This window comes from Jiangella rhizosphaerae, assembly GCF_003579925.1.
Classification (GTDB): domain Bacteria; phylum Actinomycetota; class Actinomycetes; order Jiangellales; family Jiangellaceae; genus Jiangella; species Jiangella rhizosphaerae.
Genome location: NZ_QUAL01000186.1, coordinates 1 through 57,671, shown reverse-complemented (window position 1 = coordinate 57,671; position 57,671 = coordinate 1). Strand labels below are relative to the sequence as shown.

The following is a 57,671-nucleotide window of genomic DNA, read 5'->3' as shown; positions in this document are numbered from 1 at the left end:
ACGTGGGCGCGACGGCGGCCACGCTGCCGGAGGTGCCGGTCATCGAGCCGACGGCGGACGCGCTGCTGGCCGCGATCGGGTCCTGATGCGACTGGCCTTCTCCGTCTCCGGGCACCGCCCGAGCCGGTCCGCCGTCGCCGCCGCCGTCGCCGCCGAGCAGGCCGGGTTCGACGAGGTCTGGGTCACCGAGGACTACGTCGAGCGCGGCGCGTTCGCGCTGGCCGGGGCGATCGCGCAGGCGACGTCGTCGGTCCGGGTCGGGATCGGCGTGGTGAACCCGTGGACCCGGCACCCAGTCGTGCTGGCGATGGAGTTCGCGACGCTGGACGAGCTGAGCGGCGGGCGGGCGCTCGCCGGGCTCGGCGCCAGCAACGAGCGCTGGATGACCGGCCAGCTGGGCATCCCGTTCGAGCGGCCGCTGAGCCGGCTGGCCGAAACCGTCGACGTCGTGCGCCGGCTGCTCGCGGGCGAGCACGTGCGGCACTCGGGCGAGGCGTACACCGTCGACACCGCGTTGTCGTTCCAGCCGGTGCGGCCGGACCTGCCGATCGTGCTCGGAGTCAAGGGTCCGCGGGCGCTGGAGCTGGCGGCGCGGGCCGCGGACGGCGTGCTGCTGTCGTTCCTCGCCGGGCCGGAGTACATCCGCCTCGTGCGCTCCCGCGTCGGCCCGTCCGTCGAGCTGGCCGGCTACGTCGGCCTGTCGGTCGCCGACTCCGGCGCCGAGGCGCGGGACCGGATCCGGCCGCTGGTCGCGCGGTTCCTCGGGATCCACGGCGACCACCTGATCACACGGTCCGCCGGACTGTCGCCGTCGCTGTGCGCGCAGTTCCGGGCCGGGCTGGTCGCCGGGGCGCCGCGGGTCGACCTGGTGACCGACGACCTCCTGGACCGGCTGGTCGCCGCCGGCACGCCCGGCGAGGTCGCGGCCGCGTTCGCCCGCTTCGCGGCGGCCGGCCTGGACGTCGCCGTCGTCCGCGACGATCCCGCCGTCGAGCCCGAGGAGACGCTGCGGCAGGCCGCCGACGCTATGGCGGGCGGTTCGACGGGGTCATAGCGCCACCGAACCGCCCGCCATCCGCGGCCTACATGCCCAGGCGCGCCTTGAGGCCGTCGAGCTCGGCCCACAGCAGCGTCGGCAGGTGGTCGCCGAACTTCTCGAACCACTCGGCGATGCCGGGTACCTCGGCCCGCCACTCCTCCGGGTCGACCCGCAGGCACGCCGCGAGCTGCTCGGCCGTCAGGTCCAGCCCCGACGTGTCCAGCGACTCCGGCGTCGGCACGTGGCCGATCGGCGTCTCCGTCGCCGCGGCCAGGCCCTCCAGCCGCTCGACGACCCACTTGAGGACGCGGCCGTTCTCGCCGAAGCCGGGCCAGAGGAAGCCGCCGTCGTCGTCGCGGCGGAACCAGTTGACGTAGAAGATCTTCGGCAGCTTGATCGCGTCGGCGTCCTTGCCCATGGCGATCCAGTGGGCGAAGTAGTCGCCGCCGTTATAGCCGATGAACGGCAGCATCGCCATCGGGTCGCGCCGCACGACGCCCACCTGGCCGGCCGCGGCCGCCGTCGTCTCCGAGGACAGCGTCGCGCCCATGAACACGCCGTGCGTCCAGTCGCGCGCCTCGGTCACCAGCGGGATCGTCGTCGCCCGGCGGCCGCCGAACAGGATCGCCGAGATCGGCACGCCGCGCGGGTCGTCGTACTCAGGGGCGATGATCGGGCACTGCTCGATCGGCGTGCAGAACCGCGAGTTCGGGTGCGAGCTGGGCTGGCCGCTGTCAGGGCTCCAGGACTCGCCCCGCCAGTCGGTCAGGTGCGCCGGCGGCTCGTCCGTCATGCCCTCCCACCAGATGTCGCCGTCGTCGGTGAGGGCGACGTTGGTGAAGACGCTGTTGCCCTTGGCGATGGTGCGCATCGCGTTCGGGTTGGTCTTCCAGCCGGTGCCGGGCGCGACGCCGAACAGGCCGAACTCCGGGTTGGCGGCGTACAGGCGGCCGTCCTCGCCGAAGCGCATCCAGGCGATGTCGTCGCCGAGCGTCTCGACCTTCCAGCCCGGGATGGTCGGCTCCAGCATCGCCAGGTTGGTCTTTCCGCAGGCCGACGGGAACGCCGCGGCGATGTAGTGCACCGAACCGTGCGGAGCGGTGAGCTTGAGGATCAGCATGTGCTCGGCGAGCCAGCCCTCGTCGCGGGCCATGACGCTGGCGATGCGCAGCGAGTAGCACTTCTTACCCAGCAGCGAGTTGCCGCCGTAGCCGGAGCCATACGACCAGATCATCCGCTCCTCGGGGAACTGGGTGATGAACTTGGTCTCGTTGCACGGCCACGCGACGTCCTGCCGGCCCGGCTCCAGCGGCGCGCCGACGGAGTGCAGGCAGGGCACGAAGTCGGCGTCGTCGCCCATCGCCTGCAGGACGTGGGCGCCCATGCGCGCCATGATCCGCATCGAGACGGTGACGTACGGCGAGTCGGTCAGCTCGACGCCGAACATCGGGTTCGCCGCCGTCAGCGGGCCCATGCAGAACGGGATGACGTACATGGTGCGCCCGCGCATCGAGCCCCGGTAGAGCTCGGTCATCTCGGCCTTCATCTCGGTCGGGTCGCGCCAGTTGTTCGTCGGCCCCGCGTCCGCTTCGTCGACCGAGCAGATGAAGGTGCGCTCCTCGACCCGCGCGACGTCCGTCGGGTCGGTGCGTGCCCAGAACGAGTTCGGCTTCTTCTCCGGGTCCAGCCGGACGAGCGTGCCCGCCGCCACGAGCTCGTCGGTGAGGGCGGCCCACTCCTCGTCGGACCCGTCGCACCAGTGGATCCGGTCGGGCTGAGTCAGCTCCGCGACCTCCCGGACCCAGGCCAGCAGCCGGGCGTGGGACGTCGGCGCGTCGTCGAGATCGAGATCGGCTCCGGGTTCGGCGAACGTCGTCATGTAGCGGTCACCCTCTTCGTGTCGGTGCGCGCAGTCGGCCCTGCGGCGCGTTCCGGGTATGCGGAAGCCGCCCAGATCTCAGGCCATTCGGAGACGGGCGATGTTCCGCGGGGATGCTCAGCACGCTAGGACCGGCATCTCACGTACTGGAACCGAGGGCGGGGTGATCAGGACCACAGAGGATCCCAAAATTCCGGACAAAACGGACTCTGGTACGTACCTCACCTCACCAGCTGTGGATGGTGGTACGTACCAGGCGGCCTCTGATCAGGCGACGACGGCGCCCGCGCGGACGACGGTGCGGGCCTTCTCGTTCCACAGCAGCGACGGGTCGGCGAACGGGTCGCCGTCGAACAGGACGACGTCGCCGGCCGCGCCCGCGCCGATGCGGCCGAGGTCGTCGCGTCCGAGCAGCTGCGCGTTGACGGAGGTGGCGCTGCGCAGCGCGTCGAGGACGCCGAGCACCTCGACCTGCAGCCGCAGCCCGACCAGCTGGTCGTCCTCCAGGTCACCCATGAGGTCGGTGCCGAAGCCGATGCGGACGCCGGCGCTCCTCGCCAGCTCGATGGCATGCTTGCCGGAATCGAGGACCTCGCGGTTCTTGGCCTTGGAGATCGGGTTCATGCCGAGCTCGTCGCCGCGCCGGTCCATCGCGTCGTACGCCGCGAGCGTCGGCACCAGGAACGCGTCGTGGCCGGCCATCAGCCGGGCGGTCGCCTCGTCGAGCAGGTTGCCGTGCTCGATCGAGCGGACGCCGTTGCTCACCGAGTGCTCGATCGCCTCCGGGGAGTACGCGTGCGCGGCGACGTACGACCCGCGGCGGGCCGCCTCGTCGGTGATCGCGCGGACCTCGTCGGCGCTGTACTGCGGCCGGCGGATCGGGTCGGTCAGCGACACCACGCCGCCCGACGCCATGATCTTGATCGCGTGGGCGCCGCGGCGGAACCGGTCGCGGACCGCGCGCCTGACCCCGTCGACACCGTCGACGACCTCGCTCATGTGCGCATGGCCGACGCACAGGTCGCGGTCGCCCGGACGGGGGTCGCCGTGGCCGCCGGTCTGCGAGAGTGCGGGGCCGGTGTAGAAGTACCGTGGCGCGGCGACCAGGCCCTCGTCCAGCGCGCGGGCGAGCCCGGGATCGCCGCCCGCGACGTCGCGGACGGTCGTGAAGCCGCGGCGCAGCGCGTTGTTCAGGCGACGCGCGGCCTTGAGCGCGACGTAGCTCAGCGGGCTGGACTCGATGCCGACCATGTCCAGCCCGACGCCGTACGCGTGGCAGTGCGCGTCGATGAGGCCCGGGACGACCGTCCCGCCGCGCGCGTCGATGGTGGTGGCCGGCGGCCCGGTGTGCTCGGTCGTCTGCGGGTCCACGACCACGCCGTCGACGATGTGGACGTCGCCCTCGGTCAGCTCGGCCGAGAAGCCGTCGAAGATGTGCGCGTTCGTGATGGTCAGGCTGGCCGGCTGCTGGCCCATGGGCGGGTCACCCTTCTCGTCTCGATTGTGTCATGTCACACGCTATAGGGTGTGTTCGCGCTGGTCGCAGGCGGTCCGGTGGGCGGCGACGCTATCCGATTTCGGCCTCGCCGCTCGGACCGGTACACTCGGTCACCGGTCCGCTTCATGGCGGAACGAGCGCCCGTAGCTCAACGGATAGAGCATCTGACTACGGATCAGAAGGTTAGGGGTTCGAATCCCTTCGGGCGCGCATCCTGAGACCCCAGGCCACAGCGGTACCGGCCTGGGGTTTCATTGCGTCGACGCCGCGGCCGAGCGAGGATTCGACCTGTGCGGTTCGCACGACCCATCGCGGGCTCGCTCGTCCTCACGGGGATGGGCCTGTCAGTCATGCTCTCGGCGTGCGCCGATTCGGGGCCCGGCGACGCGCCGTCGCAGGTCCCGGCCGTCGACGGCGCCCCGGCCGTGTGGCAACTGCAGCCAGATCAGCGGCTCACGGCCGCGTCCACCGGCTTCACCGCACTCGTCTCCCGTCTCGCCTGCAACAGCGGGGTCACCGGCGACGTGGTGGAACCGGACATCGAGATCGGGGAGGCAGAGATCGTCGTCACCTTCCGGGTGGAGCCTGATGACCCCGGCGCCGCCGACTGCCAAGGCAACGATTGGGTCCCTTACGAGGTCAGCGTGAACGAACCGATCGGCGATCGAGCGCTGATCGACGGTCAATGCCGACCCGGCGGGGCGGCCGAACAGACCGTGTTCTGCGACCCCGGCCCCAGCCGCTGGACGCCCTGAGCGCGCGGGCCGCGGTGCCGGTCGGACGGCGCTGGGCTCGCGCTACTGGGACGCGCAAACCCGTTGCCCGTGCGATGCGACGGGCCAGAGACTGCGGCCGTGGCAGATGAGTCCTCCTGGCGCGTGTTCGACCGCATCGCCGGCGACTACGACGATGTGCTGCCGTTCTTCCGTGAGGTCGGCGAGCGGTTCGTAGCCGCACTGGAGCTCGCTCCGGGGACGCGCTTCCTCGACCTCGGGGCCGGCCGCGGCGCGCTGACGGGACCGGCCCTGCGCGCGGGGTGCGCGGTGACCGCGATCGACGCCGCTCCGGCGATGGTCGCGCGGCTGCGGGCTGCGTTCCCCGCGGCCGACGCCCGGGTCATGGACGCGCACCGGCTCGATCTCCCCGACGCGTCCATCGACGTGGTGGGGTCGACGTTCGTCCTGCACGTGCTCGACGATCCGGTGGCCGCCGCCGGCGAGGCGTTCCGCGTCCTCGCGCCCGGCGGGCGGATCGCCGTCTCCGCCGGCGCCGCCGTCCGCTCGCCGCCGTCCGCTCGCCGTCGCCGCACGCCGTCCAGGGCGCGATGGACGGGCTGTTCGCCGGGTTCGCCGAGCTCCTGCCGCCGCACGGCGGGATGGGTGCGCCCGTCGACCTCCGCGGCCTGCTGGCGGCCGCCGGATTCGCCGGTCCGACCGCGCGGCACGTGGAGGTCGCGATTCCGGTGCCGGACGGCGAGACGCTGTGGCGGTGGGCTCTGTCCCACGGCTACCGCGCGTTCGTCGACGACCTGCCCGGCGAGGCGCGGCGCGAGTTCCGCCGCCGCTTCGTCGCACTGCCGGACGAGGTGGGCGGCGGGGCCGTGCTGCAGCGCGCGGTCGACGTCCTCGTCGGCACGAAGCCACGTCATGGGTGAGCGGTTGGTGTTGCCAGAGCGACAGTAGACGCTCACCCATCAGCCCGGACGGGGCCGCGGACCTCGGCGGGCAGGGCGGCCCGGGCGAGGACGGTGTGGAACGACGCGGCGATGGCCGTCCGGGTGCCCAGCCCGGTCCGGTCCTTGATCGCCGCGATGTGCTTGTCGACCGTCTTCTCGGTGATGCCGAGCGTGTCGGCGATGTCGAGGTTGCTCGCGCCCGCGGCGATCAACGCCGCCACCTGGCCCTGCCGCAGGGTCAGGTACACCGGCTCCGCCACCTCGGACGCCGCCCCGAGCGAGACCGGCAGCGACACCGTCGCGAGGTCCTCGCGCCGCGCCAGCCCGAGGGCGCGCAGCGCACTGGCCACGTAGCCCTCCACCGTCCGCACGCCGAGGAACAGCGCCGCCGCGATCTCCCGGTTCGTCCGCCCGGCGGCCGCGAGCGTGGCGACCTCGAGCTGCCGGGTGCTCAGCACCCCGTCAGCGGGGGCCACCGGTGCGCGGAACAGCTGCACGGCCCGGGTCCGGACGGCGGCGATCCGCGCCTCGGTGGCGTAGGCGTCGAGGTTCGCCAGCGCGCCCAGCGCGGCGTCGCGGCGGCCGCGGCGGACGGCGTCGGACAGCAGCAGCCACCGGGTCCGGAAGACCTCGAACCCGTGGCCCAGGTCCTCGACGACGGGCGCCTCCTGCACCGCGGTCCCCGACAGCAGCGCCTGCATCCGTTCCCGCACGATGAGGACGTACGGCGACGGCATCATGTGGTCGACGATGCGCTGCAGCCGCGCCGCCTCGACGGTGTCGCCGTCGGCCACGGCGGCCGCGCACAGCATCTCGGCCGTCAGCGCGCGGTCGGGGTTGGTGAGCACCAGGTCGTCGATGTCGCCGTCGGCGAGGATGATGCGGCGGGCTCCGTCGGCGTCGCCGAGACTGGTGAGCACGATCGCCAGCTCCATGAGCACCGAGTGCCCGAGCGACCGCCGGCCATCCCGCCAGTCGCCCATGAGGAGCAGCCGCTCCAGCTCCGACGACGACGTGCCGCCACCGGGCGGCTGCTCACGCGACATCACGGCGAGGACGTGCTGGATCGAGCGCACGTGCATCCACCACGACCAGTTGCCGGACTCCTCGAACCCGGCCAGTGCGCGGTCGACCATGTCCGCCGCCTCGGCCACCCGCAGCTGGGTGGTATAGCAGCAACCGGTGATGTGGTCGAGGAACGGGCCGATCGCACCGAGTCCCGCACGCTCGGCCGCACGACGGGCGGCGTCGGCGACCTGCAGCCCCTCGACGACCAGCGAGTGCGCCAGCGACAGCGTCGGCACCCAGTACAGCAGGTCGATCGCGTCGAGGATCTCGGCCGGGTCGTCGCGGGCGAGCAGCTCCAGCAGACCGAGCCGGGCCCGCTCCTCGAGCGACAACTGCTCCGCCCAGTCCGCCACCGACGGCGCCGCGGTCCAGCCGCCCGCGGGCTCGATGCCGTCCATGACGAGACGATCGAACGCGACGGCGACCAGTGCGCGGACAGCCGTCGCCGACGACTCGACGACGCCGGGCGGCCCGTCGAGCGAGAGCGTGAACGCGCCGAAAGCCGGCTCGAACGCCACCCCGAGCTGCAGCTGGACCTCGAGGTCCCGGCGCAGCGACGGGTCCGCGACGGTCGGCAGCACCGCGGTGAGCCGATCGTGCGCCGGCCGCTCGCGGCCACTGAGCTGCTCGTACCGGGCCAGCCGCAGCACGCCGGACGGCGACGACTCCAGCGCGGCGGCCAGAGCGCCGCCCGTCAGCGCCGGCAGCGACCGGCCCGCGAGCGCGGCCGCCTCGCCGTCGACGAGGCCGCGTATCACCGGCACCGCCGAGAAACCGTAGAAACCCCCATGCCCGGCCAGTGGCATACGTAGGAACCCCACTCGTCCATGCCGCGCCCCCTCCCTACGGTCGAGCCCGTGACTTCGACGACCCATGCCCGCTTCCGGGCCGCCGCCACCTGCGCCGCCACCACGGCTGTGCTCGCACTGACACTTCCCGCCACACCCGCCCAGGCCCTCGGCTTGACCTGCCGCTGGACCGGAGCCGCGGCCGATGCTAACTGGTCCACCGCACAGAACTGGGCCGATTGCGGAGGCGGAGCCCCCGGCGACGGCGACGGCGTAGTCTTCGGCGCCGGCGCGGCCGACACGGAGGCCGTCAACGACCTCGGCGGCACCACGTTCAGCGTGCTGCGGGTCGAGGAGCCCGGCTACGCCCTCTCCGGCGACGACATCGAGGCGCACTTCTTCAACGTCTCCGCGCCGACGACGCTGGCGACGAGCCTGGAGGTCCCGTCAGGCGCCGGCGAGCACCTGCACCACGTCGCCGCCGACCTCACGATCGAGGCGCCGCACCAGCTGCGGTTCGCCCAGGGGGCCGACGCGACGGACATCGTGAACGTCGCCGACGGTGCCACGCTGCGGACCCGGATCGGCGGCGGCGACCAGGCCCTGCGGTTCTGGGGTGGCGGCACCGTCGAACTGCGCGGCACCACCTACGCCGGCACGATCGGCCTCGAGGACGCGGTCACGCTGCGCTGCGGGGGCGACGACTGCGGCGGCGCCGGCGGCGCGGTCACCGTCGTCGAGGACGCGACGCTGGAGTTCACCGGCGACACCGAGTTCCAGCGGCCCATCACGCTCGGCGCCGGCGGCGTCCTCGAGCCGTACTCGCTGGTCGCCGGGCCGCACGCCGTCACCCTCGCCGAGCCGGTGACGGTCGGCGCCTGGGTGCGCGTCCAGGGCGGCACCGGCGGCGACCCGCTCGAGTTCGCCGGAGACCTCCACCTCGGCGACGACGCGCTCGACCTCCACGGCGCCGCGACGGTGCCGCAGTTCGCCAGCCTGACCAGCGACCCCAACGGCGAGCTGCGCGTGGGCACGATCGAGACGCCGGGCAGCTTCAGCATCGAGGAGGGCCAGCTCGGCCACGAGGGTCTGACGTCGGTCAGCGGCACCGGATCGCTGCTCGTCGTGAACGACGCCGTCGCGCTGGGCCCGGCCGGCTCGGGCATCACGACGGTGGGCAACGGCGCCACCGTCGGCACGGCCGACACCATCACGCTCGACGAGGACATCCGGCTGGGCGCGCGGTCGGTGCTGGCCACGCTGGCGCCCGGCGCGGGCCTGACGGTGACGGACGTGCGGCTCGAGACCGGCGGCGGCCGGGTCGAGACGCGGGCGACGCCGTCGTTCGTCGACCTGGTGTCGGTCGAGGGCATCGACGGGCTGGAGCTGGCCAGCGCCGGCATCGACGCGCCGATCATCTTCAGCGAGGGCGGCTCGAGCACCTACACCGGCGACACGGTCGCGGAGAGCGGTGCGGTCGCGCTGCGCCGCGACACCTCCGTGACCGGCGATCTCGAGATCCAGGACGCTCACGTCACGACGATCCACAGCAACCACGCCGACCTGCACGACCTGGTTCCCGACACCGCCGAACTGTCGATCACCGGCGACGGCGCGTTCGTGCTCAACGACAACGAGGCGATCGGCGCGCTCAGCGGCTCGGCCGGCTCCGTGCTGCTCGTCGACGCGGCGTCCGGCCTGGACGTGACGGGCGAGGCGGCGACGGCGTTCGGCGGCGACCTGCGCGGCGGCGGGACGCTGCGGCACAGCGGTGACGGCGCGCTGACGCTCGGCGGCGACTGGACGCAGAACGCCGACGGCTCGCGGCTCGCGGTGGACGGCGGGACCGTCGCCGTGGACGGCGACCTCGGTCTGACGGCGGCGACGGTGCAGGGGTCGCTGCGCGGCACCGGCACCGTCGGGTCGCTGACGCTGGAGTCGGGGACGGTCGCCGCGGGCGCGTCGCCCGGCTGTCTCACCGTCAACGGCGAGTTCACCGGTGACGGCACCCTCGGCGTCGAGCTCGGTGGCCACGAGCCGTGCGGCACGTTCGACCGGATCGCCACGGATCACCAGACCCTCGGCGACCTCACCTGGGACGTCACGGTCCTCGACGGCTTCGCGCCCGCCGAGGGCGACGAGTTCGCCGTCGTCACCACGGCGGGACCGGGCAGCACCGACCTGCCGGCGCAGGAGGTCACCTCCGGCGAGTACGCCTTCGACGCCGTGTGGGACGGCACCGACGTGCTGCTGCGGGTCACCTCGGCCCCCGAGAACCCGACGTCCACGCCGTCGCCGTCGGACGAGCCCACCGGCTCCCCGACGGACGGCCCCGGTGACGAGTCCGGCGACGGGTCGGAGGACGGTTCCGGCGACGGGTCTGACGACGGTGCCGCGGACGGCTCTGACGAGGGCTCCGGCGGGGACGACGACCTGCTGCCCGACACCGGCGTGTGGACGGCCGGGGGTCTCGCGCTCGCGGCGCTCCTGGTGGCGGCCGGCGTGCTGGCACTGCGGGCCCGCCGCCGCGCGATGCACGCGGCCTGAGCGACCGGTCCGTTCACGGCTCACCCCCGCTCGACTCGGCCGGCGGGCGGCACATCGCCGCCCGCCGGTCGCGTCCGTTCACCGCAGGGCGCCCGGGCGTCCCCGCCGTGGACACCGGCCGGCGAGCCGCCGATGAGCTACCTGGCCGGCTGGCGGCTGTCGGTCGCCGCCGACCTGCTGCGCGAGAGCGACGCGACCATCGAGAGCATCGCCCGTCAGGTCGGGTACGGCAGCGCGTTCGCGCTGAGTGCGGCGTTCAAGCGGCGCCGAGGGCTGACGCCGTCGCAGCACCGCGCGATCAGCCGCCCAGCGCGGCGTCGAACCGCTGCCGGCGAGGATCGTCTGACGTCCCCAGCAGTCTGAGGCCCTCGTCGCGGGCGGCTGCCGCCTCGTCCTGGCGGCCCAGCGCCACCTTGATCTGCGTCTCCGTCAGCAGCACGTTGACCAGGCCGTCCGTCGCGCCGATCTCGCGCAGCAGCGCCATGGCGGCCGCGGCGTAGTCGGCGGCGCGGTGCGGATCGCCGGTCCGCAGGCACGCCTCGGCGAGGTTGCCCAGGCTCATGCCCTCGATGATCCGGTTGCCGGACCGCCGGCTGAGCGCCAGCGCCTCGCGGGCGTGGGCGATGCTCTCCTCGTAGCGGCCGAGCAGGGTGAGCGTGTTCCCGAGGTTGAGGTGGCAGCCCGCGACCTCGGGCGGGAGCATCGCCGGGGTGCCGGACCGCTCCCATCGGGCGGCCGCCGCCAGCGACTCCTGGTAGGTCTCGACCGCGGCCTCCAGGTCGCCGGCCCGGTTCTGGGTGATCCCCAGGTTCATCAGCACGGCCGACTCCGTGCCGACGTCACCTGCTGCACGGCAGCCGGCGAGAGCCTTGCGCAGACAGGCGGCCGCCTGCTCGCCGGCGCCGCCGCGGTGGTAGGCGTTGCCGAGATTGTTGTAGGCGACGTACAGGGCGACCTCACTCACGTGTCTCGCCGCGGCGACGCCGGCCAGCGCGACCTCGATGCGCTCGTTCTGGTGCGCCGTGCCGATGAGCAGGACCCGGCCGAAGTCCCACGTCAGCTGCCAGACCTCCTCGTATCCGCCGAGCTCGGAGAGCCGCTGGGTCAGGAACATGAGGGCCCGGTGCTCGAGCCGGCACCAGGCCCACGCCGACTCGCGATCGGCGAAGGTCACCGGCTGGACGTCGGGGGACGGACCGGGAAGCGGCGGCGCCCCCGGCGCCTTGGGGCGCAGCCGGTCGGCGGCGTTGCGAAGGCTGTGGACGTACCAGGCGAGGCCGCGATGGCCGGCCGCCGTCAGCTCATCGGGGTCGTCGACCGCGCCGGCGAGCAGCGCGGCGTACACGCGGACGAGGTCGTGGAAGCGGTAGCGGCCGCGCGCGCTGACCACGAGCGAGAGGTCGGCGAGGTGGTCCAGCAGCCGCCGCACCCGGGGCAGCGGCAACTGGACGACGGACGCGGCCAGCTCGGCGCTGAACTCCAGCGGGGTCACCCATCCGAGGAACCGGAAGATCCGCGCCGACTCGGGGTCGAGAGCGGCGTACGACCACGAGATGACCGCCCGCACACTGGCCGTCGGACCGTCGTCGATGTCGTCCAGCGCCTCCATCCTCGCCTGGCCGTCGCGCAGCTCGCGGACCAGCGCCGCCGGGTCGCGGTCGCGGTGGCGAGCGAGGTACTCCGCGGCGATGAGCAGGGCGAGCGGCAGCCCTTCACACAGCTCGGCCAGTTCGCCGACCATCGGCGCGCCGATGTCCCGCCCCTCGCCGGCCAGGTGAGGGCGCGGCGTGGAGTCAGGGCCGTGCGGATCGCCCGCGGCGTCGGCGCCGCCGACCATCAGCCCGTGCCTGTGCAGCCGGTCGGTCAGCAGCGCGACCGCCTCGTCGGCGGGCAGCCGGTCGACGGCGATGCGGCGGGCGCCCTCGCGCGCCGACAGCCCCCGTAGCGCGTTCCGGCTGGTCACCAGCACCTGCCCACCCGCGCCGGGGAGCAGCGGACGGACCTGCTCGGAGTCGCGGACGTTGTCGAGGACGACCAGCATGCGACGATCCGCGAGCAGCGTCCGGTACAGGGCCGCGCGTGCGTCCAGGCCGGCCGGGACCTGGTCGGCCGGGACGCCGAGCCCGCTCAGCACCTCGCCGAGCGCCGTCAACGGCTCGAGCGGCCGGCGGGCCGCGAAGCCCCGCATGTCGACGAAGAGCTGGCCGTCGGGGAACGCGGCCTGCCGTCGGTGCGCCCAGTGCACGACCAACGCCGTCTTGCCCGATCCGCCCTGCCCCGTGACCGCGACCAGCGCCGTCCGGGACCCATCGGGATCGGCGATCCCGAACGCGTCGTCGAGCGCGGCCAGCGCCTCGGACCGTCCGACGAACGCGACGTCGGCGGGCAGCTGACGCGGCTGGACGACGCCGGCGTTGGCGGCCGGGCGAGCCGACGCTGCCGGCAACGGACCGGCGCCGCCGACCGGCTCGCCGCCGGGCGCGGGGTTCAGCAGCTCGGCGTGCAGCCGCTGCAACTCCGGCCCAGGATCGGCGCCCAGCTCGTCGACCAGCCGCTGCCGCACCTCTTCGTACGTCGCCAGCGCCTCGGCGGTCCGGCCGGCCGCGGCGAGCGATCGCAGGTGCCGCGCCCACAGCGACTCGCGCAGCGGATGCCGCCCGGTCTCGTCGCGCAGCCGCCCGGCCGCGTCGTCGATCTCACCCGCGGCCAGCGCCAGGTCGACCGCCCGCTCCAGGGCGCTCAGGTAGCGCTCGGTCAGGCGTGGCACCTCGAGGGCCACCAGCGCGTCGGCCTCGATGCCGCCGTACGGCGCACCCCGCCAGAGCTCGATCGCCTGGCCGATAAGCTTCCGCTCGGTCTGCCGGTCGGCGACCGCGGCCGCCTCGTCGAGCAGGGCTTCGAACCACAGCACGTCGACCTGGTCGGGCTCGACGTCGAGCGCGTACCCACCCGGCCGGCTCGCGACGACGCCGTCGGGCAGCATGGCGCGGAGGCGGGCGATCCACGTCTGAACCGTGCGCCGCACGTTGACCGGAGGCTCGTCGCCCCACACGTAGTCGCCGATCGCGTCCAGCGACACCGTCCGCCCGGCCGACGACGCCAGCACCGCGATGATGCCGCGCAGGCGGTCGCTCGTCACGAGCACCGTGCGGCCGTCGATGCGGAGCTCGAACGGGCCGAGCAGGCCGAACCAGACGGCGCGCCGGTCACCCCCGGTGGCGGAGCGGGACGAGGCGATCACGCGTCCAGCATCGCCGTTAGGTCATCTGCATGTCATCCTCCCTAGTCAAGCCGGTGTCGTCGGGGACGTGGACCGGGCGGCGCGCGGCCTCACTGTGGCCGCGGCTCGGTGACGGGGCTCGGCGGGCGGTTCCGTGGGGTAGTCGCGGGTGGCTCGCGGACGTGGACGAGTTCGGCCGAACGCGGGTCCTGACGGCTGGGCGGCGGTGTCCGGGCTCGCCGGGGCTTGCCGCGGTGGCCGGGGTCGTGGCACCGGCCGGGTAGGGCGCTGGCCGTTCCCTGCTGCCCGATGGTCCCGCCCACGTGCAGCCGACTCGCCCGGGTTCGACGTCGGTGCGTCTTCGATGCGTGAGCCGTCTTCGATGTTGGCAACCGTCGTCTGCGTGGCACGAAGACGGTGCTCGACATCGAGGACGGTGACGGCCATCAACGCCGCGATGGCCGGCGCGGTGCCCACGTGGTGAGACGTCGCCGAGATCCGCGGGCCATCACCAGGCGTCTTGGTGCGTCACCAGGCCCGCAGTCCCGGTGGAGCGGGAGAACGCCTGGTGATGTCCGCGATCGTTGATGATCATGGCTGTCCACAAGCACCAACGCCCCATCGAGACCACGCCAGCAACGCCGAGTGTGCCCAGGCTCGCCCCGTCCCCCTGATCGCTGCTCGTGCTCGGCCGCGACGCCGTGAGCCACGCGGTCATCGTCGCGCGATGCGCCCCACCCGCTCGAGGCGTGGGTTCACGGCACGAGAACGGGGCAGCAGGAGGACGGCCAACGGCACCGCACCGGCGAACGCCACACCCGCCGACGAGAAGCCCGGGCCGGTCCCGCCCACGGATCGCGGCCGCGGAGCGTCAGTTCATCGGCATCACCTGCCGCACGGCGCAGGCGGTCCGGGTGAGGTCGCGGAAGTCGATCTGCTCGCCGCCACCGAACACGCGGACGGCGACGCCCGGTTCGGCCAGCCAGAACAGTTCGCCGGCATCGGTGAAGCCGGGTCCGTCGGGGTGGGCGAACGGCTCGGTGGCCCAGACGGCGGGATCGCGTTCGAGGTAACCGACCAGGAACGCCCGGAGCGCCGCCACGTCGGTGAACGACGGACTCCGCATGACCGTGATCTGCAGATCGACCCGGTACGACTCGTCGGGGTAGGGGCCCGACTCCCAGACCCGCGACCGGAATGCGACGTCCTCCCACTCGTACTCGAAGTCGGTGACGAGCGGTCCGAGCCCCGGCGGAACCCAGCCGAGCACGAAGCCGTCGAGCCATCGGCGATGCCGAGGCGGCGGCATCGGCCTGCAGTCGGTGGCCCGGTCCGCCACGCCCGGCAGCCTCGCCCCCACGCCCGGCAGCCTCGTCGCGGTGTCCGACGCACCGGCCACAGACGCACCGGCAGCCGACGCACTGGCCACCGGCGCGCCGGCCACCGGCGCACCGACCACCGGCGGGCCGGAGGCGGCCGACGCCGGAGCAGCCGCCCCACCTCCCGCGACCAGCGCGGCAATCACCAGGCCGCACACCGCGGCACCCTTCTCGAGCTGCATGAATGGAGTCCTCTCCCACGACGATGGCGAGGCCCGAGGCCTCGGTCCGGCCCCACCGGCCGGACCCCTTCATCGTTCGCCCGACCGGCCACCGCCCGCTCCCGCCGAACCCGGAAATGTGGACAAGTCAGCGAATCGGTGCGGCCTGTGGACAGGCGTCCGCGTGGCGGCTCGCCGGTCGGGAACCGAGGCCGGTTACCATCCGCAGTGATCGGCAAGTCTCTTGGGGGGAGGCGACGCGGTGGGCGCGTTCCGGGCCCCCGCCGCCTCGATGGTGCGGGAGTAGGGAATCGATGCCGCTGACGCTGCGCTATGCCGCGCGCTCCGACGTCGGCCTGGTCCGGGAGGGGAACGAGGATTCCGGCTATGCCGGGCCCTATCTCCTGGCGGTCGCCGACGGCATGGGCGGCCACGCAGCGGGTGAGGTCGCCAGCCGGGCGGCCATCGAGGAACTCCTCAACGCCGACCACCTGACCGACGGCGACCCACTCGACGTGCTGGCGGCGGCCGTCATCGCCGCCAACGGCCGCATCGACGACATGGCGCGCGCCGACCCCGCCCGCGCCGGCATGGGGACGACGTCGACGGCGCTGCTGTGGAACGGCGTCCAGCTGGCCCTCGGCCACATCGGCGACTCCCGGGCCTACCTACTGCGCAACGGCTCGCTGACGCAGATCACCCGCGACCACACGTTCGTCCAGTCGTTGGTCGACGACGGGCGCATCACCCCCGAGGACGCCCGCGAGCACCCCGCACGCTCCGTCGTGACGAAGGTGCTGCAAGGGCAGTCGCCGATCCACCCGGACTACTCGATCATCGACGTGTACGCCGGCGACCGGGTGCTGATCTGCAGCGACGGCCTCTCCGACGTCGTCACCGATCACGAGATCGAGGCGACGCTGGCCCACGCGCACACCGTCGATGACGCCGCCGACCAGCTCATCGCGATGGCCCTCGACGCCGGAGCACCCGACAACGTCACCGTCGTCATCGGCGAGTTCCTCGAGGCCGACGCCGCCGTCACCGGCGAGACCGCCGAGGCGTTCGTCGTCGGATCGGCCGCCGAGACCGTCGAGGACCAGACGGCGGAGTTTCATCAGGACCCCGAGGCCGTGCGGTACGCCCCCCGCGCCAGGCGGCGACGCCGGCGCCGGTGGCTGCGGCCCATGATCGCCGTAGCGGCCCTGATCGTGATCGGCTGGGCCGGCCTGACGTGCGCCAACGGCTGGGTCCGCGACCAGTACTACGTCGGCGTCAGCAACGGCCAGGTCGCGATCTACCAGGGCGTGCGGCACGAGCTCGGCCCCGTGCACCTGTCCGAGCTGTACGCCGTGCCCGGCGGCCTGCCGCTGGAGGCACTGCCGACGGTGTACCGCGACGAGGTCGGCGCCACCATCGCCGCCGACGACCTCGACGAGGCCGAGCAGGTGGTCCACACGCTGCGGTTGCGCGCCTGCCGGGCACACCAGCGCGAGACCACGCAGACGAGCAGCGGCCAGGAGTGGCTCGGCGACGACGTCGGCTTCCCCGGCCTGCTCTGCGCCGAGTAGGCCGGCCCAGCGCCCGATCAGACCAGGACGACCTTGCCCGTCGTCCGGCGGGTCTCGAGGGCGGTGTGGGCGTCGGCGGCGCGTTCGAGCGGGAAGCGGTGCACCAGCGGGACCAGCCGCCCGGCGGCGGCCTCGGCCAGGGCCTGGGTCTCCAGCCCACGCAGGAAGCCGGGCCGGCCGATCTGGTGCCGGCTGATCGGCCAGGTCGCGGTGAGCCCGCGCTCGACGAGGTCGGTGGAGGTGAACGGGACCAGCTCGCCGGACGACCAGCCGAACATCACCAGCCGGCCGCGGACGCCGAGCAGTTCCATCGCCGCCCGGCCCAGCGCGCCGCCGACGCCGTCGAGGACGACGCTCACCTCGCGGGACCCGAGTGCGGCACGGACCCGCTCCGGCCAGTCGGACGCCGTGTAGTCGACGGCGTGAGTGGCGCCCAGCGCGCGGACCCGCTCGACCTTCTCGGCGCCGCCGGCGACCCCGACGACGACGGCGCCGGCGTTGCGGCCGGCCTGGACGAGGAGGCTGCCCAGACCACCCGCCGCGGCCGTGACCAGCACGACGTCGTCGGCGGTCAGAGCGGCCGCGGCCAGCACGCCGACCGCCGTCCGCCCCGTCCCGATCATCGCGACCGCCGCGTCGGCGGCCAAGCCGTCGGGCAGGACGTGCAGCGACTCCACCGGCACCACGGCCAGCCGCGCGTAACCCGCGCCGGCGCCACCGAGATGCGCCACGACCCGCCGGCCTACCCAGGCCGGGTCGACGCCGTCACCGACGGAGTCGACGGTACCGGCGACCTCGCGGCCGGGGATCGACGGCAGCGCCGGCAACGGCAGGGAACCACCGCCGCCCTGCCCGGCGCGCAGCGTCGTGTCGATCAGGTGCACGCCGCTGGCCTCGACGGCGACCCGGACCTGGCCCGCCGCCGGGACCGGGTCGGGCACCTGTTCGTACCGCAGGTTCTCGGCCGGGCCGAACTCGTGCAGGCGGATGGCGTGCATACGGTCCCCTCGATGCTTGGGCTTGGCGTGCGTCACGGCTACGCTAAAACCTGAAGCAATGTTGAGGTCAAGCCGTCGAGGAGACGCCACCGTGGACACCGTCGCGTGGAACAAGTCCGAGCTGACCGTCGGCGAGCTGTCGCAACGCAGCGGCGTCGCGGTGTCGGCGCTGCACTTCTACGAGCGGCAGGGCCTCATCACGTCGCGGCGCACGTCGGGCAACCAGCGACGCTACAAGCGGGCGACGCTGCGCCGGGTCGCGCTGATCCGCATCGCCCAGCGGGTCGGCATCCCGCTGGCCGAGATCAACCGCGCGCTGGCCAGCCTGCCCGACGGCCGCACGCCGAACCAGGAGGACTGGGAGCGGCTGTCCCGTCAGTGGCGGGCCGACCTGGACGATCGGATCGCGCGCCTGCAGCAGTTGCGCGACGACTTCACCGACTGCATCGGCTGCGGCTGCCTGTCGTTGCGCCGGTGCGCGCTGGCCAACAGGCACGACGAACTGGGCGAACACGGTCCGGGTCCGCGCCGGCTGATCGAGAACGGCCCCAGCACCAGCTGCGGCATCTGAGCGATCCCCGATCAGTCCAGGCCCAGCACCTGCTCGCAGCCGAGCAGCAGCACGCCGGCGCTCCACGCGTGTGACAGCGTGAGCACCATGCCCTTCGGCTGGAAGCACTCGGTCTGGTAGTAGCGCTCGGTGATCATGCCGCGGTACGAGTTCAGCTCACCGTCGGCGGTCGCGAGCAGCTGACGGAAGCAGGCCAGCGCCTCGTCGGCCCGCTCGCGGTAGTGCGGATCGCCCGTCGCCGCCGACAGCTCGGCCAGCTCGCGGGTGCAGACCAGGCCGTACGCGTGCAGGTGCTGGTTCGACGGCGACGCCTGGTCGCCGCCGCGCGTGGCGAACCCGTAGACGCCCAGCGGCGTGCGCGGGGCGAACCGCACGTTGTAGGTGTAGCGGAACGTGAGCATCCAGTCCGCGGCCCGCCGGGCGAGGTCGAGCCAGCGGGCGTCGCCGGTGCGCCGGTGCAGCGCGACGTACGCCATCACCGCGGCGTAGCCGTCCTCCGAGGTCGGCGCCAGGTCGACGTCCTCGGGGGCGCCGTGGATGAACTCCCGCTCGACGAACGGGGCGTAGTACTCGCCGGCCCGGACCGCCGCCGCCAGGTACGAGCCGTCGTCGTCCAGGGCGCCGGCCTCGCAGAACGCCGAGATCCAGGTCAGCCCGGACGCGCCGGCCCACGACAGCACCCGTCCGTCCATCGCGTCGTGGACGGAGCCCAGGTTGCCGTCGGCGCGCTGCCGGTCGCGGACGACGTCGAGGTTGGACCGCGCCGCCGCGACCCACTCCGCACGATCGTCGAGCTCCACGGCCCGGAGCAGGAACAGCGTCGCCTCGCCCAGCGTCCGCGCGTGCAGGCCGTCGCGGATCGGCGTCCAGCTCTGGGTCCAGCCGCCGGCCCGCTCCCACCGTCCCCAGAACGTGCCCGACGGCGACAGGTTCGCGCAGCAGAAGTCGACGACCCGCGTCGCGGCGTCGACGGCGGCCGAGGAGCCCACCCGGCGGCCGTGCGCCAGCAGCGCGTACGCCCACGGGATGCCGCTGACCCAGCCGACGTGCATGGCCTGGCGGTCGACGGGGCGCCCGTCGCCGCCGCTCACCTCGCGGTCGAAGCCGACGGTCTCGAGCAGGACGCCGGGGTCGGGATCGTAGTGCCAGCGGACCAGGCCCTCGGCGGCGATCGCGGCCGCCTCCGGCACCGTCACCCACGGCGTGACGGGGTGCAGCAGCCGGTTCTGCTCGTAGACGGCGCGCAGGATCGGCGCGTACGCGTGGCGGTCGGCCGGGAGCGTCGCGGCAGCCGCCCGCAGCTCGACCCGTTCGCCGGGCTGCCAGGTGTACGTCGCCGCCTGCGCGGGCAGCGGCGTCCCGGACCCGTAGTACGTGACCGGGTCCTCGCGGAACGGGAACACGACGTGGACGTCGGCGGCCGAGCCGCGGTGGGCGAACCCGATGCCGGCCGGGCCGCACGGCGACGCCTCGGCCGTCGCGACGACCACGCCGCCGGACTCGCCCCAAGCGAACACCGCCGCCGTGGCCGCGCGGTCGGACCGGAACGACCAATGGTCGCTCACCATGCCGGGCGGGTCGTCCGCACGGGCCTCGAACCGCGGGAACCGGCGGTCGCAGTCGGCCGGGCGGTTCTCACCGTAGAACAGTCCGGGGATCAGCCACCACGGATCCGCGGCGTCGGCGACCGTCGCGACCAGCCGGAGGTGCCCGGTGAACGCGGCCGGCGTCGGGTTCAGCACCGACAGCGCGACCTCGTGCAGCCCGGTCGCCGACGGCGCACCGATCTTGACCTCGGCCGTGAGCGGGCCGGCGGTCAGCTCGTCGACCGCCGCACCCGTGGCGACGGCCGCGCTCCCGACGACGGTGCCGCTCGCGTCGAGCACGTCCAGCCGCAGCGGAGGCGGCGCCGGCCCAGGCTCAGGCGCCACCCGCGGAGCCGTCCTCGTGCTGCGGGCCTTCGCCGGCCGCCAGCCGCTCGGCCGGCGTGAACGCGCCCTCGCTCGGCTCGGCCGAACCGAGCCGGCCGTCGCCGTGAGCACCGTCGCCCGAAGCCGGCCCGGCGCCGACGGGCTGAGCGGGCACGTCGCCGTCGACCGGCCACTCCAGCAGGTCGACCTCGACGATCGGCTGCCGGGGATCGCGCGGCACGCGGAACGTCCGGATCTGGTGCGGCCCGAAGTCGGCCTCGACGACCCGGTCGACGAGCGGCAGCGCCAGCCGCACGCCCGCCGCCGCCACCCCCGTCGTCTCCACCGCCCGGACGATCAGGTCCGGCGCCGGCGCGTCGCCGTCCTCGGCACCCTTGACCGCGGTGATCATCACCTGGGCGCCGTCGTCGACGACGTAGCTCGCCTCGGCCGGCAGCGCACCGTCGTGGAAGCTCTCGAGCATGGCCCGCGGCAGCGACCCCAGCTCGGCCGCGCGGCGGGTGAGGCCGGCCGCGCGCCAGTCGCCGGCGTGCGGTACCAGCAGGTAGCTGAACCGCTGCACGCCCTGGTCCTGGAAGGAGTAGAAGCCGTCCGGGTCGAGCAGCCGCGGGTCGTGCCAGGAGTACACCGGGCTGCGCACGGCCGTGATGCCGATGGACGGCGACGCGCCGTCGTGGGCCGGGGACACGTCGTACCCGTGCTTGGCGTTGTTGACGACGGCCAGCCCGGCGCCCGGCGCGCTGAGGTCGACCCACGACTGCCCGGGCTCCTCGGCGCCGTCGACAGGACGGCGCAGCGTGCCGAACGGGATCTCGTAGGTCGCCTCGGGGTCGGCCAGCGCCACCGGGAACCGCAGCTTCAGCAGGTGCGCCTGCTCGCGCCAGTCGATGGTCGCCCGCACCTCGAGCTCGTCGGCGCCCTGCCGGAGGATGAACTCCTCGGTCAGCGTCGACCGGCCCCACGAGCGCTCGACCCGCAGCCGGGCCCGCTCGGGACCGTTCTCGCGCAGCACGATCCGGGTCGTCTTCATGGCCTCGCCCGGCCACGCGTACGACACGACGCCGTGCCCCCACGTGTCGGTGGGGTCCTCGCTGACCTGCGTGTGCTCGCCGACGGCGCCGGCGACGAGATCGACGCCGGTGCGCTTGTCGAGCAGGCTGGACAGCCAGCCCGTCGCGGGGTCGAACTCGGCGCGCAGCACGTCGTTCTCGAGCACCGTCTCAGACGCCGACAGCGAGCCCGGCGCGGCGCCCCCGCTCCACGTCAGGCCGGCCGGCGCCACCCCGGGCAGCAGCCGGTACAGCCGGTAGCCCAGCGGCGGCAGCTCGGCCCGGAACACGACCGCGCCGCGGCCCTTGTCGTTCGTCGTCGCCACGGACTGGATCGGCTGCGACGGCACCAGCTCGCCGTCGGCGTCGACGACGTGGACGCCGGTGGGCTGCACGCCGTACTGCAGCTCGACGTCGGCCGTGACGGCCCACGGGTGCGGGTTGAACACCAGCACCGGCTGGGTGCCGTCCTGGAACGGGATCGCGACATCGCGCGCGATGCGGTTGTGCACGCGCGTGATGATCCGCTTCGCGATCGCGACGGCCTCGCCGAGCTGGTCGCGCGCGTCGTCGTAGGCGTGCTCGATGGCCGAGCCCGGCAGGATGTCGTGGAACTGGTTGAACAGCAGCTGCTTCCACGCGTGCCCGAGCTCGTCGCGCGGGTAGTCGTCGTCGTGCGTGACGGAGCCGACGACGGCCCACCGCTCCGCGGACAACAGCGCCGCCTGGGTGCGTCGCACCCACTGCTTGATGCCGGAGTGCGACGAGTAGCAGCCCGACGCGTGGTGCTGCAGGTCGTCGCGCCAGACCGGGAGGTCGGCAAGGCCGTCCGGCCCGCGGCGCGCGATCAGCTCGTCGAAGTAGCGGCGCGGCGAGGACATGATCATCCTTCCGTACGAACCCCGCTGGTCATGGCGGTGGATGGAGTCGATGTTCGCCTTGGTCGGGCCGCCGCCGTGGTTGCCGACGCCGTAGAAGATCATGACGTCGCCGAGCGAGCGGTCCAGCTGGCCCAGCGACTTCTCCGTCTGGTACGCGACGTCGCCGGGCGGGCTGCAGTACTCGAACGGGATGCGGTACGCCAGCACGCGGCTGCCGTCGGGGGCCTCCCACCAGAACGCCGTCCCGTCGAGGTCGCTCTCGTGCGGGCCGGGGCGCAGGAACGTGTAGGAGTCCATCCGCTGCCCGTTCAGGATGGCCGGGAGCATCGCGTTGTGGCCGAACGGGTCGACGTTCATGCCGACGGTCGCGATGACGCCGAACTTCTCGTGCAGGTAGCGCTGGCCGTACAGCCCCTGCCGGACGAACGACTCGCCACCGGGCATGTTGCAGTCGGGCTCGACCCACCAGCCGCCGGTCATCACCCACCGGCCCTCGGCGACCCGCTTGCGGATCTGCTCGAACAGCTCCGGGTCCTGCTCCTCGACCCACGACAGCAGCACCACCTGGTCGCAGGTGAAGACGAAGTCGGGGTACTCCTCCATGCGGTGGATGGCGGACCAGAACGTGGCCCGGGCCTCCTGGTAGCCCTCCTGCCAGGGCCACAGCCAGACGGGGTCGAGGTGGGAGTTGCCGACCATGTGCAGCGTGCGCTGCCGCATGGCCAGCGGCCGGTACTCGTCGGCACTCATGACATCAGTCGGTCGGCTCATGCGGCGACTCCTCTCTCTCCCTCATCGGCGAACGGTCCGGACCGGCGACTCGGCGAGACCTCCGGCCCCGCGTCGCCGCCGGTGCCGCATCAGCCTCCCTGGCTGTCGGATCCTCCGGGGTGTTCTGGGTCGCGGTGCTCTCGGTCGCGGCGGCCCACTCGTCGGCCATCTCGCTGATGAGGTGCAGGGACAGGGTGTGCATCTCCTGAATCCGCGGCGTCTGCGTCGACGGCGCCAGCAGGACGTGGTCGGCGTGGGCGCGCGCCGGTCCGCCGTCGCCGCCGCCGAACAGGACGGTGGTGGCGCCCTTCGCGCGGGCGGCCGCGAGCCCGGCGACGACGTTGGGCGACTTCCCGCTGGTGGTGAACGCGGCCACGACGTCGCCGGGACGGGCCAGCGCGGTCACCTGCCGGGCGAACACGTCGTCGTAGGAGTAGTCGTTGGCGATGCAGGTCATGACGGTCGGGTCGGTCGTCAGCGTCACCGCGGGCAACGGCCGGCGGTCGCGCTTGTAGTGCCCGATCAACTCCCCGGTGAAATGCTGGGCATCGGCGGCGCTGCCACCGTTGCCGAAGGTGTACAGCACGCCGCCCGAGGCGAACGCCTCACAGATGAGGCTACCGACTTCTCGCACCACCGGGACAAGTTCCCGCATCGCCTCGGCGACGGCGACGTGGTCACCCAGCTGCTGTTCGATCTGGTCAGGCATGCTCCACCTCCATCACTTTCGAACGTCGGATCATGCAATGGCCGATGAGCACTATCGGTCCGCGCTTCGGGCGGACCGGCGGCTCGAGGGGACCTCCAGGGCATCCAGAGCCACCACGCCGGCACCGACGACGCAGACGACGTCGCCGAGGCCGGCCAGGACCACGCGGGCCGCCTTGGCCGCGGGCGGCATCGCGTCGCGCGCGACCGCTTCGGCGACGGGGTCCAGCAGCATCGCGCCGGCCCGCGTCACCCCGCCCCCCAGGACCACGAGCTCGGGCTCGAAGACGTTGACGAGGTCGGTGAGCGCCTGACCCAGCACGTCGGTCGTCTCGGCCCAGATCTCGCGGGCGAACGCGTCGCCGGCCCGCGCCGCCGCGGCGACGTCGGCCGCCGTCAGCGGGTCGGCGTCGCGCAGCGACGAGGCGGCGCCGGCACGCAGGCCCTCCGCCGCCCGCTCGGCGATGTTCGTGCCCGAGACGTACGCCTCGAGGCAGCCGCGACGCCCGCACGAGCACAGCCGGCCGCCGGGGCGGACCATCAGGTGACCCAGCTCGCCGCCGTTGCCCGCCGCACCCCGGTGCAGCCGGCCGTCGATGACCGCGCCGCCGCCGACCCCCGTCGAGATGGTCAGGTAGATCATCGTGCTCACGCCGCGGGCGGCGCCGAACCGGTGCTCGCCGAGCGCGGCCGCCGTCGCGTCGTTCTCGAGGTACGCCGGGACGCCGAACTCCTGGCGGGTCAGCTCGCCCAGCGGGACGTCGATCCAGCCGGGCAGGTGCGGCGGCGAGATGAGCACGCCGGTGCTGCTGTCCAGCGGTCCGCCGCAGGAGATCCCGACCGCGTCGATCGGCCGGTCCAGCCCGGCCGCCGCGACGGCCCGGTGGCCGACGTCGAACAGCCGGCGGATGACCGCGTCCGGACCCTCCCAGCGGCGCGTCGGCTCGACGATCAGGCCGTGCACCGCGCCGTCGGGCGTGACGACGCCGACGGCCAGCTTCGTGCCGCCGATGTCCAGGGACAGCACGGCGGCCGCGGGTTCGCCGCCGTCGCCGGGGAGGGGTGGTACCGAGCGTCCACCCCGGGCCTGTGCCGTGTCGTTCATCCGCCCTGCTCTTCCTGTCCCGTTCTGGACCATGTCTCCCCCGTTCGGAGGGCCCCCGGCGCTCTCGCTTACGATGCTCACCCCTTGCGCCCCTGCGTGGCGATCCCCTCGACGAAGTACCGCTGGGCGCAGAAGAACAGGATGATCAGCGGGACGGTGGCCAGCACCGATGCCGCCATGACGATCTCCCACCGCTGTTCGCCGCCCTGGCCGAACGCGTCCAGCACCGCCTTCAGCCCTCGGGGCAGGGTGTAGAGCGCCTCGTCCTGGAGGTAGATCAGCGGCCGGATCAGGTCGGTCCAGCTGGCCCGGAACTCGAAGATGAACACCACGATGAGCGCCGGCTTGCACAACGGCATCGCGATGCGCCAGAACAGCCCGAAGTACCCGCAGCCGTCGACCCGCGCCGCCTCGAACGTGTCGCGCGGCAGGCTGAGGAAGAACTGCCGCATGAGGAACACGTAGAACGCCGACGCGAACACGTTGTGCGCCCACAGCGGCACCTGGGTCTGCGACAGCCCGAGCTCCTGCCAGATGAGGAACGTCGGGATCATGGTGACCGCCGCCGGCAGCATCATCGTGCCCAGCACCAGCAGGAACAGCAGGTTCCGGCCGGGGAACCGGAAGTAGGCGAAGCCGAACGCGACGAGCGCGCTGCTCAGCGTCACGGTCAGCGCGGCCATGACGCCGACGATCATGCTGTTGCCGAACCAGGTGAGGAACGGCACGGCGTCGAGCAGGCTGGTGTAGTTCTGCGGCTGCACCTCGCGCGGGATCAGCAGGTTGTCGAACACCTGGTATCGCGGCTTCAGCGAGGCGCTGATCAACCACAGGAACGGATAGGTGAACGTCGCCGCCACCAGCGCGACCGCGGTGACGATGAACCCCGTCCGGATCACCCGGCGGGCCGGCGAGGTGCCGGACGGTGCACGCCGGCGCTGGTCCGCACCGGGCTGTTCGTGGGCCGGCTCGACCTGGACCATCGTCATCGGTCGTCCCCCTCGTAGTAGACGAACCGGTCACCGAGCTTCACCTGCACCAGCGTGACGATCAGCACGATGACGAACAGGCCCCAGGCCAGCGCCGACGCGTAGCCCATCTCGAGGAACTGGAAGCCCTGCCGGAACAGGTAGATGACGTAGAACAGCGCGCTGTCCGACGCCTGGAGCTGGCTCTGGGCGTTGCCGTAGAACATCGTGTAGACCTCGGTGAACATCTGCAGCGAGGCGATGGTGTTCACGATGGTCACGAAGAACAGCGAGCCGGAGATCATCGGGACGGTGACCTCGCGGAACTGCCGCCAGGCGCCGGCTCCGTCGATGCGGGCGGCCTCGTAGAGGTCCATCGGCACGTTCTTCAGCGCGGCGAACAGGATGACGATGGTGCCGCCGATGGTCCAGAGGCTCATGATGATGATGCCCCAGCGCACCCACGCCGGATCCGTCGTCCACGCCGGCCCGTCGATGCCGAACAGTCCCAGCGCGGCGTTGACCAGCCCGTTCTGCCCGTTCAGCAGCAGCAGGAACAGGACGCCGACGGCGACGGTCGGCGTCATCGCGGGCATGTAGAAGACGGTGCGGAAGAACCCGGCGAACCGGCCGCCGATCTGGTTGAGCAGCACCGCCAGCGCCAGCGCGATCGCGATCGACAGCGGCACGTGGATCACGGTGTAGAGCAGCGTGTTGAACAGCGCCGTCCGGACCTGCGGGTCCTCGATCATGCGCTGGTAGTTCTCGCCGCCCACGTACGACGCCGGGTTGATGACGTCGTAGTCGGTGAACGACAGCACCAGGCTGGCGATCATCGGGCCGGCGGTGAAGGCGAGGAACCCGACGATCCACGGCAGCAGGAACAGGTACGCCCACCGGGTCTCCGGCCGGCGCCACGCCGCGCGCCAGCGGCGCCCCCGCGACATCGGGGGCGCCACCGGCGCGGTGGAGACGTCAGCCGACATCGGCGAGCGCCTGCTCGACCTTGTCCTGGGCCTCGGCCAGGGCGCTCTCGGCGTCCTGGGTACCGGCGAGGATGCGGTTCGTGGCCTCCAGCCAGGCGGCCTTGAACTGGGCGCCGACGGGGTTCGCCGGCACCACCCAGGCGTCGGACTGGGCCTCGAGGACGGCCTGGACGGCGTCGTCCCACTTCTGGTTCTCGCCGGTTCCCGGCGTGTACAGCTCGCCGAACACCTGGTCGTCGGCCGCCTCGTTGGCGGTGTAGATGCCGGTGAACGCCTTGCCCTCGGCCTCGCGCAGCCGGATGCGCTCCTCGGCCGCGGCGGCCCAGGTGTCGGGCGCGGTCATGATCTTCATGAACTCGCACGACGTGGCGGTGTTGTCGGCGTTCTTCGGGATGGCCCAGGCGTTGGAGGTCGCCCAGGTGACGGTCTCGCCACCGGCGTCGGTGATGGGCAGCACGGTGATGTCGACGTCCGGCGAGGTGTTGGCGAGCACGTTGACGTACCACTGCTCGATGACCATCGCGCCGACCTGGTTCTGCGCGAACGGGTTGCCCTCGCCGAACAGGTCCCAGGTGTTCTCGAAGTCCTTGAGGGCGGTGTGGCCGCCCTGGGCGTCCTGGACCGCCTTCAGCCGCTCCATGGTGGCGACCGTGGCGGGGTCGTCGAGCCGGAAGTCGTCGGCGGCCGCGACCCACGGGTTGCCGTCGACCACGCCGTAGAACGGGGTGAGATCGGGCAGCCGCAGGTGGATGCCGATGCGCTCGTAGGTGCTGCCGTTGCGGACGGTGAGCGCCTGGGCCGCGGCCAGCAGGCTCTCCTGGTCGGAGATGTCGATGTCCTCGGCGGTCAGCCCGGCTTGGGCCAGGACGGCGTTGTTCACGATGAGGACCGGCGTGTTGTAGAACTCCGGGATCGCGTAGGTCGAGCCGTCGTACTGGACCAGGTCGAGGACGTTCGGGCGGTACTGGCCGAGGTCGATGTCGCGCTGCTCGATGCACTCGTCGAGCGGCTGGATGGCGCCGCGGGCGGCGAACGCGCCCACCTGGTCGCCGGGGATGTAGACCAGCTCCGTCGGGTTGCCGCTGGAGACCGACGTCAGGAACTGCTGCTCGTCGAAGCCGCCCTCGTTGATGTTCACCTCGACGTCCGGGTACATCTCCCGGAACGTGTCGACGCGCACCGTCGCGATCTCGTCCGGGAGCGCGAAGCCGATGGTCGTGATCGAGCCGCTCGGGTCGGCGGTGAGGTCTCCGGACTGCGCGTCGCCGCCGCCGTCGGAGTCGTCGCCTCCGCCGACGCCCCCACAGGCGGTCAGGGCGAGTGTGGCCGCTCCGGCCACCACTGCCGGCAGCACCATGGGTCTCCGCATCGTTGCGCTCCCTCTCGTCGGTCGAGGTCGTCCCGCCGCGCGCTCGGACAGCACGGCGGAGACGAAGATGGGATCGATCCCATCATCCGCCCGCATCATGACAAGCGCTCCTCGGCAGCGTCAACCCCGCCACAACCTGCCGGAAACCGTTTTCTGATCCGACTTTGGATGAAACTCCAGGTCAACGGCGGCAACCTTGACGACCCGCCGAGGGCCATGCTTGGCTCGGCGTGCCGAGATCGTTCCCACAACGGAGTGTCATCGTGCCGTCTGGCTCGCGCGTCCACGAGGTCCTGCTCGTCCCGCACACCCACCACGACGTCGGCTACACCGACAGCCCGCGGCTCATCGACCGGCAGCACCGCGACATCGTCCGGCACGTCCTCGACCTGTGCGACCGGACCGCGGGTGACGGCGACGCCGCACTGCGGTGGACCCTCGAGGTGAGCCGTCCGGTCATCGAGTTCGTCCGCCGCGCCGGCCGCGCCGACGTCGACCGGCTGCGACGGCTCGTGCAGGCCGGCCGTGTCGCCGTCACCGCCGGCTACCTCAACCTGACGCAGCTGCCCGGCGAGCGCGAGCTGGAGCGCATGTACGAAGCGCTCGAGCCGCTGGCCGAGGCCGGCATCCCGGTGCGGACCGAGCAGCACGGCGACGTCAACGGGCTGTCCTGGGGCAGCGTTCCGGCGATGCGCCGGCACGGCGTGAGCCGCCTGGTGATGGCGCTCAACCCCGACCACGGCCGTCCGCCGTTCCCGCAGCCCAGCGGGTTCTGGTGGGAAGGCCCGGACGGCTCGCGGGTGTTCGTGCTGCTCAGCACCCACTACGGCATCGGCGAGGAGTGGGGGATCATCGACGGCGACGTGCGGCTGGCGGCGAAGCGGATCGCCGCCCTCGTCGACGAGCTGGACGAGCGCGACGACTACCCGTTCGACGTCGCCGTCGTGCACGCGGCCAACGACAACCGGTGGCCGACGCTGGAGTTCCTGCCGCTCATGGAGCAGTGGAACGAGCTGCATCCCGACCGCCCGATGCGCCTGGCCACCATGGACGAGGCGCTGGACCGGCTCGAGCGGGTGGCGGAGACCGTCGAGCTGCCGGTCGTGCGTGGCGAATGGGCCGACTGGTGGTCGCACGGCCACGGCTCGACCGCCCGCGAGCTGTCGGTGTACCGGCAGGCGCGGACCCACCAGCTGACCGGTGAGGTGCTGCACGCGCTGTCGGACCTGCGCGGCGACGGCGCGGTCGACCTCGCCTCGGTGCTCGGGCACTCACGGGGACCCGTGCGGCTGCGGTCGCGGGCGGAGCTGGCCGAGGACCTCGCGTTCGTCGACGAGCAGCTCTGGCTGTTCGGCGAGCACACCTGGGGCTCGTGGGAGAGCTTCTCGCGCCCGGACAGCGTCTACACGGCGTCGCACTGGAACGCCAAGGCGGGATTCGCCTACGGCGCCTACGACATCGCCCGGCACGTGGCGGCCGAGGGCCTGTTCCGGCTGCTCGCCAGCGGTTCCGGCGACGTCGCGGACTCCGCGATGCACCGGACCGGGCTGGGCACCGACCGCACCTGCCTCGGCGGCCCGTCGATCGTCGTGGTGAACCCGACAGCCCGGCGGCGCACCGAACCCGTGGTGGTCGAGCTGGCCGGCCGCGGGACCACGGTGGTGACGGCGACGGTCGAGCCGTTCGGGGTCACGACGATGGAGCTGCCGGCGGAGGCGGTCGAGGACGCCGCAGCCGCCACTGCCGGCACCGTCGAGACGCCCGAGTACGCCGTCACCGTCGACCCCGGGCGCGGCGGCGTCGTGAGCCTCGTCGACCGCCGCACCGGCGCCGAGCTGGTCGACGCGGACGGAGCCTTCCCACTGGGTGCGCTGGTCGCCGAGACCATCCCGGCCGACTCCGACCACCCGTTCCTCGTCCGGCCGCGTGACTTCCACCCGGACTTCCCCGGCCCCGAGTTCGACCGGGCGGCGGCGACGTCGAGCGCGCCGGTGCGCGTCGTGCGCGGGCCGGCGTACACGGCCCTGACGTGGTCCGGCAGCGTCGCCGGCGTCGACGCGAGCACGACGCTGCGGCTGTACCCGTCGTCGGACCTGATCGACCTGGACGTGACCGTCACCAAGGCCGAGACGTTCGCGCCCGAGAGCCTGTTCGTCACGTTCCCGTTCGCCGTCGCCGACCCGCGGTTCCTGGTCGAGACGGCGGGAGCGGCGTTCGTCGCCGAGCACGAGCAGCTGGCGGACACCAGCAAGGACTGGTACGCGATCCAGCACGCGGTGGGCGTGTCGTCGGCGTCCGGGGCCGGCGCGCCGGTCCTGTGGGGGTCCTACGACGCGCCGCTGGCGCAGTTCGGCGGCTTCCAGACCGGCCGGTGGGCGCGGACGCTCGACGCGCCGGCCGGGCACGTCAACAGCTGGCTGATGAACAACCTGCACTTCACGAACTTCCGCGCCGCGCAGGGCGGGACGCAAACGTTCCGCTACCGGTTCGCCGCCCGCCCGCACGACGCCGCGGCCGTCCGCCGCTTCGGCGACGACCTGCTGCACCCGCTGGTCTCCCGCCAGTACGCCGGCCCCGTCGCGCCGTCGGGTGCTGCCGGGCTGCTGGTCTCGCCGGGCGAGGACGTGCTGGCCGACCTGCGCCCGGCCGACTCCGACGGCGTGGTCCTGGCGCGGCTGCGCTCGCTGTCGGCCGCGCCGGTGCGGGTGCGGCTGGGCTGGGCGGCGGCGGGCACCGTCGAGGCCACCGCGCCCGGTGGCAGCTGGCAACCCCTCGGCGCCGACGGCGGCCTGGAGCTCGACCTCGCGCCCCACGCCGTCACGGACGTCTGGCTCCGCCGTCGTCCTTGAGCGCGTCGGCGCTTGTCTCGGGACACGGCATGGTGTCTACTTGAGGTAGCGGAGCCCCTAGGAGGGTTGCCGGGCAAGGCCGGAGGCGGATCGCCTCCCTCCACGCAGGTCGTGGTTGTGGCCCCCGGAACCCTCCTAGGGGCTCGGTCACGGAGTCCAACTGTTGAGGTCGGTCCACCACCTGCGGCGGGCGAGGTATCCCTCGTCACCGATGAATTTCACGCCGTAACCGAGGATTCGCCCTGATCCACTGCGCCGCAGTTGATGGCGACAACGGAGGAGGTACCGTCCGCACGCAGCGTCGTCGTCGGCTCCGTCCAGAGCGCAGCGGAGAATTCCAGAATAGAGATCCGCGGCCTGGATGCCGTCGTAGCGGTCTGCGCCGAACCAGCGAGGCGGCCAGTGCAGCAAATGCCATGGCGTGACCACGGCGTGGGCTCGACTCCCCGCGCCACGCGTGACCCGGGCCGGATAGTCGGCGGTCGCGGTGTGATCCATGTGCCGAACGCTCCCGGCGCGCACGACGACGCGCCGCGGCCCACCCGGCCAGGCGGCGGCGGTGTGGACGACCCGTTCCAGTGCCAGCCGTATCGCGTAGTTGTAGAAGATGGCACCGTCGTCACTCATCTTCCAACTGCGGCCGATGTTCTCCTTGCGGACGATGACGTAGCTGAGCGTCGTCCCCGGTATGCCCGCCAGCAGTCGGGCGGCGAGTTCACGCCGCTCAGGGGTGCGGACTCGGAAATGGTCGTTCCAGTGAAGCGCCTGGCCGGGCGGAATGCCGAACTCAGCGCGCATTCCTTTGACGACCGTGCGCAAATGCAAGGCGGACTCATCCGGAATGACCACCGCAGTCACCGCAAAATACGGCGACGACTTCTTCGAGGTTCCCCGATCGCCGGTCTCGTCGATGTACGCCTCGACCGCGGGCAGATGGTGGTTTCTTGCGTTAACTATCTGCGTCGACGACCACCAAAACCCTGCCCTGCATCGGTACAGAGTGATGAACTCTTCACTCTCGCGCATGAACGTAACGGATCACCACAATGTGCCGCAACCGAAGCCCGCCGGCGACGTGGCTGCGGCTCAGGGGCGAACGGCGCGGGTGGACTCGCGGTGGACGATGCGGGTCGACATCATGACCGTGACCGGGGCGGCCTGGGGCTCGGCGATGCGTTCGAGCAGCCGCCGGACCGCCGCCGCGCCCAGTGCCGCCTCGTCCTGGGCGACGGCGGTCAGACCCGGCGTGACCAGGCTCATCCAGGGTGCGTCGTCGAAGGAGACGAGGCTGACGTCGTCGGGGATGCGCAGCCCGAGGTCGTTGGCGGCCCGCCACACGCCCTCGGCGAGGACGTTGTTGGCGGCGAACACGGCGGTCGGCCGCTCGTCGGACCGCAGCAGCGCCGTGGCCGCGGAGCGCGCGGCGTCGACGTCCCAGCCGGAGGAGACGACGAGGTCGGGGTCGAGCGGGATGCCCGCGGCGGCCAGCGCGGCCTGGTAGCCGGCGTGCCGCTCGCGGCCGGTGGTCCAGGTGGTCTCGTCGATGAACAGCGCGATGCGCCGGTGCCCGAGCCCGATGAGGTCCTCGATGACCTGCTGTGACGCGGTCTGATTGTCGACGACGACGGCGTCGCAGGCGCCGGCCGCGAACTGGCGGTCGACCTCGATGACGGGGATGCGGTGCCGTGACAGGTACGTGGTGACGTCGGCCGAGACGGGCGTGACGACGACGCCGGCGACGCGGGTGGCGACGAACGTCTCGGCGGCCTCGACCTGCGCCTCGGCCGAGCCGCCGTCCTCGGCCAGCACCAGGCTGTAGCCCTGGGTGCGCGCCGCCTGGCCGACGCCGGCGGCGAGGCGGGCGTAGAAGGAGTTGCGCAGGTCGGAGACCAGCACGCCGAGCGACAGGCTGACCTGCTGCTTGAGGTAGCGGGCGGTGGCGTCGGGGACGTAGCGCAGGTTCTCGGCGGCGGCCAGCACCCGTTCCCGCACGTCGGTGGCGACGTAGCCGCGGCCGGTGAGCGCGCGCGACGCCGTCGAGCGGGAGACCCCCGCGGCCACGGCGACGTCCTTGATGGTGGCCCGGCGCGTCAGCTCGGGTGCGGCCGTACCGTCACCGTTGGCCCCTCGCCCCACTGTGCCACCCCCTCGTCACGGATCGACGACGTCGACGAACGCCTCGACGTACTGGCCGAGCCGCAGCTCACCCGCCGTCACGTCGGCCGCGACCGGTGTGCGGCGGCGCGGCGTGCTGCCGGCCGTGACGTCGAACGTGGCGGTGGCCTCTTCGCCGGCCGCCAGCGTGAGCGCCTGCTCGGCCGGTGCCGACGCCCAGCCTATCGGGATCGCCATCCGCACGGTGACCTCGGCCTTCTCGGGCAGCGGGTTGCGGACGGTGACGTCGAGCCGCTGCGTGCCGCCCGCCGGGACCGTGCTGCGGTACGGCGTGATGGCCGCGGCGACGCCGCCGGCGCCGAAGTCGACGGTCTCGAGCGGCAGCAGGTCCTCGTGCAGCTCGACGAGCTCGTCGCCCAGCGCGGTCAGCAGGTCGAGGTACTCCTGGTCGACCCAGCGCGGCTCCCAGTGCCCGCTCACCATCAGCCCGGGCGCGACCCGGCGGTACAGCTGGGCGCTGCGCTGGTAGTCGCCGATGCGGAAGAGGTTGCGGTACTGGTAGTTGAGCACCTCGCGGCGGCCGCCCGGCACGCCGAGGTGCTCCTCCTGGTCGCCCGTGGCCAGCACGCGCACGCCGTCGACCTCGAACTCGAAGCCGGCGTGGTACAGCGTGTGACCGGGGAGGTCGTGCACGGTGATCTCGTACTCGTGCCAGCGGAACGAGTCGCCGACGGGCAGCGACCGGTCGACCGGGATCGGGTCGTACCAGAGGCACGGCAGGTCGTAGCGCTCCGGGTGCTCCAGGATCGGCGTCACCGTCGACGGCGCCCACACCTGCGTGCCCTCGACGTCGCGCAGCAGCGGCATCCCGGCCACGTGGTCGTCGTGGTAGTGCGTCGCCAGCGCCACCTCGACCCGCTCGACGCCGTACTGGCGGCGCAATGCCCGCAGCGACGCCAGCCAGGGCCGCCGCGAGGCGCGGTCGGTGCCCGACGGCAGGCCGGTCGACACGTCGTATCCGTAGTCGATGACCAGCGCGTTCCCGGTCTCCGACAGCAGTACGTACGAGCAGGAGTTGCTCGTGCGGTTGAGCAGCAGGTGCGGGGTGAGCGGCAGGAACGGGTCGTCCAGCCAGGCCCGCAGGTCCCACGGCTGCGGCCGGCGGGCGTCGACGTAGCGCTGCATCCGCTGCGCCAGCAGGCTCAGCGCGGCGTGCGGGTCGTCCATCGGCTCCCCGTGCGACGGCAGCAGCAGGTCCAGCGGCTCCTCGAGCAGCTGGTAGCAGCTCAGCACCGTCATGGCCGGGCCCTCGTTCCCGGTGTACGACCACTGGGTGGCGGCCAGCGACCACACCTTGCCCGGTGCGTAGACGAGGTCGCCGGTGAACGCGATGCCGCCGACGACGTAGGTCACCGAACCCGTCGTGTGCCCCGGCGTCGGCAGCACGCGGACGTCGATGCCGCCGTACGTGGCGGTGCGGTACTCGGGCACGACGCCGGCGATGGGCACCGGCGCGAGGATCGAGAACTTGTCCTGCCGCAGGTTGTAGTCGTTGACGATCGGACGCGCGGACCACATGTCGTCGACGTGCGCGAACAGGTCCTGCTCGACCGGCGGCACGTGGACGGCGACGCCGGCGGCGACCGCGCGCGCCAGGCCCTGGCCCTGGTCGCGGTGGTGATGCGTCATGAGGACGTCGGTGAGGCGGTCGATGCCCAGGTCGGCGAGGTGGTCGAGAACGGCGCCGGAGCCGAAGTCGATGGCGATGCCGTCGCGCCCGTTCGGGGATCGGACGACGTAGACGTTGCAGGTGTCCCGCACTCGGAACACCCCGGGCGCGATCTCGCTCCACGACATGCGCACCATGGTATCGTTCCCATAGTGGTGCTTCCTGACCTGGCCGAGCGCGTGCTCCCTCATCCCCACCGCCTCCTGAGCACCGGTGATGACGGTGTGCGCATCGGCTCCGTGGTGGTCGAGGCCGACGCTGCCTGCGAGAACGCGGCCGCCGTGCTGGCCGGTCTGCCGACGGTGGACGGCGGCGAGCCGGTCTCCGTTGTGGTGCGAGTCACGACCGGCGGCCCGGCCGAGGGCTACCGGCTGGCCGTCGACGGCGGCACCGTCACCATCGCCGGGTCCGACCCCGCCGGCGCGTTCTACGGCGCCCAGACGCTGCGCGCTCTGACGGCGGACGGCGTGCTGCCGCCGGTCGTCGTCGAGGACCGGCCGGACCTCGCGTGGCGCGGCACCATCGAGGGCTTCTACGGACCGCCGTGGTCGCACGCCGACCGGCTGGCGCACCTGGAGTTCGCCGGACGGCACAAGCTCAACACCTACGTCTACGCGCCGAAGGACGACCCGTACCACCGCAAGCAGTGGCGCGAGGCGTACCCGGCCGCCGAGCTGGACCGGATCGGCGAACTGGCCGCCGCGGCCCGGCGGTCGCACGTGCGGTTCGTCTTCTCCCTCTCGCCGGGTCTCTCCATGGTCTACAGCGACCCCGCCGAGCTGGACCTGCTGGTCGCGAAGCTGGAGCAGGTCCGGCAGGCCGGCGTCGAGGACTTCGGGCTGCTGTTCGACGACATCCCGCCGGAGCTCGAGCACGACGCCGACCGCGCCGCGTTCGGCACGGCGCCGGGGTCCTCCGCGCGGGCGCAAGCCGCGGTCTGCCGGGCGGTGATCGAGCGGCTCCGGGCGGACCGGCCGCTGATCATGGTCCCGACCGACTACGCCGGCATCGACGCGACACCGCACCGCGACCTGCTGGCCGCCGAGCTGCCATCCGAGGTGCTGGTGTGGTGGACCGGCCGCGACATCGTCGTCGGCGACATCACCCGGGCCGAGATCGACGCGGCGGCGCGGTCGTACGGGCACCGGCTGCTGCTCTGGGACAACTTCCCGGTCAACGACTTCGACTTCCCGCGGCTGTTCCTCGGCCCGCTGCTCGGACGGGCGACGGACCTCGACGGCGCGCCGCTGGCCGGGATCACCGCGAACCCGATGCCGCACGAGGCGGCGTCGCGGATCGCGCTCGCGACCGTCGCCGACTGGGCCTGGAACCTCGCCGCCTACGACCCGGCCGCCGCGCACTCGCGTGCACTGGACTCCGTCGGGGCCACCGCAGCCGTCCGGACCTTGGCCCGCGCGTGCGCGTCGTGGCCGCCGTCGGCGCCGCAGGACCCGGAGCTGTCCGCGCTGATCGAGGCGGCACTTGGCGGCTCTCCCGCGGCGGCCGAGCATCTGCGGGACCGGTTCGAGGCGATGGTGGCCGCCGCGCCCGACGGCGCCCGCGAGCCGGCCGACCGGATCGAGCGCGAGGTCATGCCGTGGCTGGTCACGCTGGCCGACACCGGCCGGGCCGGGCTCGCCGCACTGGCCCCGCTGGCGCCGTCGGCCGGCGAGGCGGAGCGGACTGCGGCGGCCGAGGCGCTGGCTGTCGCCGAGGCGCATGAACAGCAGAACGTGCTCCGGTCCGTGGTGCCGCCGTTCGTTCAGGCCGTCCTCGCCCGCTGAGCGGATCAGCTGGTCGAGATCGTGCGGTCGGTCCAACGCTCGACGATCCTGACCCGGCTGACGGCCCCGGCGACAACGTCTTTGCAGGTGTCTCGGCGTTGCGTAGACTTGTACGTGCCGAGGGCAATAGCCCGAGGAAGTGAACCCCGCGGCCAGCCGGAATGACTGGTAGGCGGGGTTTCGCGCTATCCGGCTTCGATCACCGTCGCGAGGCCGGCCACGCTCTGCCGCCAGGACCCGCCGGCGGCCCAGCACCAGGCGATCGCATCCGGCGCCCACAGCAGCGGCTCCTGGTGTGGCAGGTCGTGCTGGTACGTCATCTCGGTGCCGGCCTTGCGGGTTGCCTCGTACAGCACCCGCCGGTCCAGCTTCTCCGTCGATGTGTCCCGCTCCAGTACGAGCCTGTCGACGCCGACGTCGACGAGGTCGGGCACCATCGCACTCAGGCAGTTCTCGCGGGCGCTACGCCGCGACCGGCACACGTAGATCCGTACGTCGACGCTGACGTCGAGCGCGACCGTAACGATCTGCTGCTTCCGGTGATCCTTCTCGTCTCTGAAATGGATCCGCGGCTGCTTGGGCAGCAGGAGTGCCCGCATGGCCCGTCGGGCGGCCGAGACCTCACCGGACGTGATCACCGCGGCAGCGACGATGTAGTCACGCCTCTTGGATTCGTCGACGAACGCGTGCAACGCCACGTACTGACCTCCCTCCGGCGTTGTGGGTCAGTGCCGCGGTCAAGTGTGCCCGTCACCGCCGACAGCCCGCCTCAACGGTCGGGGCTCGTCTCCGGCAGGTGGCCGCTCGGGAGGGAGCCCGGGCGTCAGAGCGCGAGCACCTGGCCGGCGTCGCGCAGGGCGTCCTGCACCCGGGTCACGTCGATCGACTGGACCGGCCGGCCGGTGCGCGCGGCCTCCACGGCGGCGAGCCCGGCGGCATGGCCGAGCATCTGGTACTGCACCTCCATGCGCACCGACGCGAACGCGACGTGCGAGGCGGACAGGCAGACCGGGACCAGCAGGTTCGTGCAGTCGGCGTACCGCGGCACCAGCGCCCGGTAGGGGACCGCGTACGGCGGCACCGGCACGGACAGGTAGCCCTCGGTGAACACCATGCCGACGGGCTTCGGGTGCTCGGCGACCCAGCGCCACGTGCGCTGCACCTCGCGGACGTCGATGTGGTACGAGCCCATCGCGACGACGTCGTGCTGCGGCCGCGCGGCCAGCAGATCATGCTCGGTGAGCACGTACTCGCCCAGCATCCGGCGCGCCTCGCGCACGTACAGCTGGTGCGGCAGGTGGCCGGTGTCGGCGAACTCGTCGGCCGCGTAGCCCCAGCCGGCCATCTCCGAGCGCACGGACGCCGGCACGGCGGGGTCGTGCGAGAGGAAGTACAGGAAGTCCTGGGCGTGGTGCAGGTGGTGCAGCCGGATGCGCTCCCGCTCGTCCGGGCCGGCCGATGGGTACGCCCACGCCGACCCGTCCAGCACGCTGAGCGAGAACGGGCCGATGGAGTTGCCGTCGCACTTGTCGTTCGGCAGGTTCTTCTCCAGGCCGAGCAGCCGGCCGGCCCGCACCTCGACACCGTCGCGCCGCCACCGGTCGAAGATGCGCCGGCCGAGCTCCCAGTAGGCGTCGTCGTAGCCGTCGCGGCGCTCGAACGGCACCCGGTCGGCGGCCTGCGACAGGCAGACCCGGTAGCCGTAGGACATCACGCCGCCGTCGCCACTCCCGACCGGCGCCAGCGGGCGGTCGTGCAGCTGCGGCAGGACGTCACCGCCCTGCTCGCCGGAGAGGTCGCCGGCGAACGGCGAGATCCACGGCGGGACGGTGTGCCGCCCGGGCACCAGTTCCTGCCGCCCGGCGTACCGCTCGCCGTAGAGCGACCGGTCCTCGCGCCCGACGGCGTACGGCACGCCGGCGGCGGCGAGCAGGTCGCCCTCGTAGGAGGCGTCGACGAACACCGCGCCGGCGACCGTCGAGCCGTCGGCCAGCGCGACCGAGCGGATGACCCCGCCGTCGGCGTCGGCCGCCGCGAGTGCCGCGCCGAACCGGACGTCGACGCCGGCCTCCTCCAGCCAGCGCAGGTAGATCGCCTCGGCGACGTGCGGCTCGGGCCCGGCGTAGTGCCCCTCGGCGACGCCGTACCAGTCGGCGATGGCGCGGCGCAGGTCGCCGGCCATCCCGCCCACCACGCGGACGTCGCCGACGTCGGTGTAGCCGAGCCCGCCGGAGGTCATGCCGCCGACGTGCCGCCCCGGCTCGAGCAGGACGACTGACGCACCGGCCCGGGCGGCCGCGACCGCCGCGCACACGCCGCCGGACGTCGCCGCGTAGACCACGACGTCGGTCACGCCGGCCTCCGTGCCGCCCGGTACGCCGCCCACGACGAGGCGACCAGGCCGAGGTCGTCGCCGGTCAGCTCCTCGCCGGAGCCGTCGATGGACTCCAGGTAGTACAGCGCCGGGACGGCCAGCGGCCCGAGCGTGGCCTGTGCCTCGACGTAGGCACGCCAGGACGCGCGGTCCGGCATCGGCCACTGGTCGGTGTCGACGAGGTGCCCGGGCAGGCTGCTGTCGGCGACGCCGAAGCGGAACCGCAGCTGCTCGACGACGTGCACCGGGTCGCCGGCGTTGTCGCGCTCCAGCACGTCGTTGAGGCGGACCATGTCGCAGACGTCGCCGAACGACGGGTGCGGGGTATGCGTGACCATCAGCGCGTCGGGCTTGGCCGCCTTCGCCGCCTCGCTCATCGTGGCCAGCAGCGTGTGCAGGGCGGCGATGCCCCAGGGGCCCTCGGCACCGCGCAGCGACTCGCCCGACGGCGACCGCTGGGTGAAGTCGACCTTGAAGCCGTCGGCGTCCAGGCCGTCCGGGCCGAGCAGGCCGGCCACGATCCGCCGCAGCCGGTCGCGGTACGCCGGGTTCGCGACGTCGACGGCGACCGGCCGGCCGAGCGGGTCGGTGACGCACTCCTCGACCGGCAGCCCCTGGGGGTCCCAGGCCTTCCACCACAGCAGCACCTTGCGGCCCTCGGCGTGGCGCTCGGCGATCCAGCCGCGGAGGTCCGGCCAGTGGTCGAGGTCGACGTCGCCGGTGCCGTACGCGGCCTGCCAGCGGTCGTCGATCACGATCGTGCCGGGGTCGAGCCCGCCCTTGTCGAGGATGGCCAGGAACTCGTCGTACACGTCCTGCCGGGCCAGATGCGCCGCCGTGGCGGCGGTGGCCGCGCCGATCAGCCCGTCGGCGGCACCGGCCGGCTCGACGCGCAGCGCCGCGATGCGGGCGCACTGGGCGCCCCAGCCGCAGAAGATCGGCTCGCCCCACCAGTCCGGTCCCGGCGCGGGCGGCGACGGCGCCAGTCCGTGCGCGACCAGGTCGTCGCGGTAGTCGGCCAGCGCCTGCCACGGGGTGGCCGCCGGCCGCAGCACGAGCGCCGGCGTGCGGAAGCCGTCGCCGATCACCGTGTGCCCCTCGTAGTCCAGGCGCAGCAGGAAGCCGCCGTCCAGCGGCGCGTAGCGGACCGCCGTCATGGTCAGCTCGTCGACCGCCGCCCGGACCGACAGCCCCCACCAGCGGCCCGCCGGGACGTCCGTCGCGTCCTCGGCCAGCCGGTCGCCCAGCGCCCAGCACAGCGGTGGCGGGGAGAAGATGCCGTGCAGCCGGCCGGGCTCGGCGTCGCCGACGACGCCCAGCGAGGAGCCGGCGGTCGACGGGCGGACCACGTGCACGGGCTCGGTCGGCGTCGGGCTGAACAGCGAGGCGAACCGGATGGCCGAACGGAACGTCCCGCCGGCGCCGTTGGGCAGGACCGCCCGGCCGCCCAGCATCGTCACCTCGGCGAGCCGTGGCGTGGCGCCGGTGTCCGTCCGCCGTCCCGACACGGCCGCCCACACCTCGACCTCGCCCTCCGTGCAGCGCACGGACACGACCTTGCGCTCCCACAGCGAGCTCGTGGACTCCACGACCAGCTCGACCGCGCGATCGGTCCGCTCGACGACGCGGGCCGGCGCGAGGTCGTACGACTCGTCCCGGCCGCCGACGAGGTCCAGCCCGGCGAGCAGCGACAGCTCGGTCCAGACCGTCCCCTCGGCGTCGCGGAGCACCGCCCGGGGCTGCTCGCCGTGCACCTCCAGCCGGTAGCCCGTGCCTGTGACGACGATGCCGCCGTCGGTCTCGGTGACGGTCGGCGTCACGCGTCCTCACTCTCCTCGACGTCGGTCGTGCCCGCCGCGACGATGCGGGCGTAGAGGCGGCCGGAGTCCTTCACCGTCCGGCGCCCGGTCGGGTAGTCGACGTGCACCAGGCCGAACCGCGGCCGGTAGCCCAACGACCACTCGAAGTTGTCCAGCAGCGACCAGTGCAGGTAGCCGCGCACGTCGGCGCCGGCCGCCATCGCCTCGCCCATCGCGGCGACGTGCGAGTGCAGGAACGCCTGCCGGCGCACGTCGCGGACCCGGCCGTCGTGCAGCGGCGCGTCGCCGAACACGCCGCCGTTCTCCGTCACCAGCAGCGGGAAGCCGTAGTCGCGGTGCAGGCGCAGCAGCAGGTCGCGGAAGGAGCCCGGCGCGATCTCCCACCCCTCGTCGGTACGGGCGACGTCGCCGGACGGGCCGACGACCCGCCACGGGAATGGCCGCCCCTTGCCCGGCTCGGCCGCGGCCATGACCCGGCGGGTGTAGTAGTTCACGCCGAGGAAGTCGCTGCGGCCGGCGATGGCGTCCTCGTCACCGTCGCGGATCTCCGTCAGCGGCCGGCCCAGCGCGCGCTCGTAGTGCTCGCGCATGTCGGCGGGGTAGCCGCGACCGGCCAGCGGGTCGAGGTACCAGCGGTTCACGTAGCCGTCGGAGCCCCAGGCGGCCGCGGCGTCCTCCTCCGACGGCGTCGCGGGGTCGCACGGGAACAGGCTCAGGGCGACGCCGGCGCGCGTTCGCGGGTACTGCCGCAGGATGTCGGCGCCGGCACCGTGCGCGAGCAGGACGTGGTGACCGGCGGTGACCGACGCGCCGAGGTCGCGGACGCCAGGCGCGTGCAGCCCCAGCTGATAGCCGAGCAGCGCGATGATCCACGGCTCGTTCTGCGTGACCCACCACTCGACGCGGTCGGCCAGCCGGTCCGCGACGGCGGCGGTGAACTCGGCGAACGCGTCGACGGAGGACCGCGCCACCCAGCCGCCGTCGCTCATCAACGCCTGCGGCATGTCCCAGTGGTTCAGCGTCAGCACCGGCGTGACGCCGCGGTCCAGCAGCGCGTCGACGAAGCGTTCGTAGTGGTCCAGCCCGCGCTTCTCGACCCGGCCGCGGCCGTCGGGCATGACGCGCGACCAGCCGACGGAGAACCGGTAGGCGTTCAAACCCAGCGACGCGATCAGCTCGACGTCGTCGGCCCAGCGCCGGTACGAGTCGCAGGCCAGCGAGCCGTCGCCGCCGCCCTCGATCGAGCCGGGCTGCCGGGCGAAGACGTCCCAGACCGACTCGCCCCGGCCGTCCACGTCGAGGCTGCCCTCGACCTGGTAGGCCGAGGTGGCCGCGCCCCACAGGAACTCCGGCGGGAAACGGAAGGTCATGCAAGCTCCAGATCAGAAGGTTGGGTGTTCCACGACTCCAGCAACAGCCGCCGCGGCCCGGTGTCGTGCCTCCACTCGACGGCGAACCGGCGGCGCTCGCCGGGAAGCAGCGGCCGCGGATCGCCGTCGACGAGGGCCCAGCCGGTCGACTCCGGCGGCCGGTCGTCGCTGAGCCGGAGGCCGATGACGGCGGGCCCGCCGACATGCGCAACCTCCACCGATGCGCCCGAATGTTCCACGTGGAACGAGAGCTTCGCCGGCTCGAGGTCCAGCAGCGGGGTGAGGTCGGACGCGGTCGACAGCGGCAGGCACTCCCGGTCGATCAGCGTTCCGTCCGCGTCTGCCCAGGTCAGCTCGGCGAGTACCAGACCGGCCTGCGACGACGCGGTCAGCCGGCCGATCGCCCGGGGCACGTCGACTGGGTCGGCGACCGGCCACTGCTCCTCGACCAGCACCTCGCCGTACGCGGAGCGCAGCCGGGCGATCACCGTCCCGCCGGGCGCGCGACCGGGCCCGGACCAGAGCCATGCCTCCACCTCGACGGGCGCGCCGTCGAACGCCAGCCGGTCCAGCCGGGCGGTCACCCGCTCGGGTGCGAACGCCCGGGCGACCGCGTGGTACGCCGGCTTCGGTTCGCCGGCGTGGTCGACGACCGCCGTGCACCAGGCGCTCGGGTACGACTCCGCCAGCTGCCACGGCAGCACCATGCTGGCCCGCGGCCATCGGCGCCGGTCCGCCTCGACGGCGTACGCCAGGCCGGCGGCCTGCAGGAACTGGCTCGCGCGGCGAAACTCGTCGGGCGTCGTGAGCCGGCCGCCGAACGACTCCCGCACCAGCGCCGCGTTGTTCCACCAGTCGCCGAGGTGCCGGTACACGGGGTTCTCGCGGCCGACCGGCCAGCGGTCCGCCGGCGGCACCAACGCCGTCCACAGCCGCCGGTTCGCCATGCCCTCGACGCCGAACTCGGTGTGCGCCAGCGCGGTGCCACCGTTGTAGAGGGTGTAGTGGGCGGTGAGCCCCTGGTGCTCCCAGGGTCCGTGCACGTCGTGGCCGCCGTCGCGGAAGTGGAAGGACGGCCCGGTCGGCGAGGTCGGCAGCCAGGGCCGGCCCGGATCGAGCCGCTCGACCTCCTCGTGCAGCGCCGCCAGCGCGGGGGAGCGGTCGTCGGACAGCGGGCCGGCGTCGTCCTCCAGCTCGTTGCCGCCACCCCAAAGCAGCAGCGACGGGTGGTGCGTGCGGCCGGGCACGACGGCGGCCGCCTCGGCCCGCAGGTGGGCGACGAACGCCGGGTCGTGCGACGGCGCGCTCTGCATCCCGGAGCTGGACTGGGAGAACTCCTGCCAGACGAGCAGCCCGGCGCGGTCGCACGCGGCGTAGAACTCCGGCGTCTCGACCAGCCCGCCGCCCCAGACCCGGAGCAGCCGGGCGCCGGACCGCCGGGCCAGCTCGACCAGGTGCTCGACCTTCGCCACGGCGATCTCGCCGTACAGCGCGTCGGCCGGCGCCCAGTTCCAGCCGGTCAGCTCGACCCGGCGGTCGTTGACGACGGCCGTGTAGGGGAGTGCTTCGTCCGGCGCGGCCTCGTTGGCGACCATCCGGACGTGCCGGAACCCCGTGACGACGTGGCGCGACGCGGCGCCCGCGCGCACCACGACCTCGTACAGCGGCTGCTCGCCGAGGCCGTTGGGCCACCACAGCGCCGGCTGCGGCACCGCGACGGCTCCGTGGAGGGCACCGCCGGCGTCCACCTCGACCGGCCCGGCCGCCACCACGTCGCCGTCGAGCCGGACCTCGACGGCGGCTGCCGACGCCCCGGACACCCGGCCGGACACGTGCACCGTCGCCGCCGCCAGGTCCTCGGACACCACAGGCCGGACCGACAGCTCCTCGACCAGCGCCGTCCCGACCTCCAGCCGGACACCCCGCCAGATGCCCTGGTGCACCAGTCGCGGGCAGAAGTCCCAGCCGTAGCCCATCCGCGGCGCGTGCACCCGGACCAGGTCGGTGCGGCCGACCTGCGGCTGCGTCGCCGGCGCCGGATCCACGACGACGGCCAGCCGGTGCTCGCCGCCGCCGGCCACCAGCGCCGTCACGTCGAACCGCGCGGCCCGGTACAACCCGCCCACCACGCCGACCCGCACACCGTCGACGTACACCGTCCCGCCGGGGTCGACGCCGTCCAGGCACAGCGCCGCGCGTTCTCCGTCAGCCAGTGCCGGGAGCGCGAACGACCGCCGGTACACCCACGACCGCGTGCTCACCCACTCCGCGGCCCGCGAGTTGCGACCGACGTACGGGTCGGGCAGCTCGCCGGCCCGGTGCAGGTCGCCGATGACGGCGCCGGGCACCCGGGCGGGTAGCCACCCGGGTGCCGGAGCCGCCGCGGCCGCCGCGTCGCCGGCGTTGTTGCGCGCCGTGACCGGCTGGTCGACGTACCACTGCCAGGTGTCGCCGAGCGCCTCGCGAACCGACCAGGTACCACCGAGATCGACCGCGGTCACCCCTTGCTGCCGGTCGTCGCGATGCCCTGGACGAAGTGCCGCTGCCCCAGGAAGAACAGGATGATCATCGGGACCGTCGTGATGACGCTCGCGGTGACCACGATCTCCCAGTGCCACTCGCCGCCGAAGCCGTACTGGTCCAGCAGCGCCTTCAGACCACGGGGGACGGTGAAGTTGTCGCTGTCGCGCAGGTAGATCAGCGGCCGCATGAGGTCGGTCCAGATCGCCTGGAACTCGAAGAGCAGCGTGATGATCAGCGCCGGTTTGCACAGCGGCATGGCGATGCGGGTGAAGATCGTCCAGTTGTTCGCGCCGTCGATCTTCGCCGCGTCGAACAGCTCACGGGGCAGACCGAGGAAGAACTGCCTGAGCAGGAAGATGTAGAACGCGCTGCCGAACAGGTTCTGCGCCCACAGCGGTGTCAGCGTGTCGACCATGCCCAGGCTGTTCCAGATGAGGAACTGCGGGATCATCGTCACCGCGCCGGGCAGCATCATCGTCGCCAGCACCACGCCGAACAGCAAGTTGCGGCCGCGGAAGCGGAAGTACGCGAAGCCCCACGCCACCATGGCGCTGCTGACCGTCACGGTGACCGCCGCGAGCACCGTCACGAGGACGGTGTTCCACAGCCACAGCGCCATCGGCGCTTCCTGCCAGACGTTCAGGTAGTTGTCGAACGTGAACGTCTCGGGGATGATCTTGTTGTCGAAGACCTCGCCGCGAGGCTTGAACGAGGCGCTGATCAGCCAGATGAACGGGTAGATGAAGATCAGCGTCGACAGGATCAGTCCTGCCCAGATCAGCACCTTGGCCGGCGTGATCCTCCGGCGGCGCCGCGCCGGCGTCCGCGGGGCCTGCGGCTCCGGCGCCGCCGCCTCGGAGTCGAGCCGCGTCTGCGTCGTCATCGCTGCTCACCCTCGTAGTAGACGAACCGCCGGCTGACCTTGATCTGGATCGCGGTGAAGATCATGATGATCACGAACAGCAACCAGGCCATCGCCGAGGCGTAGCCCATGTTGAGGAACTCGAACGCCTGACGGAACAGGTAGATGACGTAGAACAGCGCCGCGTCGTTGCTGTACGTCGTGTTGCCCGACCCGAAGAACGCCGTGTAGGCCTCGGTGAAGGTCTGGAACCCGGCGATGGTGTTGACGATGAAGATGAAGAACAGCGCCCCGCTGATCATCGGGACGGTGATCTTCCGGGTCTGCTGCCACCAGTTCGCGCCGTCGACCCGCGCGGAGTCGTAGAGCTCCTGCGGCACGTTGCGCAGCGCGGCCAGCAGGATGATCACCGACGACCCCACGGACCACAGGCTCATGAGGATGAGGCCGGGCTTCACCCAGTCGGGGTCGGTCGTCCACGCCGGGCCGTCGATGCCGAACCAGCTCAGCGCCTCGTTGATCAGCCCGCTCTGCCCGTTGAACAGCAGCAGGAGCAGGATGCCGACGGCGACGGGCGGGGTCATCTTCGGCAGGAAGAAGGCCGTCCGGAAGAATCCGGACGCCCGCCCGGCCTTGTCGAGCAGCAGCGCCAGCGCCAGCGACACGATGACGTAGACCGGCACCTGGATGACGGTGAAGAAGAACGTGTTCCACAGCGCCAGCGCGACGTCGGGGTCGCGGAACAGCTCCTCGTAGTTCTCGAGGCCGACGTAGTTCGGGTCGTTGATCACGTCGTAGTCGGTCAGCGACAGATACGCGCTGTAGATGATCGGCCACGCCGTGAAGATCAGGAACCCGATGATCCACGGGCTGATGAACAGCAGCGCCGCCCTCGTCTCCCGCCGGCGGCCGATGCGGCGCGCCCGGGCCGCTCGGCCGTCGCCGAGCGTCCCGGGCGCGTTGACCTGGGTGGAGGCCAAGGCGTCAGCCCTCTTCCCGCTCGTCCCAGGTCGCCCACGCCTCGTCCAGCGCCGCCTGGGCCTCCTCCTGGGCCTGGGCCAGAGCCTCCGCGGGCTCCTGCTGACCGTTGAGGACCCGGTTGACGGCGTCCTGCCAGGCGGTCTTGAACTCCGCGTCGGCCGGGTTGGCCGGCAGGGTGAAGGTGTTCTCGTTGGCCTCGTAGGTGGCCGCCACCGCGGCGTCCCACTTCTCGTCGCCGCTGGGCTTGACGAACTGGTCCTGGATGGCCTGGTCGGCCTCGGCGTTGCCGGTGAGCAGGCCGGTGAACGGCTTGCCCTCGGCCTCGCGAAGGTCCACCCGGGCCTGGGCGGCGGCGATCCAGCTGTCGGTCTCGGTCATCGTCTTGATGAACCGGCAGGCGGCCTCCGGGTTCGCGCTGTCCGCGGGGATCGCCCACGCCGAGCCCGACGCGTACGCCAGCGGCTCGCCCTGGCGGTCGCGGACGGTGTCGAAGGCCATCGGCGCGTCGGGCGACACGTCGTTGAGCACGTTGACGTACCACTGCTCCATCGGCATGGCGCCCAGGACGTTGGTGGCGAACTGGTTGCCGGCGCCGAAGAAGTCGGCGGAGTCGCGGTAGGCCTTCACGGTGCCGAAGCCGCCCTGGGCGTCGTAGATGCTGACCGCCCATTCCAGCGCCTCGAGCACCGCGGGGTCGTCCAGCTGCGCCGTCCGGCCGTCCTCGGACAGCAGGTCGGCACCATTGGCCTTCGCCCACAGCGGCAGGAACTCCGGCAGCTTGCTGTCGTAGCCGATGACGGACAGCGAGCCGCCGTCGCCGACGTACATCGCCTCGTTGGCGGCGCTGACGGCGTCCCAGTCGGAGCCGTTGACGTCGTCGAGGGTCAGCCCGGCGGCGGCCAGCAGGTCGGCGTTGGCCTGGGTGATCTGCACCGAGTTGAACTCGGGGATGCCGTAGACGCTGCCGTCGAAGGTCACCTGGTTCAGCGCCGGCTCCAGGTACATCGAGGTGTCGATGCCCTCGCCGTCGATGCACGCGTCCAGCGGGATGATCGCGCCGCGCGAGGCGAACGTGCCGATCTGGTCGCGGTTGGCGTAGACCAGCTCCGGCGGCTCGCCGGTGGCGACGGCCGACAGGAACTGCTGGATGTCGAGGTCGCCCTCGATGAGGCTGACCTCGACCGGGGCGATCGCCTCGCTCGCGAGGTCGAGCCGGGTCTGCCCGATCTCGTCGGTGGCGCCGAACCCCATGACGTTGAGCTCGCCGCTCAGTTCCGCCTCGGGGTCGAACGTGGCGCCGCCACCGGTCTCGTCGTCGGACGAGTCGTCGCTGGTGCCCTGAGCACATCCGGCGAACACCAGGCCGGCCGTCAGCGCCAGAGCGCTCCACCTGACGGCTGCTGTCTTCATGGACCGTCCTCCACTTCAGAGGGAGGCGCCGACGAACGACGCCTGAACGTCAGCAGCGACGTCCAGAAGGGAGCGCCGCGTCTGTCCACAACGAGTACGGACCGTCCATACCCCTCGAGAAGGGCGGACAGTCGGCTCCGCGCCAGGACCGGCGAGTTCACCCGGTGTGGCATCGTTGCCATGTGAGAACGTACCCACACTCGCAGTGGTCGTCAACGGCTCCTGTTTAACGAAACGGAAACGCACTGTTCCACCGCTGGTCAGACCAGTGACGTGACCTCGACGAGGCGGCGCGCCGCCAGCTCGGGGGAGCTGAGCACTGGGGTCGCCGTCGCACCCGCCCGGCTCACCGCTGCGGCCATCGACGCCTGGGCCAGGACGACGACGTCGGAGCGTCCCTCCCAGCGGCCGATCGCGGCCGCGACCAGCTCGTCGTGCCGGTCGAGGTCGCCGGACTCGCGCGCCCGGCCGGCCTCCTCGAGCAGCTCGACGGCGACGGTGACGGCGACGCCGGCTCGCCGCGCACTGCGGTGCACCAGCCGCTCCGTCGGCCCCGTCGTGGAGGCGACGGTGGCGAGCACGGCGACCCGCCCGCCGTCGCCGGCCAGGTCGACGGCGCGGTCGGCCATGCCCTGGTCGACCCGGACCACCGGGGCGCCGGCGCCGAGCCGCTCCAGCACCTGCTCGGTCGCCTCGCCCAATGTCGAGCAGGTCACCAGCACCCCCGCCACGCCGCGGCCGCGCAGATGGGCGACGTGCGCCGCGAGCCGGTCGACGACCTCGGGCGTGACGCCAGTGGTCATCGCGGTACGCAGCAGCCACGGATCGACGACGTGGATCGGCTCGACGTCCGCGGCAGCCGCCGCCGTCACCAGGTCGTGGAACGTCGCCGCCAGCGCGGGGACGGTGTGGACGAGTCCGAGCCTGGTCACTGCTTCTTCTCCCACCACGGTGTCGCGTGCTCGTCGACGATCTCGGTCAGCCGCCGCAGCCGGGGCGCCGACCGCGCCGCCAGCTCCGTCAACGGGCCGCCGACGACGTCGCTCCAGAGTGCCCGCCCGGCCAGGAACCCGGACGCGCCGGCCCGGCAGGCGGCCTCGACGGCGGCGGGGAAGCGCTCCTGGCGCACGCCCTGCGAGAGGACGACCCACGGGCCGGTGACGGCGTCGTCGAGCGCGCGGCAGGCGTCCAGCAGCTGCGCCGGCTCGCCCTCGCCCGCGCTGGGCACCTGCGCCTTGTACAGGCTCGGGCCGAGGACGGACAACTCGCGGGCCGCCTCGGCGATGGCGGCGTTGAGGTCCCAGCTGCCGGCCGCGAGCTCACCCGGGGTGGCCCGGACGACCGGCTCGAGCACGGACAGCACGCCGCGCCGGCGGGCCGCGGCGACGAAGTCGCGCGCCAGCTCCACACGCCGCTCGCGCAGCTCGTCGCGGCGCCAGATGACCAGCAGCTTCACGGCGGCGACGCCGTCCAGGTCGCTGCCGTCGGCGAGGAACTCCGGGTCGAGCGCGGTCTCCTCGACCGGCCCGCCGTCCTGCTGCGTCAGCGCGTCGACGGCGAGGATCAGCCCGCAGCCGTCGGGCAGCAGCCGCTCGCGCCGGAGGCGGTCGAAGCCGTACCGGCGGTCGATCAGGAAGCCCGACGCCAGCGGCCCGAGGGCACGCGCGACCGACAGCTTGAACTCCGTCAGCACGTCGTCCGGCGGCCGGCCGGCGCCCGCGTCGTCGAACATCGTCCGCAGGCTCTCGCGCTGGTCCATCGCGACCATGGCGAGGCCGCCGCCGGGCCGGGCCAGCGCGTCGAGGGTGGGTTCGCTCATCCCCCGAGTTTGTTCGAAGTCGCACATATCGCGCAAGAAGTGTCTGATTCTTGACATTCTCGGGGCCGCCGGGGTTGGCTGGGACCGTGCGTTACACCGACGCGCCGCGCCGGCGCGACGAGCTGCTGCGACGGCTCCGAGCGGCCGGCTACCTGTCAGCCGCCCACGCGGCGGCCGAGCTGGACGTCTCCGAGATGACCATCCGGCGCGACCTGCGCCAACTGGCACTCGACGGGCTCGCCGTACGGGTCACCGGCGGCGCGCGGCTGCCCGGCGACGGGGTCCCGTTCGAGCTGCGCACCGACCGGTTCGCGGCGCAGAAGTCCGCGGTGGCCCGGGCGGTGGCCGACCTGCTGCCGCCGGGCGCGACCGTCGCACTGGACTCCGGGACCACCGTCGCCCGGCTGGCCGACCTGCTGCCCGCCGGGCTCACCGTCGTCACCCACTCGGTCCCCGTGGTGGCGGTCTGCGCGACGCGCCCGGACCTGCGGCTGATCGGGCTCGGCGGGGTGTTCAACCCGGCGACCCGGTCGTTCGGCGGGCCGGCCGTGCGAGGTGCGCTGGAGGACATCGTGGTCGACATCGCCGTGCTGTCGGCGACCGCGGTCGGGCCGGACGGTGTCTTCTGCGCCGACCCCTACGACGCCGAGACGAAGCGGGCGCTGGCCGCGGCCGCCCGGTCGGTGGTGGTGGCCGCCGACGGGTCCAAGCTGGCGGCCCGCGCGCCCATCCGGTTCGCCCCGCTCGACGTGGTGTCGACCCTGGTCACCGACTCGTCGGCGGATTCCGCTGCGGTGCGGTCGCTCGAGGCGGCCGGTGTCCGTGTCTCGCGGGCGGCCGCATGACGGCGTTGCGGCTCGGCGTGGTGGCCGACGACGTCACCGGCGCCTGCGACCTGGCCGGGGTCGTGACGGCGGCCGGCCTGCCGGCGAGCGTGCTGCTCGGCCCGCCGTCACCGTCCGATGTGCCGGCGGACGGCGCCGCCTGCGTCGTCGTCGCCCTGCGGTCCCGGACGGCGCCGGTCGCCGACGCGGTCGCGGAGTCGGTGGCGGCCGGGCGGTGGTTGCTGGCGCACGGCGCGCGGCGGCTCTACCAGAAGTACTGCTCGACGTTCGACTCCACGCCGGCGGGGAACATCGGGCCGGTCGCCGACGCGCTGGCCGCCCTGGTCGGCGGCCGGTCGGTCGGGACGCCGGCCACGCCGGCCGTCGGCCGGACCGTCTACCAGGGCCACCTCTTCGTCGACGGCCGGCTGCTGTCGGAGTCGCCGCTGCGCGACCACCCGCTGACGCCGATGACCGACGCCGACCTCGTCCGGCTGCTCGGGGCGCAGACGCCGCGGTCCGTCGGACTCGTGCGCTGGCCGGCCGCCGGGGTCCCGGCCGGCGAGCGCGCCGAGCACGTCCTGCTCGACGCGCTGACCGACCACGACCTCGACCGGCATGCGGCCGCTCTGGCCGACGGCGACGACCTGCTGGGCGGCGCCTCCGGCCTGGCCGCCGCCCTGGCCCGGCACTGGGCCGCGGCCGAGCTGCCCGCGCAACCACCGGCCGAGCTGCCGGCGCTGCCGCCGGGTGGCGGGCGCGTCGTGCTGGCCGGCAGCTGCTCGCGGCGGACCCGGGAGCAGATCGACGCCTTCCCCGGGCCGACGGTACGGATCGCCGTCGACGACCTGGCGGCCGACAGCGCCCGGGCGGTCGCCGCCGCCGTCGACGCCGCGCTGGCCGCGATCCCGGCCGGGCCCGTGCTCGTCACCACGTCGCTGCCGCCCGACGAGCTGCGCGCCGTCCAGCAACGGCACGGACGCGACCATGCGGCCGCACTGGCCGAGAACGCGCTCGGCGCCGTCGCTCGCGCCGTGGCCGACGCCGGGGTGCGGCGCTTCCTCGTCGCCGGCGGCGAGACGTCCGGTGCGGTCACCCAGGCGCTCGGGGTCCGGCAGGTCCGCATCGGCGCGCAGGTCGCGCCGGGCGTGCCGTGGACCGTCAGCGTCGGGGACCGGCCGCTCGCACTGCTGCTCAAGTCGGGCAACTTCGGGCCGCCCGACCTGTTCACCACCGCTTGGGAGGTCGGTCCGTGATCGAGGTCGACGCACTGGTCACCGCGTGCCATCGGCTGGCGGCGCTGGGGCTCTCGCCCGGCGGGTCCGGCAACGTCAGCGTCAGGGTCGGTGAGCAGGTGTTCATCACCCCGACCGGCGCGGCGCTGAGCCGGGTCACGGCCGGCGACCTCGCCGTGCTGTCGCTGACCGGCGAGCCGCTGTCCGGTGCGCGTCCGTCGAAGGAGTTCCCGCTGCACCTGGCCGCGTACCACGTGCGGCCCGAGGCGCAGGCGATCGTGCACCTGCACTCCGTGCACGCCGCCGCCGTCTCCTGTCTGGACGAGCCGCTGCCGACGCTCACGCCGTACCAGGTGACGCGGCTCGGCCCGCTGCCGGTCGTCCCGTACGCCCCGCCGGGCAGCGCGGCGCTGGCCGAGGGCGTCGCCGGCGTGCTGGCCGATCACCACGCGGCGCTGCTGGCCAACCACGGCAGCGTGGTCGCCGCCGCCGGCGTCGACCTGGCCGCCGACCTCGCCGAGGAGTTGGAGTCGACCGCACGCCTGGCGCTGCTGCTGCGCGGGCTGCCGTACCGCGAGCTGCCGCCGTCCGCCGTCAGCGCGCCGGCTGGCCCTGCCACCAGCTGACCGTCGCCGCCACGCCCTCGTCGAGGGGCGTGGGCTGCTGGCCGAACGTCGCCTGGAAGTCCGACGAGTCCAGAACGAACGGCCGGTCGAACTGGTAGCGCGTCTCCTTGAGCTCGCGCATCATCGGCGACACCAGGCCCATGGCGTCCTGCACCCAGTACGGCAGCCGGCGGATCCGCGCCGGCGACGTGCCGGCGATCGCGGCGGCCTTGTCCGCCAGCTCGCGCGCGCTGAACGGCGCCACCGTCGGGACGTGCCAGGCCCGGCCGTAGGCGCGCTCGTCGCTGCCGGCCGCGGCCAGTGCGGCGGCGACGTCGTGCACGTAGGTCCAGCTGCGCCGGACGGTGGGATCGTGCAGGTAGCCGGCCGGCTTGCCGGCCAGCAGCGGCGGGAAGAACCGCTCGCCGGCGTGCCCCTGGTCGCGCACGCCGGGGCCGTAATAGTCCGACGCCCGCAGCTCGGTCATCCGGATGCGACCGGCCCGATGCGCGGCGAGGGCGTCCGCCCACATGCGCGCACGGACCTGCCCCTTCACGCCGGCGCTGCTGAGCGGCAGGTCCTCGGTCATCGGCCGGTCGACCGGCCCGTACGGGTACAGGTTGGCGAGCGTCGTGAGGACGGCCCCCGTGGTCTGCGCGGCGCCGAGCATGGCGGCGGCCATCGGCGGCCAGTCCTGCGTCCAGCGGTGGTACTGCGGGTTGGCGCAGTTGTACAGCACGTCGGCGCCCTGGGCGACCTGCGTCAGACGTGCCTCGTCGGCGGCGCTGGCCGCGACCTTCGTGACGCCGTCGGGACCCGACCCCGACCGGCTGACCACGGTGACCTCGTGGCCGTCGGCGACCAGACGGGTGGCCAGCAACCGGCCGATCTGCCCGGCGCCGACGATGACGTGCTTGCCCATGACCGCTCCTCTGTGTCTATCGCTCCGTTTCGAGAGCAATGCTCTCTGTTTGGAGCTCGAGTGTCAAGAGCAGTGCTCTCGGTTCGGTGCGTTGCTCTGCTAGAGTCGCTGCATGAACGCCGGACGCACCGCACGCGAGCGCGCCCGCGCCGAGCTGACCAGGGAGATCACCGAGGTCGCCCGGCGCCAGCTCGGCACCGAGGGCGCGGGCGGCCTCAACCTGCGCGCCATCGCCCGCGAACTCGGCATGGTCTCGTCGGCCATCTACCGGTACTTCCCGAGCCGCGACGACCTGCTGACCGCGCTGATCATCGACGCCTACAACGCGGTCGGCGAGGCGGTCGAACGTGCCGACGCCGCCCGCGAGCCCGACGACCACGCGGGCCGGTGGCGGGCGGTCTGCCACGCGGTGCGCGACTGGGCGCTCGCCCACCCGCACGAGTACGCGCTCATCTACGGCTCGCCGGTGCCGGGTTACCACGCGCCGGCCGACACCGTCGCCCCGGCCATGCGCGACACCGTCGTCTACGGCCGCATTCTCGCTTCGGCCCATGCGGCCGGGGCCCTGACGCCACCCGACGGGTTCCCCGCGCCGCCGGCGTCGTTCTCCGGCGACGCCGAGGCGGTGCGGCAGGTGATGCCCGGGCTCCCCGACGACCTCGTCGCGCGCGCCATCGCCGCCTGGACCGGCCTGTTCGGCTTCGTCAGCTTCGAGCTGTTCGGCCAGTTCGCCAACGTCGTCGACGACCGCGCGGCGCTGTTCGCCCACACGGTCGACACCCTCGGCCGGCTGGTCGGCCTGCCCGCGGCCGCCACGGGTTGACCTCAACGCCGGTTGAGGTTGCAGGCTCGCTGGCATGCCTGCTCGCGCAACGACCTCGTCCCTGTCCGGGCGGGAGTATCTGCCGCTCGCCATCGGTGCCGTCGCGCTGGTGACGCTGGGCGCGTTCGAGAACCGCGCGGTCGGCACGGCGCTGCCGACGCTGGTGCGCGAGTTCGACGCCGTCAGCAGCTTCGGGCTGGCCGCGGCCGCGCCCATCGCGAGCTACGTCGTCTCGCTGGCCCTGGCCGGCCCGTGGGCGGACCGGTCCGGCCCGGTGCCGCCGCTGCGGGCCGGCGCGGTGACGTTCGCCGTCGCGCAGGTGCTCGTCGGCACGGCCACGGGGATGCCGCAGGTGATCGCCGGGCGGCTGCTCAGCGGCCTGGCCGAGGGACTCGTCGACGTCGGGATCATGGTGCTGATCGCGCGGGCGCTGCCGGAGGCGCTGCGGCCCAGGATGTTCTCGCTGTTCGCGGCCGCCTGGGTGCTGCCGTCGGTGGTCGGCCCATTCCTGACGGGGATCGTCACCGAGGGCGTCGGGTGGCGGTGGGTGTTCCTCGGCGCGCTGACGGTGCTGGTGCCGGTGTGGCTGCTGCTCCGCCCGGCGATGCGGACGGTGGCACCGCCGTCATCGCCGCCGGACGCGGGGGTGGCCGCGTCCGCGACGCGGGCCGTGCTGCCATGGGCGCTCGTCGCGGCGGCCGCCGTGTTCGGGCTGTCGCTGGCCGGCGAGCACCTGGCCACCGAGCCCGTCCCCGCGGTCGCCGTCGTCGTCCTCGCGGCTGCGAGCGCCGGCGTCGCGGCGGTCCGGCTGCTGCCGCGCGGAACGTTCCGGGTCCGCCGCGGGCTGCCCGCCGTCGTGGCCCAGCGGGCGTTCGCCGCGGCCGCCTTCGCCGGTGCCGGGTCCTGGCTGCCGCTGCTGCTGACGCTGGTGCACGGGTTCGCTCCGGCGACGGCCGGCGTCAGTCTGTCGATCACGGGTGTCACGTGGGCGTTCGGCTCCTGGCTGCAGGGCCGCGACCACGGCTGGGCGCCGGCGGTCGTGCTGCGGGCCGGGCTGGCCGCGATGACCGCCGGCCTCGCCGTCACGACGCTGCTGGCCTGGCCCGCGGTGCCGCCCGTGGCCGGCCTGCTCGGCTGGGCGCTGGCCGGCGTCGGCATGGGGCTCACGTCGCCGGTGCTGTCGCTGCTGATCCTGGCCGGGTCGGACCGGACGAACCAGGGCCGCAACGTCAGCGCCGGACAGCTGGCCGGCTCGTTGAGTACGGCGGCCGCACTGGCGGTCAGCGGTGCCGCGGTCGCGCTGACCGCGGCCGGTCCCGCGGCGTTCGCGGGCATCCTCGCCGGCAGTGGCGTGGTCGCGCTCGCCGGGTTGCTGACCGCGGGGCGGGTCGTCGACGACCGCACCGCTACCGTCGAGACCGAGGTGGTCCCGACCGGTTGAGGGGTGCGTGTGGACGACGTGGTGGCGGCGATGGCCGAGGCGCTCGTCGAGGTCGACGGCGTGGTCGGCGTGGTGCTGGGCGGCAGCCGGGCCCGTGGCACCCATCGCCCCGACTCCGACTACGACCTCGGCGTCTACTACCGGGGCGATCTCGACGTCGACCGGCTGGGCGAGCTGGCGCGCCGGTTCGGCGGGCCGGCCACGACGATCACGGAGCCGGGCGCCTGGGGACCCTGGGTCGACGGCGGCGGCTGGCTCACCGTCGACGGCGTCGCGATCGACTGGCTCTACCGCGACGCCGACCGCGTCCAGGCGTCCTGGCGTGCGGCACAACGCGGCGAGTACTCCTTCCACCAGCAGGCCGGCCACCCGCTGGGCGTCCCCGACTTCGCCTACGCCGGCGAGATCGCCCTGGCCGTCGTGCTGGCGGATCCGTCCGGCGAGCTGGCGGCGGTGCGGACGCAGGCGCAGCGGTACCCGGAGCCGCTGCGGGCGGCGCTGCGGATCGGGCTGTGGGAGGCGACGTTCTCGGTGGAGATCGCGGCCAAGGCCGCCGGCCGCGGCGACGCCGCCTACGTCGCGGGCTGCCTGTTCCGCGCCGTGGGCATCTGTGCGCACGCGCTGCACGGCCACGAGGGGCGGTGGCTGATCAACGAGAAGGGCGCCGTGGCGGCGGCGGGCGCCCTGCCGTCGGCTCCGGCGGACTTCGCCGCCCGGGCGGACCGGCTGCTGGGCGCTGCCGGCACGACGGCCGCCGAGCTGTCCGCGACCGTCGCCGACGCACGGGCGCTGGTCGCCGAGGTGGGCATGGTGGTGGGCGGGCCGGGCTGGTCACGCGACGGATAGTGTGCGGCCATGGCCGATGTGGTGGAGCGCCACCGCCCCAGCAGTTCGCCGCGGCAACTGGCCGACCGGCTCGCCGATCGCCTGGAGGAGCTGCCGCGACTGACGGCGAGCCTGCCGGACCGGCCCCGGAACCTGATCGCGCTGGGCGACGAGGCGCTGGCCGTGGCGGGGCTGCGGGCGATGCTGGACGGACCGGCGGCCGACGTGACGACGCCGCTCCGTCTCGCGGGGCGTGCGCTGGCCGCCGCCGGTGCGTTGCTGGGTGCGGACGCGCCGCTGCGCGTGGACCTCGGCCGGCCGGAGGCGGTGACCCTCCCGCCACTGGCCGAGCGCCCCGCCGGGCTGAGCCCGCGCTCCATCGTGCGCCTGCCGTCGGTCCTCCGGTCCGGCTACCTGCCGGCGTCGGTCATCGCGGGCTCGGCACCGGCCCCGTGACGGCGACCACCTCACCCTGGGCGCCGCCGTCGACCAGGTCGCCGTAGACCCGCGCGACGTCGGCCGAGTCACCATCGGCAAGATCAATGACGCCCTCAGCACGACTGATCGCGGCGCGCGCGGCGCCGAGGACCTGTGCCTCTTCCTCGGGCGTCCGGAAGCCACCATCCACCTCAGCTTTCCGGCCGTATGCCGCTACCTCGTGTCGAGTTCTTCTGAGGTACTGCTCGAAGTGCTCGACCCAGGCCTTGGCACGTTCGTACTCCCGATCAGTTCCTCGTCGACAGGTCTCCGAGCAGAACTCACGCCGTCGTCCCCGACCGGCGGGCTGCACGATTGGCCTGTGGCACGACAGGCGACCGCAGTACTCAGCGATCAGGAAGTCGGTGTCTGACTCGATCTGCGACTCACTCATGGCTGTCCGCCCACTCGCGCATCGAAGTGATCCCAGCGGGTTCGGCCCTACCTCAGCGTCTGGCGGTTGAGGCGTCTCGCAACCGCCCGGTACGAGGCTTACCTCGACTCGGGCGATGCGTACCGCTGGCGCCTGGCGCGGCTCGGACAAGGTGGCCGCCCCGGGCGAATCGTTCTCAAGCCGGCGGGCTGCGCAGGCTGCCGCAGAGAACGTCCGCGATAACGCCGGCGGCGCTTCAGGCCTGGCGGCCTAGGGCGCGTCTCCTTATTGGCGTAGCCAGATGGTGACGGCGGCGAGCACGATGCCTCCGCGGTAGGTGAGGGCGAG

At 73.2% G+C, this 57,671-nt stretch carries 44 protein-coding genes, 1 tRNA gene and 2 pseudogenes (1 of these 47 running past the window's edge); 19 read left to right on the top strand and 28 right to left on the bottom strand.

Features of this window, described 5'->3' with window-relative positions; genetic code table 11:
- On the top strand, positions 1–86 hold the end of the coding sequence (locus DY240_RS20705) for a threonine synthase (RefSeq protein ID WP_119661743.1). Its footprint begins 1,150 nt before the window's first position; 86 of the gene's 1,236 nt are visible here — the last part of the coding sequence; the start codon falls outside the window, past its left edge; the stop codon is at positions 84–86.
- Positions 86–1,054: an LLM class flavin-dependent oxidoreductase gene (locus DY240_RS20700; RefSeq protein WP_119661742.1), complete on the top strand. Its 969-nt coding sequence runs from the start codon at positions 86–88 to the stop codon at positions 1,052–1,054. Before DY240_RS20705 ends, DY240_RS20700 begins: the two co-directional genes overlap by 1 nt.
- 28 nt (positions 1,055–1,082) lie before the next feature.
- On the opposite strand, the gene DY240_RS20695 is transcribed toward DY240_RS20700, so the two are convergent.
- Together DY240_RS20695 and DY240_RS20690 are read right to left on the bottom strand one after the other, a co-directional pair.
- On the bottom strand, positions 1,083–2,918 hold the full coding sequence (locus tag DY240_RS20695; protein ID WP_119661741.1) for a phosphoenolpyruvate carboxykinase (GTP): 1,836 nt from the start codon (positions 2,916–2,918) through the stop codon (positions 1,083–1,085).
- A 267-nt stretch (positions 2,919–3,185) separates the two neighbouring features.
- Positions 3,186–4,394, bottom strand: a complete 1,209-nt coding sequence (locus DY240_RS20690; protein WP_119661740.1) for a metal-dependent hydrolase family protein — start codon at positions 4,392–4,394, stop codon at positions 3,186–3,188.
- A 159-nt stretch (positions 4,395–4,553) separates the two neighbouring features.
- On the opposite strand from DY240_RS20690, the gene DY240_RS20685 reads away from it, so the two are divergent.
- From DY240_RS20685 to DY240_RS33435, 4 genes and pseudogenes are all read left to right on the top strand, one after another.
- Positions 4,554–4,626: transfer RNA gene (locus DY240_RS20685), tRNA-Arg, on the top strand.
- Positions 4,627–4,706: 80 nt separating this feature from the next.
- A complete protein-coding gene (locus DY240_RS20680) occupies positions 4,707–5,171 on the top strand; it encodes a hypothetical protein (RefSeq protein WP_119661739.1) in 465 nt (154 codons plus the stop codon).
- A 69-nt stretch (positions 5,172–5,240) separates the two neighbouring features.
- Positions 5,241–5,675 (top strand): annotated as a pseudogene (locus DY240_RS34150) (class I SAM-dependent methyltransferase); the annotation flags it as partial.
- Positions 5,676–5,740: 65 nt separating this feature from the next.
- Complete coding sequence (locus tag DY240_RS33435; RefSeq protein ID WP_233552816.1) at positions 5,741–6,070, top strand: hypothetical protein; 330 nt, start codon at positions 5,741–5,743, stop codon at positions 6,068–6,070.
- Positions 6,071–6,102: 32 nt separating this feature from the next.
- On the opposite strand, the gene DY240_RS20670 is transcribed toward DY240_RS33435, so the two are convergent.
- On the bottom strand, positions 6,103–7,923 hold the full coding sequence (locus tag DY240_RS20670; protein WP_147375418.1) for a LuxR family transcriptional regulator: 1,821 nt from the start codon (positions 7,921–7,923) through the stop codon (positions 6,103–6,105).
- Positions 7,924–8,016: 93 nt separating this feature from the next.
- On the opposite strand from DY240_RS20670, the gene DY240_RS20665 reads away from it, so the two are divergent.
- Together DY240_RS20665 and DY240_RS20660 are read left to right on the top strand one after the other, a co-directional pair.
- The gene (locus DY240_RS20665) at positions 8,017–10,494 is read left to right on the top strand and encodes a hypothetical protein (protein ID WP_147375417.1); all 2,478 of its coding nucleotides are present in this window, start codon (positions 8,017–8,019) and stop codon (positions 10,492–10,494) included.
- Positions 10,495–10,614: 120 nt separating this feature from the next.
- Positions 10,615–10,857: pseudogene (locus DY240_RS20660) on the top strand (helix-turn-helix domain-containing protein); the annotation flags it as partial.
- Here the strand turns inward: DY240_RS20660 and DY240_RS20655 are convergent.
- Both DY240_RS20655 and DY240_RS20645 read right to left on the bottom strand, forming a co-directional pair.
- On the bottom strand, positions 10,793–13,735 hold the full coding sequence (locus DY240_RS20655) for an AfsR/SARP family transcriptional regulator (protein WP_119661735.1): 2,943 nt from the start codon (positions 13,733–13,735) through the stop codon (positions 10,793–10,795). The pseudogene DY240_RS20660 and the gene DY240_RS20655 overlap by 65 nt on opposite strands.
- A gap of 850 nt (positions 13,736–14,585) precedes the next feature.
- Positions 14,586–15,275 (bottom strand): hypothetical protein, encoded by a 690-nt coding sequence (locus tag DY240_RS20645; RefSeq protein ID WP_119661733.1) that lies wholly within the window; start codon positions 15,273–15,275, stop codon positions 14,586–14,588.
- A gap of 293 nt (positions 15,276–15,568) precedes the next feature.
- Here DY240_RS20645 and DY240_RS20640 point away from each other — a divergent pair, with 293 nt between their 5' ends.
- A complete protein-coding gene (locus DY240_RS20640; protein WP_158602922.1) occupies positions 15,569–16,825 on the top strand; it encodes a PP2C family protein-serine/threonine phosphatase in 1,257 nt (418 codons plus the stop codon).
- A gap of 17 nt (positions 16,826–16,842) precedes the next feature.
- Here DY240_RS20640 and DY240_RS20635 read toward each other — a convergent pair whose 3' ends face one another.
- Positions 16,843–17,823 (bottom strand): zinc-binding dehydrogenase, encoded by a 981-nt coding sequence (locus DY240_RS20635; RefSeq protein ID WP_119661731.1) that lies wholly within the window; start codon positions 17,821–17,823, stop codon positions 16,843–16,845.
- A 58-nt stretch (positions 17,824–17,881) separates the two neighbouring features.
- On the opposite strand from DY240_RS20635, the gene soxR reads away from it, so the two are divergent.
- On the top strand, positions 17,882–18,394 hold the full coding sequence (gene soxR / locus DY240_RS20630) for a redox-sensitive transcriptional activator SoxR (protein WP_119661730.1): 513 nt from the start codon (positions 17,882–17,884) through the stop codon (positions 18,392–18,394).
- Positions 18,395–18,405: 11 nt separating this feature from the next.
- Here soxR and DY240_RS20625 read toward each other — a convergent pair whose 3' ends face one another.
- The 7 genes from DY240_RS20625 to DY240_RS20595 all read right to left on the bottom strand — a co-directional run bounded on the left by DY240_RS20625 (position 18,406) and on the right by DY240_RS20595 (position 28,162).
- Positions 18,406–20,325 carry a hypothetical protein gene (locus DY240_RS20625; protein ID WP_119661729.1) on the bottom strand — a complete coding sequence of 640 codons (1,920 nt, stop codon included), beginning with the start codon at positions 20,323–20,325 and terminating at the stop codon, positions 18,406–18,408.
- A complete protein-coding gene (locus tag DY240_RS20620; RefSeq protein WP_119661728.1) occupies positions 20,315–23,026 on the bottom strand; it encodes an alpha-mannosidase in 2,712 nt (903 codons plus the stop codon). Before DY240_RS20620 ends, DY240_RS20625 begins: the two co-directional genes overlap by 11 nt.
- Positions 23,010–23,735, bottom strand: coding sequence for a D-sedoheptulose-7-phosphate isomerase (locus DY240_RS20615; RefSeq protein ID WP_119661727.1), 726 nt, complete (start codon positions 23,733–23,735; stop codon positions 23,010–23,012). The genes DY240_RS20620 and DY240_RS20615 overlap by 17 nt, the downstream gene beginning before the upstream one ends.
- A 51-nt stretch (positions 23,736–23,786) precedes the next feature.
- Positions 23,787–24,839 carry an ROK family protein gene (locus DY240_RS20610; RefSeq protein WP_119661726.1) on the bottom strand — a complete coding sequence of 351 codons (1,053 nt, stop codon included), beginning with the start codon at positions 24,837–24,839 and terminating at the stop codon, positions 23,787–23,789.
- A gap of 77 nt (positions 24,840–24,916) precedes the next feature.
- The gene (locus tag DY240_RS20605; RefSeq protein ID WP_199701880.1) at positions 24,917–25,828 is read right to left on the bottom strand and encodes a carbohydrate ABC transporter permease; all 912 of its coding nucleotides are present in this window, start codon (positions 25,826–25,828) and stop codon (positions 24,917–24,919) included.
- Complete coding sequence (locus tag DY240_RS20600; RefSeq protein ID WP_119661724.1) at positions 25,825–26,793, bottom strand: carbohydrate ABC transporter permease; 969 nt, start codon at positions 26,791–26,793, stop codon at positions 25,825–25,827. The genes DY240_RS20605 and DY240_RS20600 overlap by 4 nt, the downstream gene beginning before the upstream one ends.
- The gene (locus DY240_RS20595) at positions 26,783–28,162 is read right to left on the bottom strand and encodes an ABC transporter substrate-binding protein (RefSeq protein ID WP_158602921.1); all 1,380 of its coding nucleotides are present in this window, start codon (positions 28,160–28,162) and stop codon (positions 26,783–26,785) included. The genes DY240_RS20600 and DY240_RS20595 overlap by 11 nt, the downstream gene beginning before the upstream one ends.
- A gap of 263 nt (positions 28,163–28,425) precedes the next feature.
- Here DY240_RS20595 and DY240_RS20590 point away from each other — a divergent pair, with 263 nt between their 5' ends.
- On the top strand, positions 28,426–31,011 hold the full coding sequence (locus tag DY240_RS20590) for a glycoside hydrolase family 38 N-terminal domain-containing protein (protein WP_119661722.1): 2,586 nt from the start codon (positions 28,426–28,428) through the stop codon (positions 31,009–31,011).
- 147 nt (positions 31,012–31,158) lie between these two features.
- On the opposite strand, the gene DY240_RS20585 is transcribed toward DY240_RS20590, so the two are convergent.
- Genes DY240_RS20585 through DY240_RS20575 form a run of 3 tightly spaced genes read right to left on the bottom strand, consistent with a single transcriptional unit; the run spans position 31,159 to position 34,983 of the window.
- A complete protein-coding gene (locus DY240_RS20585) occupies positions 31,159–32,037 on the bottom strand; it encodes a DUF3800 domain-containing protein (RefSeq protein WP_119661721.1) in 879 nt (292 codons plus the stop codon).
- Between the two features lie 60 nt (positions 32,038–32,097).
- The gene (locus DY240_RS20580) at positions 32,098–33,147 is read right to left on the bottom strand and encodes a LacI family DNA-binding transcriptional regulator (protein ID WP_199701879.1); all 1,050 of its coding nucleotides are present in this window, start codon (positions 33,145–33,147) and stop codon (positions 32,098–32,100) included.
- A 15-nt stretch (positions 33,148–33,162) separates the two neighbouring features.
- Positions 33,163–34,983 carry an MBL fold metallo-hydrolase gene (locus DY240_RS20575; RefSeq protein WP_119661751.1) on the bottom strand — a complete coding sequence of 607 codons (1,821 nt, stop codon included), beginning with the start codon at positions 34,981–34,983 and terminating at the stop codon, positions 33,163–33,165.
- Between the two features lie 24 nt (positions 34,984–35,007).
- Between DY240_RS20575 and DY240_RS20570 the strand changes: the two genes are divergently transcribed.
- A complete protein-coding gene (locus DY240_RS20570) occupies positions 35,008–36,639 on the top strand; it encodes a protein O-GlcNAcase (RefSeq protein WP_158602920.1) in 1,632 nt (543 codons plus the stop codon).
- A gap of 185 nt (positions 36,640–36,824) precedes the next feature.
- Here the strand turns inward: DY240_RS20570 and DY240_RS20565 are convergent, their stop codons facing one another.
- The 10 genes from DY240_RS20565 to DY240_RS20520 all read right to left on the bottom strand — a co-directional run bounded on the left by DY240_RS20565 (position 36,825) and on the right by DY240_RS20520 (position 49,798).
- The gene (locus DY240_RS20565; RefSeq protein WP_119661719.1) at positions 36,825–37,337 is read right to left on the bottom strand and encodes a hypothetical protein; all 513 of its coding nucleotides are present in this window, start codon (positions 37,335–37,337) and stop codon (positions 36,825–36,827) included.
- A 125-nt stretch (positions 37,338–37,462) separates the two neighbouring features.
- Positions 37,463–38,992: an FAD-dependent oxidoreductase gene (locus DY240_RS20560; protein WP_119661750.1), complete on the bottom strand. Its 1,530-nt coding sequence runs from the start codon at positions 38,990–38,992 to the stop codon at positions 37,463–37,465.
- Complete coding sequence (locus tag DY240_RS20555; protein ID WP_119661718.1) at positions 38,989–40,833, bottom strand: alpha-amylase family protein; 1,845 nt, start codon at positions 40,831–40,833, stop codon at positions 38,989–38,991. Before DY240_RS20555 ends, DY240_RS20560 begins: the two co-directional genes overlap by 4 nt.
- Entirely contained in the window at positions 40,830–42,203 is a 1,374-nt protein-coding gene (locus DY240_RS20550; protein WP_119661717.1) for a GH1 family beta-glucosidase, read from the bottom strand. Before DY240_RS20550 ends, DY240_RS20555 begins: the two co-directional genes overlap by 4 nt.
- Positions 42,200–44,704: a glycoside hydrolase family 2 protein gene (locus tag DY240_RS20545; protein WP_119661716.1), complete on the bottom strand. Its 2,505-nt coding sequence runs from the start codon at positions 44,702–44,704 to the stop codon at positions 42,200–42,202. Before DY240_RS20545 ends, DY240_RS20550 begins: the two co-directional genes overlap by 4 nt.
- A complete protein-coding gene (locus DY240_RS20540) occupies positions 44,701–45,609 on the bottom strand; it encodes a carbohydrate ABC transporter permease (RefSeq protein WP_119661715.1) in 909 nt (302 codons plus the stop codon). The genes DY240_RS20545 and DY240_RS20540 overlap by 4 nt, the downstream gene beginning before the upstream one ends.
- Positions 45,606–46,502, bottom strand: a complete 897-nt coding sequence (locus DY240_RS20535; protein WP_407659356.1) for a carbohydrate ABC transporter permease — start codon at positions 46,500–46,502, stop codon at positions 45,606–45,608. Before DY240_RS20535 ends, DY240_RS20540 begins: the two co-directional genes overlap by 4 nt.
- A gap of 70 nt (positions 46,503–46,572) precedes the next feature.
- The gene (locus DY240_RS20530) at positions 46,573–47,979 is read right to left on the bottom strand and encodes an extracellular solute-binding protein (protein ID WP_119661713.1); all 1,407 of its coding nucleotides are present in this window, start codon (positions 47,977–47,979) and stop codon (positions 46,573–46,575) included.
- A gap of 260 nt (positions 47,980–48,239) precedes the next feature.
- On the bottom strand, positions 48,240–48,911 hold the full coding sequence (locus DY240_RS20525) for an aspartate/glutamate racemase family protein (RefSeq protein WP_119661712.1): 672 nt from the start codon (positions 48,909–48,911) through the stop codon (positions 48,240–48,242).
- Positions 48,908–49,798, bottom strand: a complete 891-nt coding sequence (locus DY240_RS20520) for a hypothetical protein (protein WP_119661711.1) — start codon at positions 49,796–49,798, stop codon at positions 48,908–48,910. Before DY240_RS20520 ends, DY240_RS20525 begins: the two co-directional genes overlap by 4 nt.
- 86 nt (positions 49,799–49,884) lie before the next feature.
- Between DY240_RS20520 and DY240_RS20515 the strand changes: the two genes are divergently transcribed.
- The 3 genes from DY240_RS20515 to DY240_RS20505 are packed head-to-tail and all read left to right on the top strand — an operon-like array spanning position 49,885 to position 52,483.
- Complete coding sequence (locus tag DY240_RS20515) at positions 49,885–50,643, top strand: DeoR/GlpR family DNA-binding transcription regulator (RefSeq protein ID WP_158602919.1); 759 nt, start codon at positions 49,885–49,887, stop codon at positions 50,641–50,643.
- Positions 50,640–51,878, top strand: a complete 1,239-nt coding sequence (gene otnK, locus DY240_RS20510) for a 3-oxo-tetronate kinase (protein ID WP_119661709.1) — start codon at positions 50,640–50,642, stop codon at positions 51,876–51,878. The genes DY240_RS20515 and otnK overlap by 4 nt, the downstream gene beginning before the upstream one ends.
- Positions 51,875–52,483 (top strand): class II aldolase/adducin family protein, encoded by a 609-nt coding sequence (locus DY240_RS20505; RefSeq protein WP_199701878.1) that lies wholly within the window; start codon positions 51,875–51,877, stop codon positions 52,481–52,483. Before otnK ends, DY240_RS20505 begins: the two co-directional genes overlap by 4 nt.
- Here DY240_RS20505 and DY240_RS20500 read toward each other — a convergent pair.
- On the bottom strand, positions 52,452–53,384 hold the full coding sequence (locus tag DY240_RS20500; protein ID WP_119661707.1) for an NAD-dependent epimerase/dehydratase family protein: 933 nt from the start codon (positions 53,382–53,384) through the stop codon (positions 52,452–52,454). The genes DY240_RS20505 and DY240_RS20500 overlap by 32 nt on opposite strands.
- Before the next feature lie 112 nt (positions 53,385–53,496).
- Here DY240_RS20500 and DY240_RS20495 point away from each other — a divergent pair, with 112 nt between their 5' ends.
- The 4 genes from DY240_RS20495 to DY240_RS20480 are packed head-to-tail and all read left to right on the top strand — an operon-like array spanning position 53,497 to position 56,929.
- Positions 53,497–54,207, top strand: a complete 711-nt coding sequence (locus tag DY240_RS20495) for a TetR/AcrR family transcriptional regulator (protein ID WP_119661706.1) — start codon at positions 53,497–53,499, stop codon at positions 54,205–54,207.
- 34 nt (positions 54,208–54,241) lie between these two features.
- Entirely contained in the window at positions 54,242–55,648 is a 1,407-nt protein-coding gene (locus tag DY240_RS20490) for an MFS transporter (RefSeq protein WP_119661705.1), read from the top strand.
- A 30-nt stretch (positions 55,649–55,678) separates the two neighbouring features.
- Complete coding sequence (locus DY240_RS33755) at positions 55,679–56,494, top strand: nucleotidyltransferase domain-containing protein (RefSeq protein WP_119661749.1); 816 nt, start codon at positions 55,679–55,681, stop codon at positions 56,492–56,494.
- Between the two features lie 9 nt (positions 56,495–56,503).
- Complete coding sequence (locus DY240_RS20480; protein WP_119661704.1) at positions 56,504–56,929, top strand: hypothetical protein; 426 nt, start codon at positions 56,504–56,506, stop codon at positions 56,927–56,929.
- Here the strand turns inward: DY240_RS20480 and DY240_RS31430 are convergent.
- Complete coding sequence (locus DY240_RS31430; RefSeq protein ID WP_147375416.1) at positions 56,901–57,344, bottom strand: hypothetical protein; 444 nt, start codon at positions 57,342–57,344, stop codon at positions 56,901–56,903. The two genes, DY240_RS20480 and DY240_RS31430, sit on opposite strands and share 29 nt — an antisense overlap.
- Positions 57,345–57,671: the final 327 nt, after the last annotated feature.

What these genes read in the sequence shown, in the direction of transcription:
- DY240_RS20695 (WP_119661741.1), bottom strand. Translation starts at nt 2,918, where the DNA reads ATGACGACGTTCGCCGAACCCGGAGCCGATCTCGATCTCGACGACGCG.
- DY240_RS20610 (WP_119661726.1), bottom strand. Translation starts at nt 24,839, where the DNA reads ATGAACGACACGGCACAGGCCCGGGGTGGACGCTCGGTACCACCCCTC.
- DY240_RS20500 (WP_119661707.1), bottom strand. Translation starts at nt 53,384, where the DNA reads ATGGGCAAGCACGTCATCGTCGGCGCCGGGCAGATCGGCCGGTTGCTG.
- DY240_RS20635 (WP_119661731.1), bottom strand. Translation starts at nt 17,823, where the DNA reads ATGCACGCCATCCGCCTGCACGAGTTCGGCCCGGCCGAGAACCTGCGG.
- DY240_RS33435 (WP_233552816.1), top strand. Translation starts at nt 5,741, where the DNA reads ATGGACGGGCTGTTCGCCGGGTTCGCCGAGCTCCTGCCGCCGCACGGC.
- DY240_RS20575 (WP_119661751.1), bottom strand. Translation starts at nt 34,983, where the DNA reads ATGTCGTGGAGCGAGATCGCGCCCGGGGTGTTCCGAGTGCGGGACACC.
- DY240_RS20700 (WP_119661742.1), top strand. Translation starts at nt 86, where the DNA reads ATGCGACTGGCCTTCTCCGTCTCCGGGCACCGCCCGAGCCGGTCCGCC.
- DY240_RS20640 (WP_158602922.1), top strand. Translation starts at nt 15,569, where the DNA reads ATGCCGCTGACGCTGCGCTATGCCGCGCGCTCCGACGTCGGCCTGGTC.
- DY240_RS20615 (WP_119661727.1), bottom strand. Translation starts at nt 23,735, where the DNA reads ATGCCTGACCAGATCGAACAGCAGCTGGGTGACCACGTCGCCGTCGCC.
- DY240_RS20585 (WP_119661721.1), bottom strand. Translation starts at nt 32,037, where the DNA reads ATGCGCGAGAGTGAAGAGTTCATCACTCTGTACCGATGCAGGGCAGGG.
- DY240_RS20595 (WP_158602921.1), bottom strand. Translation starts at nt 28,162, where the DNA reads ATGCGGAGACCCATGGTGCTGCCGGCAGTGGTGGCCGGAGCGGCCACA.
- DY240_RS20550 (WP_119661717.1), bottom strand. Translation starts at nt 42,203, where the DNA reads ATGACCTTCCGTTTCCCGCCGGAGTTCCTGTGGGGCGCGGCCACCTCG.
- DY240_RS20490 (WP_119661705.1), top strand. Translation starts at nt 54,242, where the DNA reads ATGCCTGCTCGCGCAACGACCTCGTCCCTGTCCGGGCGGGAGTATCTG.
- DY240_RS33755 (WP_119661749.1), top strand. Translation starts at nt 55,679, where the DNA reads ATGGCCGAGGCGCTCGTCGAGGTCGACGGCGTGGTCGGCGTGGTGCTG.
- DY240_RS20605 (WP_199701880.1), bottom strand. Translation starts at nt 25,828, where the DNA reads ATGACGATGGTCCAGGTCGAGCCGGCCCACGAACAGCCCGGTGCGGAC.
- DY240_RS20540 (WP_119661715.1), bottom strand. Translation starts at nt 45,609, where the DNA reads ATGACGACGCAGACGCGGCTCGACTCCGAGGCGGCGGCGCCGGAGCCG.
- DY240_RS20520 (WP_119661711.1), bottom strand. Translation starts at nt 49,798, where the DNA reads ATGAGCGAACCCACCCTCGACGCGCTGGCCCGGCCCGGCGGCGGCCTC.
- DY240_RS20620 (WP_119661728.1), bottom strand. Translation starts at nt 23,026, where the DNA reads ATGAGCCGACCGACTGATGTCATGAGTGCCGACGAGTACCGGCCGCTG.
- DY240_RS31430 (WP_147375416.1), bottom strand. Translation starts at nt 57,344, where the DNA reads ATGAGTGAGTCGCAGATCGAGTCAGACACCGACTTCCTGATCGCTGAG.
- DY240_RS20690 (WP_119661740.1), bottom strand. Translation starts at nt 4,394, where the DNA reads ATGGGCCAGCAGCCGGCCAGCCTGACCATCACGAACGCGCACATCTTC.
- DY240_RS20495 (WP_119661706.1), top strand. Translation starts at nt 53,497, where the DNA reads ATGAACGCCGGACGCACCGCACGCGAGCGCGCCCGCGCCGAGCTGACC.
- soxR (WP_119661730.1), top strand. Translation starts at nt 17,882, where the DNA reads ATGTTGAGGTCAAGCCGTCGAGGAGACGCCACCGTGGACACCGTCGCG.
- DY240_RS20600 (WP_119661724.1), bottom strand. Translation starts at nt 26,793, where the DNA reads ATGTCGGCTGACGTCTCCACCGCGCCGGTGGCGCCCCCGATGTCGCGG.
- DY240_RS20645 (WP_119661733.1), bottom strand. Translation starts at nt 15,275, where the DNA reads ATGCAGCTCGAGAAGGGTGCCGCGGTGTGCGGCCTGGTGATTGCCGCG.
- otnK (WP_119661709.1), top strand. Translation starts at nt 50,640, where the DNA reads ATGACGGCGTTGCGGCTCGGCGTGGTGGCCGACGACGTCACCGGCGCC.
- DY240_RS20530 (WP_119661713.1), bottom strand. Translation starts at nt 47,979, where the DNA reads ATGAAGACAGCAGCCGTCAGGTGGAGCGCTCTGGCGCTGACGGCCGGC.
- DY240_RS20480 (WP_119661704.1), top strand. Translation starts at nt 56,504, where the DNA reads ATGGCCGATGTGGTGGAGCGCCACCGCCCCAGCAGTTCGCCGCGGCAA.